Here is a 56655-nt window from a genome sequence, read left to right on the forward strand (position 1 = left end):
CTGACGAGCGTTTTTAAATTGTTGACAAAAGACTAAAATGATCTTTATTTTAGCCTTTTGTTTTCCTTCAGCGTGATAGAAAACCTTTGCAGTCTAGGAAGGAACGAGTACCGGAGCGGAGCGAATTTAACATTCGTGAGCACCGGCACGCAGGACTGACACCGAATGCGAGGGTTTGTCTACACGCTAAGACCGCTGACGAGCGGTCTTATTGCGGCTTTAACACGTCCTGAATCGTCCCATCTTTTCGGTGAATGACAACGGATGTTCCTTTATTAGCTGAAATCTCCTTTGCCCGGTCAATTGCTTCTTGTTTTGTTTCTTTGACCTCACTTGCTCGTTTCGCTTTCTCTGTTTGAATCGCCCAGCCTTCCTTGTGCTTCACTACATGCTGCGCATGATCCATGAGCTCTGGTCTTGCGGAGCTGCTGCCCTCAGAAGGTTTGACAGAACCATGAGATGAGAAATTCTCTACCTCTTTCTCCGTTGCGTTCTTTTTCCACTCTTTCGCTTGACTGATTGCAATTGGAATGGCTCTATTTTCCTCATAGCCTTCCTGTATCATTTTATTGGCAATCTCAAGCGCTTTTTTTCGAATGACGTTGTCTAATGATTGAAATGAAGCTGGATAATCGTTCATCGTCCAAGGCATATGAACCGCTCCTTTCTGTTATTTTATTTGAACACCTTCCCCCATCTGCAATGGGTCAAACATACAATGTCTCTCAAACTAATGTTAGGGATAAAATACATCGTTTTGCTGAGGCAGAATATCATCAACTCCTGCAGAATAGAAGGTAGAAAAGGAGTGATTTTGATGATGATGAAAGGTTTATATGAAGCACATTTACCTGTAAGTGACTTGAAGGCATCTATTGCGTTTTATGAAAAGTTGGAATTGACACTTGCTCATGAAAATGAACGAGTTGCTTTTTTATGGATTGAGAAAGGAAAGAGCTGGCTTGGCCTGTGGAAAGTAGATATGAACCATTTTCCATACCATCCTTCGACTCGGCACGTTGCCTTTCAAATTACAACGTCTAGTATCGAACAGATCAAGACTTGGCTGATTGAAAGAGGCATCAGCATTCACCCAATGTTTGGTTTTTCAGAAGAAAAGCAGCCTTTAGTTCTCGATAATCCGCCGCAATTTCATGCAGCGATCTATTTTCTTGACCCAGATGAGAATCTGCTTGAATGCATTGCTCCACTTGAACTTGATACAGGAGAAGACTACGATATCATGACGTATGAGGATTGGGAACGAAAGAAAAATCCGTTTATTGATTGACAAAATCACTTATTGTAACTATATTGATTACAACGGTGGTGAAAGATTGTGAAACAAATTAGCAGCAGGTATCCGATTGCTGTTCATATTGTGTCATTTATTGCAGGTATTCCAAAAGAGTGTACTAGTGATTTTATTGCAGAGAGCGTGAATTCAAATCCAGCCATTGTTCGAAAAATGATGGCAATGCTCAAACGAGCGGGTCTCATTGAGATTCGCCGCGGAGTAGGCGGTGCTTATTTAAAAAGAGCAGCTGAAGATATTACGCTGTTAGATGTGTATCGTGCTGTGGATGTAAGCGAGGATGAAGAATTGTTTAACTTTCATCAGCCCGTCATCGCATGCCCGATTGGTCAAGCGATGGACACGAGACTTCGGCATGAACTAAAAGAAGCACAAGCTGCACTTGAGAATCACCTAAAGCAAGTGACAATTCAGCAATTATTAACAGAGGCGGAATAAAAAAGCTCGTACATTAGAGCTTCTTTTACACCTTTGTTGTAACCATTTCGATTATAACGAATGCACATCACCGTTGAACGAAAAATGAGGAGGTCAACAAATGAAATTATTAGTAACAGGCGCAACGGGACAACTTGGATCGCTCGTCGTCAAGCATTTGCTTACAAAAGTACCGGCTGAACAAATTGCAGTCAGTGTTCGAAATCCGCAAAAAGCAGCACATTTGAAGGATGCTGGGGTGGATGTGCGCCGTGGAGATTTTACTCAGCCAGACACCCTGACATCAGCATTTGAGGGCATTGACCGTCTGTTGATTATTTCAACGGCGGATGGAGACCGCGTGCAGCAGCATAAAGCGGCAATCGAAGCGGCAAAAGCAGCAAATGTGAGTTTTATTGCTTATACAAGTGTTGTCAATGCAAGAGAGAGTCAGCTTGTCCTTGCAAATGACCATGCCAAAACAGAAGAAGCCATTTTGGCCTCTGGCATTCCTCATGTATTTTTAAGAAACAACTGGTATGTTGAAAACGAAAAAGATACGATTCTGGCGTCAGTCAGCGGCGCACCATTTTTAAGCCCTATTGGCGAAGGAAAGGTTGGCTGGGCAACAAGAAATGACTACGCAGAAGCGGCAGCAAATGCGTTAACACTTCCAGTACATGATCAGGAGATATATGAACTGTCAGGCCCGCTTCGGACACATAGTGAGCTTGCACAAATTGTCAGCAAGGTGAGCGGAAAAGAAATCAAAGTAGAAAAAATAGATGTAGATACATTTGGAGAATTTTTAGCTTCAAATGGTGTACCAAAAGAAGCAGTGCCATTTGTCAAAGCCATTCAAAGCGGCATTCGCGATGGTGCATTAGCTGTCGAAAGCCAAGATTTCGAAACATTACTAGGCCGGCCGTTAACACCTATTGAAGAAAAAATTCGTGAATTGATTTCAAAATAAACATCAAAAAACGCCCTATGAAAAGGGCGTTTTTTTATTTAGTCACACAGTCCATAAGTACAAATTTTAGACAAATCACTTCGTTGAAATTTCAGAAATTTGGGATTAAAATGAAATTAAGGCCTGTTATTTAATCATCAGATGATCAGAATGATGAATCAAAATGCAGCAATAGAAGGGAAGTTCGCCGATGAAAGTCCATTTATTCGTTACTTGTTTAGTTGACACGATGCAGCCAAATGTAGGAAAGGCGACAGTGGAAGTATTGGAAAGACTCGGTGTTGAAGTGGAATTTCCAGAAGCACAAGTGTGCTGCGGACAGCCAGCCTTTAACAGCGGCTATACAAAGGAGACAATCAAAGCAGCGAAAAACATGATCAAAGCCTTTGAGTCAGCTGAATATGTTGTGACACCATCAGGTTCGTGTAAGGCGATGTTTTTAGAATATCCTCATCTTTTAAAAGAAGACCGAGTGTGGTCGGCCAAAGCTGAGGCACTTGCCGCAAAAACATATGAATTAACAGAGTTTATTGTTGATATATTACACGTGACAGATGTAGGGGCAAGCCTGAAAGGGAACGCAGCCTATCACACCTCCTGTCATATGACGAGACTGCTGCGGATTAAGGAGGCGCCTTTTACGCTGTTGTCAAATGTCAAAGATTTGACGATGAGACCATTGCCCCGCGCAGAAAATTGCTGCGGATTTGGAGGAACCTTTTCAGTGAAAATGACCCCTATTTCTGAGCAGATGGTTGACGAAAAAGTACAAAGCATAGAGGAGACAGGCGCTGATTATATCATTGGTGCTGATTGCGGCTGCCTGCTGAATATTGGCGGGAGGCTGAACCGTCTTGAAAAACCCATCCAAGTGATGCACATCGCAGAAGTATTAAACAGCCGCGGACTTTAAGAGGAGGAACGGCACATGAGTATGAAAATTGGAGAAAAGGCCTTTAAAGAACGGATCGGGAAAGGTTTAGAAGACGCTGTCATGAGAGGTGCTGTCTCCTCAGCACAGGAACGTCTGTATAAAAGGCGGCTGACTGCAAGCGAGGAGCTTGGCAATTGGGAAAAGTGGCGTGAGCTTGGTGAGGAAATCCGGCAGCATACGCTGACGCATCTTGATGACTACTTATATCAATTAAGTGAAAGTGTAAGTGCACGCGGAGGCCATGTCTTTTTTGCGAAAACAAAGGAAGAGGCATCAGCATATATTCAAGAGGTGGCACAGAAAAAAGCAGCCAAAAAGATCGTCAAATCAAAATCAATGGTCACAGAAGAAATCGAGATGAATCAAGCGCTTGAAGAGATCGGCTGTGAGGTAGTAGAAAGCGATCTTGGTGAATATATTCTGCAAGTGGATGACCATGAACCGCCTTCACATATTGTGGCACCTGCTCTTCATATGACGAAAGAGCAAATACGGGAAGTATTTCATGAGAAGCTAGGGTATGAGATGTCAGAAACACCTGAAGATATGACGAGCTTTGTGAGAGCCATCTTACGTGAAAAATTCCTCGAAGCTGATATTGGCGTGACCGGCTGTAATTTTGCAGTGGCAAACACAGGATCCATCTGCCTTGTGACAAATGAAGGGAATGCGGATCTTGTCACGGCTATACCGAAGACGCATATTGCCGTTATGGGAATGGAGCGGCTTGTTCCAACGATGGAGGAACTGGATGTCCTTGTGGGTCTTTTGTGCAGAAGCGCAGTCGGCCAGAAATTAACTAGTTATATTTCTGTAGTGGGACCAAAAGGAGAAGGTGAAGTGGATGGACCAGAAGAATTCCACTTGGTCATTGTGGACAATGGGCGGTCAAATATATTAGGAACGGCCTTTCAGCCTGTTCTCCAATGTATCCGGTGCGCAGCCTGCATCAATGTATGCCCGGTTTACCGGCATGTTGGCGGACATTCGTACGGTTCGATTTATCCCGGGCCAATCGGAGCTGTTCTTTCGCCGCTTCTTGGCGGCTATGATGACTACAAGGAGCTCCCCTTTGCATCAAGTCTGTGCGCAGCCTGCACGGATGCTTGTCCAGTGAAAATTCCACTTCATGAGTTATTGATTAAACATAGACAGGTGATCGTAGAAAAAGAGGGCAGAGCGCCTAAAGCTGAAATGCTGGCGATGAAAATGTTTGGCATGGGGGCATCGACTCCCGGGGTGTATCAATTTGGAACAAAAGCAGCCCCAGTACTGATGAATCGTATGGCTTCAAACGGAAAAATTTCAAAAGGAATAGGCCCTTTAAAGAATTGGACAGATATTCGTGATCTGCCAGCTCCAAGTAAAGAAAGATTCAGGGATTGGTTTAAGAAGAGACAAAAGGAGGACGAGTGATGAAGGGGACCATTTCTCACCGAGAGTCGTTTTTATCTCATATCCAGCATCAATTAGGCAAAAACTCTTCCCCATCTGCCTCTATTCAACGGCCGGCATGGAAGCATCAAGTCCAGTGGGAAACAAACGGAAGTTTGTCTAAAGATGAATTAGTCGAGCAATTGAAAAAGCAATGTCAGCAAATTCATACAAGAGTAGTCGAAACGACACCGGAGAAAGCGCCCTCGGTATTACGATTGTTGATGACAGAATATGGTGAGGGTTCTGTGATGACATCGCGTGATCGGCGTTTTGAACAATATGGATTCCGCCCTATGTTTGACAGCTTGCAACAAGAAGGAATGTCCGTCACCTGCTGGAATACAGATCTATCAAGAGAAGAAAACATAAGGCAGGCAGAACAAGCGAAATATGCAGTTGTGTTCAGTGATTATACCCTTGCAGAATCAGGTACAGTTGTCCTTTCATCCCATCAAGGTCAAGGGAGAGCGCTGCATTTTTTGCCAATGATGTATATCGTGTGTATAGAGAAAAGCTCGATTGTTCCGCGAATGATTCATGCTGTTTCGGCTCTTAATCGCTCAGTAGAAGAGGGGGAGCAGGCGAAAGGTGCCATCCATTTCATATCAGGTCCAAGTAATTCTGCCGATATTGAAATGAATTTAGTGGTAGGGGTTCATGGTCCAGTTCAGGCCATTTATCTGTTAATAGATGATGAATGAAGGCTTTCGTAATGAAAGCTTTTTTTCATCCAACAAGCGGACGCAAGTTTAAAAAATCATCTTGCCACTAGGTGAATGGACATAGTAAGATGACGACATATAAGATGAACTGCTCATCTACTGCTGATGTAAAGGAAGCTGCTAATGGAAATCAAGACAACTGCTCAAACGAAATCAATTGCATTGCCACTTGTGATTTCGATTATTGCTATTTCGTTTTCTGCAATCATTGTGAAATGGTCAAATGCACCTGCTGCTATTTTAAGTATGTATCGAATGATCTTTGCGGCGGCTTTCATGCTGCCATTTATCCTGCCAAGAAAAAAAGAATTTCTCTCAATAAAACGCAGAGACTGGTTTTTCTTATGTATGTCAGGCTTCTTTTTAGGCCTCCATTTTGTGCTGTGGTTTGGCTCACTGAAGCTGACGACAGTGGCAAGCTCTACCATTATTATCGCTCTACAACCGATGGTGTCCTTATTAGGCGGATTCCTCATTTTCCGTGAACGAACGACGATGTCTGCTCTATTGACGATGTGTGCAGCGATTGTTGGTGCCCTCATGATAGGCTGGGGAGATATTGGTCATAGCAAGGAAGCCATCTTAGGAGATATTTTATCCTTTTTGAGTGTGATCGCTGTTGTTTGTTACTTGTTAATAGGTCAACAGGCTGTAAGAAAAATATCTCATTGGATTTATAGTTTTTGTGTATTTGGTTTTGCTGGTCTTTTTTTAATTTTATTCAATCTGCTTCAGCAAACCCCTTTTATAGGTTATCCGGCTAAAGAGTGGGGAATCTTTTTATTGCTCGCTATCATTCCCACTATGTCTCATGTCATTAATAATTGGCTTTTAACTTATGTTAATGCGACAACTATTTCAATGAGTATACTAGGAGAGCCTGTTGGGGCAACGATCCTTGCTGTATGGCTGCTTGGAGAGAAAGTCACGCTGCTCCAAATGCTTGGCGGTCTGCTTGTTCTTTTAGGTGTCTTTTTCTTTTTGATGCAGCAGCGTCAAGGAATCGTGATGAAAACAAAAAAATCCGGTTAACGCCCGGATTTTTTACTCTTTTAGATCGTTTTTTTCAATCACTTTGTTTAATCTTGCCTCGATTTTTTTCAATTCCATTCGTTTTCTTCTAATCATTCGAAATGCGAGGACAATGATTGTCACAATAAAGGCAATGAATAGAAGAGAGAACACTTGAAATAGAAGATCTCCCATGTTGAATGCCATATTCTCTCCATTAAACATACGTAAAACCTCCTTTTCTATCTATATATTACCATAATCAATAAAAGATTGAGATTTATCCATAATTTATCTATAATAGGTAAAATATCACTCATTAAAGGAGAACCAATATGAGAACTTTAGTCCTTTTACGAGGTCTCCCAGGCGTAGGTAAATCAACATGGATCAAAGAACTAGGCTTAGAGCCTTACACTTTATCAGCGGATCAAATCCGGCTGTTAACCCAGCCGCCGCAGCTATCAGTCAATGGGAAACTAGACATTTCAAGCAAGCATGACCACAAAGTTTGGTCTTTATTATTCGATTTACTCATAGCCCGTATGGAGCGCGGAGACTTTACTGTGATTGATGCGACACATATTTCAAGCAAATCAATTTCTCAATATAAGTCTTTAGCGACATCGTATCGTTATAGGGTGTATGTCGTCGATTTCACGCAGGTGCCCCTTGAGACAGCTCTTTTACAAAATCGCTCACGTGAATCTCACAAAGTGGTGCGTGAATCTGTTTTGTATCAAATGAACGAGCGGTTAAAAACAGAAAAGGTCCCGTCATGGGTGACTGTTTTGAAGCCGGAGGAATATCCGCAAGTGATGACCTATCAGCCTCGATCCTTTGATCAATATGAGGCCATTCATGTTTTCGGAGATATTCACGGTTGTTACACCGCACTTACCACCTATTTGCAAGGAGATATCAAAGAAAACGAACTTTATATCTTCGCAGGTGACCTTCTTGATAGAGGAATAGAAAACAAAGAAGTATTAGAATGGATGCTTGCCCATAGAGAATGCCGGAATGTCATCGTCATTGAAGGCAATCATGATCAGCATTTATACCGGTTTGCACATGGTGAAAAAGTCAGGAGCAATATGTTTAACAGGCATACTGCGCCTGAACTTGAAGCAGCAGATTTTGATTTAAAAGAAGTACGAAAGTTTGTTAGAACCTTTCATCAGCTTACTTATTTTACGTACCATAATCAGACATTTCTTGTTACCCACGGGGGGCTTGCTCATTTGCCAGAAGAGCTTTTGCATGTCTCAACACAGCAGCTCATTCACGGCGTAGGAGAATATTCAGATGACATTGATCACTTGTTTGTTCAAAACACGGCTGGGCTGGATGTCATCCAAATTCACGGTCATCGTAATTTATACAGACTGCCAATTCACGCAGCGGAAAGATCTTATAACCTAGAAGGTCAGGTTGAATTTGGAGGGCAGCTGCGGGTGTTGAAAATCACGGCTGACGGGATAGAGACCCATGAAATTGACAATCCAGTCTACAGAGCCACTGAGAAAAAACAATCAGCTGCTGTTCAGCCAGATATTTCACTGGATGATTTTTTAGCTCATTTAGATCAGCATGAATATGTACAGGAATTAAAGCTTCCGCACCATATTTCATCTTTTAATTTTACGAAAAAGGCTTTTAGTGAGCGGCAGTGGGACGATGTGAATGTGAAGGCAAGAGGTTTGTTTGTCAACATGGTTTCAAAGCAGATTGTGTCTAGAAGCTACAATAAATTTTTTAACATTGATGAGCGTCCGGAGACAAGAATGCAGCATTTAGTGAACCATTTACAATTCCCTGTCACTGTATATGATAAAGCAAATGGATACCTAGGAACTGTTGGGTATAACGAAATGGAAGATGAATTGGTGTTTACGTCCAAATCGTATACATCACATGTGAAACAAAATCAGCATGCCTCCTGGGTCGAAGAGCTATTTTATAAGACCTTCGATGACGTGCAAGCTGACTACATCAAATCATACGTCCGTGACCAGCATGTATCTCTGGTGTTTGAAGTCATTTTGCCAGAAAAAGATCCGCATATTATCACATATGAACAAGATCAACTCATTTTACTCGATATAGTGAAGCGGCAGTTAAGCTACGAAAAAGCACCATTCGCTGAAGTGAAAAGATTAAGAAAGCAGCTGGGAATATCCAGCAAGCAGGAAGTGGCTGTTTTCCATGATTGGACGTCTTTTTATAAATGGTATCAAGCGGTCTCTCATGATGACACAATTGAAGAAGAGGGATATGTCATTGAGGACGCTCGCGGCTTTATGACCAAACTCAAGCTCCCTTATTATCAATTCTGGAAGCAGATGCGCGGGATCAAGCAGCGCGTTGCAGAGAAGCGTTCCTCGCAAAAATATATGCATGCTTTGCAAACAGCGGAGCAAGCTAAGTTCTATACGTGGCTTCTTGAGCAAGAAGCAGATCATGTGAGGAATAGCTCAATTATTGAACTGCGATCACAATTTGAACAAAGCAGTACTGCCCAATTGAATAATGATGAAATAAATGCATAGTCTAACAAAGAGTCTTTTCTAAGGAAAAGGCTTTTTTTGATGCAAATGAAAGGTGGACACTTGCATGTCTGAACATATTGAAGTGATTCTTCGGACAATGTTTGCTTTTGCGATTTTATTTGGAGGAGCACGTCTTTTAGGGAAACAAACCATTGCGCAAATGAATATTTTTGATTTTATAGCAGCCATCAGCTTAGGTTCAATTGCAGCAAACCTGGCGTTTAATACAACGCTGCCGCTACAGCACACAACGATTTCCTTTGTGTCACTTGTCATGATTATTTATGTGATTTCCCTGATTGCATTAAGAAGCCGGAAGATGAGAGGGCTGATGGCTGGTAAACCAACTCTTGTCATACAAAATGGGAAAATTCTTGAAGGAAATATGAAGGGAATGAGATATACCCTTGATTATTTAAATCAGCAGCTGAGAGAAAAAGACATCTTTGATATTAGTGAAGTTGAATTTGCCATGATTGAAACAGATGGGCATATGTCAGTGAAAAAATACCCTTCGTTTGAAAATGTCACACGGAAGGACCTTCAATTATTCATGAAGGCAGAGCGTTACATGCCGATTGAAGTCATCATGGACGGGAAACTCATCCAAAAAAACATACATGAAAATCATTTAACAGAGCAATGGATAGAAGAAGAGCTTAAAAAAAGGCAGCTGTCCTTAAAGGACATTGTTTATGCTGTCCGTTCAAGTAATGGAAGCTTGTATATTGATACATATGACGACCACATTCAGTCACCAATCGATCAGGAATGAATGTGTAGTGCCGATGACACCTGCATGACACACATTTGACAATCTTTATAAGTCCTTTGGATGTCATCTGACTAGGTATCATTTCTCAATTATTATTATTTTCAGAAAATGTGGTGACGGAGTAAAATAAGTGTGTTTAAGTATAAATAGATGAAATTGAAATATTAATATAATATACCGTTTGCGGAATGAACGTTCATTCCTATATTTCAAAAGGAGGGGATGAAATGCCAGCAGTGACTGATAAACAAGAACAGATCATGAAAGCTTCGCTGGAACTATTTATAGAACGAGGCTTTGATGGCACCACAATGCCGATGATTTCAAAAAGAGCAAACGTCGGAGCGGGCACCATTTACCGTTATTTCGACAGCAAAGAGGCACTCGTCAATATTTTGTACCAGCGCAGCCTCTCAGCATTTATCGAAAAAATGAACACAAACAGTCCAGATCCAAAGGTAAGTATTCGGGCGTACTTTAAGCATGTATTTTATTGCTTGGTTTTGTTTACAAAGGAGAATCCAAGCGGGCTGTATTTTTTAGAGATTGATAAACGGTCCCATTACTTAGACGAAACGAGCAAAGAGAAAATGCAGCATTTGTTACATGAGCTGTTCCTTATCTTTGAAGAAGGGAAAAAGGATGGAATTCATCCAAACCTCTCAGGCAGAACCATTTTATCGATTGTATTTGGTGCTTTTGTGCAGCTGCATAAACAAATTCTTGCAGAAGAAATAGAGCCAACAATTGAATTTTTAGAGGAGATTGAGCAATGTTTATGGCGCGCCATCAGCGTTGCATCATAAAGAGATAAAGGGAGTGGGCATATGAAGCAAACATCAATCATTCCAAAACCAAAAACATACGGACCTTTTAAAAATATTCCCCATATAAAAAAAGGGGAGCTTTCTCAATCCTTTTGGCGGCTGGCAGATGAATTAGGACCGATCTTTCAGTTTGAATTTTCAAATGCAACAAGTATTTTTGTTTCCAGCCATGAGCTTGTCAAGGAAGTATTTGATGAGAGCCGTTTTGATAAATTTATTGGGACTAGTCTCAGTAAAGTAAGAGCCTTTGCAGGAGATGGGTTATTTACGAGCTGGACAGAAGAACCGAACTGGAGAAAGGCTCATCAAATCTTGATGCCAGCATTCAGCCAGCAGGCCATGAAGGGCTATCATGAGATGATGCTCGATATTGCGACACAGCTTGTACAAAAATGGCAAAGAACAGGCCGCGATGAAGAAATTGAAGTAGCTGAGGATATGACAAAGCTGACTTTAGATACGATCGGCCTTTGCGGTTTTGATTTTCGCTTTAACAGTTTTTATAAAGAAAACCAGCATCCATTCATAGAAAGCATGCTGAAAGGCTTAAATGAAGCAATGGAGCAGTCGAGCCGATTGCCGATTGCCGATAAACTCATGATCAAAAGACGAAAAGAATTTGATCAGCATGTCGATTTTATGAAGCAATTAGTAGATGACATTATACAGGAACGAAGAAAACAAGATAAAACAGGCGATGATTTACTGTCACTTATGCTGCATGCAGAGGACCCTGAAACAGGTGAACGTTTATCTGATGAAAATATCCGTTATCAAATCATCACCTTCTTAATTGCAGGGCACGAAACAACAAGCGGACTGCTATCCTTTGCGATTTATTTCTTATTAAAGAATCCAGAGAAATTAAAGAAAGCTGTCCAAGAAGCAGATGAGGTGCTGCAAGGCGGATTGCCGACATTTAAACAAGTGCAAAAGCTAAGCTACACTCGTATGGTGTTAAATGAAGCCCTTCGCCTCTGGCCTACGGCGCCTACATTCTCTCTTTATGCGAAAGAGGACACAGTAATCGGGGGGAAATATCCGATTCACAAGAATCAAAGTGTCTCTGTTCTGCTCCCTAAATTACACCGTGATCCAGCGGTATGGGGCGAGGATGCTGAAGAATTTAAACCAGAGCGGTTTACGCATCCTGAGAAAATCCCGCAGCATGCTTACAAGCCTTTTGGGAATGGACAGCGTGCATGTATCGGTATGCAGTTTGCCCTGCATGAAGCTACGATGGTTCTCGCGATGGTTCTGCATAATTTAGAGTTAATTGATCACACATCTTATGAGCTTGATTTAAAAGAATCTCTGACGATTAAACCAAACGATTTCAAAATCAAGGTGCGGCCAAGGAAGCAACAATTCTTTATGGCACCACCGAAAGAAGAACCGAAGAAAAGCACCAAATCTGGTGAGTCAAAAGTGCCGAGTCACGGTACACCGCTGCTAGTTTTATACGGATCGAATCTTGGCACAGCAAAGCAAATAGCGAACGAATTGGCGGAAGACGGGAAAGCAAAAGGATTCGATGTGACCACTGCGCCGCTTGATGAATATACACGCCAATTGCCAGATACAGGCGCTGTCCTCATCGTGACCGCTTCATACAACGGATATCCGCCTGACAATGCGAAGCAATTTGTGGATTGGCTGGCGCAGGATGAGGAGCAGGATTTATCAAACGTGACATTTGTGGTCTTTGGATGCGGAGATCGAAACTGGGCGAGCACGTACCAGCGGATCCCCCGTCTGATTGATGAGGCCCTTGAAAGAAAAGGTGCCAAACGTGTAGCTGATTTAGGAGAAGGTGATGCAGGTGGTGATATGGATGAGGATAAAGAAATTTTCCAGAAAACTGTCTTTGAACAGCTTGCAAAAGAATTTAAGCTCACCTTCCAAGAAAAGGGGAAGGAAAAACCAAACCTATCAGTTGCTTATACGAATGAGCTAGTGGAGCGTCCTGTAGCCAAAATATATGATGCCTTTTCAGCTGTTGTATTGAAAAATGAAGAATTACAATCAGAAAAAAGCACGAGGCAGACAAGACATATTGAACTGAAATTGCCAGCTGGAAAAGCATACAAAGAAGGAGATCATATTGGGATTGTACCGAAAAATAGTGATGCACTCGTTGAGCGTGTGACCCGCCGCTTTAAACTAAATCCAGAGCAGCATATCAAGCTTTCATCTGAGAAAGAGGCAAGTCATTTACCATTAGAACAGCCGATTCCAATCAAAGAATTACTCGCCTCACATGTTGAGCTTCAAGAGCCTGCGACACGTACACAGCTAAGAGAGCTCGCAGCACATACGGTATGTCCGCCTCACCGCGTGGAGCTTGAACAAATGGCTGGAGAAGCATATCAAGAAGCCATTTTAAAGAAACGAGTAACCATGCTGGATTTATTAGATCAATATGAAGCGTGCGAGCTGCCGTTTGTACACTTTTTGGCGCTTTTACCAGGTTTGAAACCGCGTTATTATTCGATCTCTAGCTCGCCTAAGGTAGATGAAGAAAAAGTCAGTATCACAGTAGCAGTTGTAAAAGATAAAGCGTGGAGCGGTAGAGGAGAATATGCCGGAGTTGCCTCAACCTATTTATGTGGTCTAAAAGAAGGAGAAGAAGTAGCCTGCTTCCTGCATGAAGCGCAAGATGGATTCCAGCTGCCTCCTTCATCAGAAGTGCCGATGATCATGATTGGACCAGGTACAGGAATTGCTCCATTTAGAGGATTTGTTCAGGCAAGAGAAGTGTGGCAGAAGGAAGGGAAGCAGCTAGGCGAAGCCCACTTATATTTTGGCTGCCGTCACCCTGAGGAAGATGATCTATATTTTGATGAAATGCAGCTTGCCGCGCAAAACGGAGTTATCCATATCCATCGTGCTTATTCTCGTTACGATGAGCAAAAAGTATATGTCCAGCATTTGTTGAAAGAAGAAGGCGGCATGCTCATCGAATTGCTTGATCAAGGTGCCTACCTTTACGTGTGCGGAGACGGAAAAGTCATGGCCCCAGATGTAGAGGCTACACTAATCGATCTCTATCAAAACGAGAAACAATGCTCGAAGGAAACAGCTGAAAATTGGCTGACAGCCCTTGCAAATGACAATAGATATGTAAAAGATGTGTGGAGCTGACAAAGAGGAAAGACCGCCAATTAGGCGGTTTTTTTCTGTTCACATAGAAAGAGATCGATAGAATGAAGGTTGGGAAGTTACAAAACACCTAATTTAAATATGAAATATTTTGTAAAAAATAAGAATATTCTCTCATTTACTCCAATATGAAACAATCGTATGATTTTTGATATAGGACATAAAGGAGGAATATGATGAAAAAGGTGAAAATGTTACTCCCTTCTCTTCTCGTTTTTGGTGCTTTAAGTGTGCCTAGTTTTGCCCATGCCGCATCGGATTCAGTACTAACGTCTGATTATGACATGGTGACTTCTGATGGAAAAGTGATTTCTTCAAGTGATTTCCACAATGATACGAAAGCCCCCTCATCCTTTGACAAAGTGGATGATCTTTCTTCTACTGTTGGCGAAAAAGTAAAACCACTATCAAAATATTTAAAAGATTTTCAAACAAAAGTCGTCATTGGAGACGATGGTAGAACCAAAGTAGCAAATACAAGAGTAGCACCATACAATTCGATTGCTTATATTACATTTGGCGGCTCCAGCTGTACAGGGACACTCATTGCTCCTAATAAAATTTTGACAAACGGACACTGCGTGTACAATACGGCATCGAGAAGCTATAGTGAAAAAGGAACCGTATATCCAGGTATGAATGATAGTACTGCGGTGAACGGTTCAGCAAAAATGACTGAGTTCTATGTGCCAAGCGGGTATATTAATACTGGTGCAAGTCAATATGACTTTGCCGTAATCAAAACCGATACGAATATTGGCAATACGGTCGGCTACCGATCCATCCGCCAGGTGACAAACTTGACTGGGACAACCATTAAAATCTCAGGATATCCTGGTGATAAAATGAGATCGACTGGCAAGGTGTCACAATGGGAGATGTCAGGTCCTGTGACGAGAGAAGATACGAATCTAGCATACTATACGATTGATACATTCAGCGGAAATTCAGGTTCTGCCATGCTAGATCAGAACCAGCAAATCGTTGGAGTTCATAACGCTGGGTATTCAAACGGAACGATGAATGGCGGTCCAAAAGCGACAGCTGCCTTTGTGGAGTTTATAAACTATGCGAAAGCGCAATAAAAAATAGAGCTTGTTTCCTTCATAGGGGACAAGCTTTTTTGTATGGATTCATTTAATAGAGGATTCATTTTTTTAACCTGTGGATTTGAGATTGAGAGCTACATCAATTTTTTCACATGTCATTCGCGAACCACTCATACATTAAAATGTCACATTTCCTTTAAGTCAAAACCATGCTTGAGATGGATGAGGAGGTCACGCGCTTTTGAAGATGAAAAGAGGCTGGATCGCTGCTGTCGCTTTATGTTTTGTGATATGGATGGGCATGTTGTTAGGTGGATTTGGAGAGAAGCAGGCAGCAAAAGGGGCTGATCGATATGATCATGTCGTTCAATTTCCAAAGGAAAGGTACCCTGAAACAGGCAGTCATATTCAAGAAGCCATTCGAAAAGGGCATTCAGATGTGTGTACCATTGACAGGAATGGAGCAGATGCCCGCAGGCAAGAATCATTAAAAGGGATACCGACAAAACCTGGATTTGACCGGGATGAATGGCCGATGGCGGTTTGTCTTGAGGGAGGAAAAGGCGCAAGCGTTCAATATGTCAGTCCATCTGATAATAGGGGAGCAGGCTCATGGGTCGGGCACCAAATCAGCGGATTTCCTGATGGGAAAAGAATATTATTCATTGTGAAATAAATCTGAGGAAAAGGCACCCCTCGAGCGGGTGCCTTTTTTGTTTATGGCAGAGCGTATCCGAGCTGGCAGGGAAAAAAGATTCAGTGGTACAATCAATCTATAAGGTACAAAGACTGACAAGAAGAAAATGTGAAGGGACATTTGCTTATGGATAAGAACCGTGCATTATACGATTTTTTTATGCAGCATGCAGAGAAGCTGACTGAAACATGGTATGAATCAATTGAGGACGATGATCCAGAATCGATATATCGTTCAACAGATTCCAGCATCATTGCAGAGCTAAAACGGCAAAATCAAGATTATTACCAGCACTTTATACGAGCTATTATTGAAGACAAGACATATTTACATACTGAATTTAAAAAATGGTCTGAGGATTTAGCCAGTGATCCGAAGCATTTAAATACACCATTAGATTATGTCGTAAGAGAATACATGTCCAATCAAAGAGTCGTTCTGCATTACTTAAAAGAATTTATTAAACAGCGTCAAGGTGACATTGATATTGACCGCATTTTTTATTGGTATGATTTGATTTCCGAAGCGTTTAATATATCAATCCATGTGTTTATCCAGCAATATGTGAAAAATACAACGAAGAAGCTTGTGGCTCAAAGAGATATGATTTATGAATTGAGTTCACCGGTGATTGTTTTAAAAAGCCAGATTGCGTTGTTGCCTTTAGTAGGTGATATTGACACAGCGAGAGCAAAGATTATTTTAGAAAATACGCTAAAACAGTGCTCGCAAAAAGGGGTTCAGCATTTATGTATTGATCTATCGGGTGTTGTCATTATTGATACAATGGTGGCTCATCAAATCTTTGACCTTGTTACGTCACTTCGGTTAATTGGAGTAGAGACGACCATTTCAGGAATTAGACCAGAAATTGCTCAAACAGCAGTACAGCTCGGGCTTCCTTTTAATGAATTTCGCACGGCATCATCACTTGCTCACGCGCTGGACCGCATGACTGAATTTTCTCCAATATAAAAACCAGGCCGATGAGAGGCCTGGTTTTTTATTTAGATGACAGCGTCAATTTGTGTGACTTTCCAATCTTTTTGTACTTTTTCGTACGTAACAGTTCGTTTTACTTTGCGTCCATCAAGTGTTGGGACAGTAAATTCATATGTGCGGACTGTTTGCTTCTTAGAAACAAGTTTAGGTGTGGCTTTTTCCCAATTGAGCATGTTATCTCCGTCACCGACTGGAACAGCCATTTTGCCTTTATGAACAATAAACTGATAATCTTTTAAACCATGTTTGATGGCATCTTGAGTGAACACTTGAGATAGGTAGCTGTTTAATTTTTTCTTTGTATCAAATGTTTTAGAAAGATAGTTGTATGTCATATCTTTATAGGTAAATGATTTTAATTTGTAATTAGAATGTTCTTTAATTTTGTAGCCTGACATTGCACTCCAAAAGTGTTCTCTTGCATCAAGGGCAATATGTAACGCTTCTTTATTTGTCAAAGCGGCTGATTTCTTGGAAGCGGCCAATGTTGTAGTTTGTAATGAGATCATAAGCATAATAGCAGTTAATAAAACAAATAATTTTTTCAAGGCAATTGCCTCCTTTTCTCAATGAAAACTTCTTATGTTACAAATGTTACAATAATTACAGTGATATTACAAGTATTAAATCTAAATGTTTTTTTATTTCTTTTGTTTCTAATTATATAACGTTTGAGGGAGACAAAAAGTTTTCATTTTTTTTATTTTTCTTCTTAATGATTATTTAACCGTTCTAAAGAAGAACGAAACGTCTTTTGGAAAAATTTCTATTTAGACGTTTAACACACTTTTTTATTTATGACATATACTGTCGTGATGAATGTCTAAAGAAAGTGGTGTTTATTATGTATCATCCGTATGAAGGTGTGTGGAATGGGTACTCATATGATAGGCAGATGCAAGGATTTCCATCTGTTGGTATTCCTCAAGGTGGAGGGTTTCCTGGGTTTCCGATCGGAGGAGGTACTTGGCCAGGGCAAGGTTCAGGCGGACAATCTGCACCGCCGGCACCGCCGCAGCATATCATTTCGCAGTATCAACAAGCACTCTCGCAGCCACAGAGTATGCAGTCGCTTATATCTGGGCACGGTGTTGGCGGAGGTCATCAAACTGTACAATTTGCAGCGGGATGTAATAGAAGATGGACAATTGTGTTTTTGAGAAACGGTCAAGTATTTTTAATGTTCGTTCTTTCCTCACAGCCTTTTGGCCGAACAACTGGTTTTATATGGCCGAACTTTACATTTGGTTCCTTCCCAAGTTCAAGTATTCTTGCCTATTCTTGTGCATAAGAAAAAGCCGGTTCTCATCAGCAGCTGATGAAATACCGGCTTTTTTTAATGAATATTTCGAAATACGCCAATCACTTTACCTAGTATACTCACATTCTGTAAGATAATCGGTTCCATTGATGGGTTCTCTGGCTGTAATCTAAAGTGTGTATCTTCTTTATAAAAGCGTTTCACGGTCGCTTCATCTTCCTCTGTCATGGCGACCACAATATCTCCATTGTTAGCGGTGCTTTGCTGACGCACAATGACATAGTCCTTGTCCAAAATACCTGCATCAATCATACTTTCTCCCATAATTTCAAGCATAAACACTTGTTCATCTGGTGCTGCAAAAGTCTCTGGAAGAGGGAAGTATTCTTCTACATTTTCAACAGCGGTGATAGGAAGGCCGGCCGTTACTTTTCCGATGACTGGAACGTTCATTACAGCACTCTTTGGAATATTCATTTCCTCTTCATCTAGTACTTCGATCGCTCTAGGTTTTGTCGGGTCTCTTCTAATTAAGCCCTTTGTTTCTAGTCTAGCTAAATGTCCATGGACCGTTGAACTGGATGCTAGACCGACAGCTTCTCCAATTTCACGGACGGATGGGGGATAACCCTTGCTTTTTACTTCATCTTTGATGAATTTCAGGATATCGAGTTGTCTTTTTGATAGCTTCGTCATCTTTTGCACCTCAAAACGTCAATTTTAAAGAAATTATAGCATGTTTTTCCTAACAGTACAAACATAGGTTCGAAAAAAACGTTTGACAGAAACGTTTGTTCGTATTTATAATGAGTGACAGAAAGAGCGAACACATATTCTATTAGGAGAGATGACATTATGAGGTTAAAAGAATCTATTATTTTTATTGGGGTATTCTCATTCATCGTTGGCATATTTCTCTCACTTATTGCAGTCACAAGCCATAATGATACAAATCAGTATGTTAAAATAGAGGTTCAATCAGGTGATACTCTTTGGGGGTTAGCTGATCAAGTAAACGACAGCAAATCAATCGACAAAAATGCATTTATTGATTGGGTTACCGAACACAATGATCTTGCTTCAACTGAAATCCAGCCTGGCGACATTCTTGTTATACCCGTCAAAAAAGAGCATCCAGTCGTATATCAGCTTGCAACAGTACAGTAGAAAGGTCGATTTTAGACATGAACGCAATCATTTATACGAGAGTAAGCACTGTCAAAGAAGAGCAGGAAACCTCGTTGAAAAGACAAGAAGAAGAACTGCTGGCGTTAGCTGCCATGCACAAGATGAATGTGGTCAAAGTCATCAAAGAAAAAGCAAGTGGATATGATTTAGATCGTGATGGTGTGTTTGAAATGCTTGCTGCACTGAAGGAAGAGTCAATCGATGCCGTTTTGATCCAGGATGAAACTCGTCTTGGAAGAGGACAAGCAAAAATTGCACTTCTTCATTGTTTATTTAAAGAGAACGTAAAGGTATACAGCGTGTTTCATAGAGGAGAGCTTGAGCTTTCAGAAGCAGATGAAATGGTCATTGAGATTGTAGGAGTCGTCGAAGAATACCAACGGAAAATTCATAACCTGAAAATCAAGCGGGGAATGAAAAGGGCAGTTGAGCGCGGATATCAGCCTGAACTGAATTTAAGGCAGCAGGACCATGCACCTGGCCGTGAGCGTATTGAAGTGCCGATTTCAGAAATTGTTCGATTAAGAAAAAACAATATGACATTCGCCGAAATTGCCGCAACTCTTCAGGCATTAGGTTTTGACATTTCAAAAGCAACGGTGCATAGAAGGTATCAAGAATATGAAAAAGACCTTCCCACCTAAAGCGTGATTTGTTGTCAAAATGATTGATATTTAGTAGTATGTAGAGAAAATGCTTTAAAGGAGTTTGTCATGATTTCTAAAGAACAGCTTGCAAGAATAAATGAGCTTTCAAAAAAGTCGAAAGAGACCGGTTTATCAGACGCTGAAAAAACAGAACAAAAGCAGTTGAGAGAAGAGTATTTGAAAGCTTTTCGTTCTTCTATGAAAAATACACTTAAAACTGTTAAGATCGTTGATCCTGAAGGAAACGATGTCACACCAGAAAAATTAAAAAGAGAAAAAGATCAGAACCTTCATTAAGCTGTGATTTCTTGAATTTTGAAAAGATGGGAAGATTATTCTCGTCTTTTTTCATATTTGCATAACTTTTTAGGTGATCGATAAACTAAATGTGACAAAATCCTTCTTTTTCAGCGTGAAATAGTTGTGAAAAAAGGACAGTAGATTTATGATAATGGTGTACACAAGATACGGAAGGGGATTTATATGGAAACGATTGAATTGAAATCTATTGCAACAATACGTACTCTCTCCATAGACGCAATTGAAAAAGCGAATTCCGGTCACCCAGGAATGCCGATGGGTGCTGCACCAATGGCGTACGCTTTATGGACGAATCACTTAAACGTAAGTCCGCAAAATCCAAATTGGTTTAACAGAGACCGCTTTGTTTTATCTGCGGGACATGGTTCTATGCTTCTATACAGCATGCTTCATTTAAGCGGATACAATCTGAGCATCGATGATCTAAAACAATTCCGCCAATGGGGAAGCAAAACACCTGGACATCCTGAATTTGGACACACAGAAGGCGTAGATGCCACAACAGGTCCTTTAGGCCAGGGAATTGCTATGGCAGTGGGGATGGCACTTGCAGAAAGACATCTTGCGGAAACGTATAACAAAGACAACTTTCAGGTTGTAGATCACTATACATACAGCATTTGCGGAGATGGAGACTTAATGGAGGGGATTTCCTCTGAAGCTGCTTCACTTGCTGGTCATTTAGGCTTAGGCCGTTTAATCGTTCTTTACGATTCAAATGACATTTCTTTAGATGGCGACTTAGATCGTTCATTCTCTGAAAATGTGAAGAATCGTTTTGAAGCGATGAACTGGGAAGTTCTTTACGTGAAAGACGGCAACAACATCGAAGAAGTAACAGCTGCTATTGAAAAGGCGAAACAAAGCACAGACAGACCTACTTTAATCGAAGTGAAAACAACAATCGGTTTCGGTTCGCCAAACCGTGCGGGAACGTCTGGTGTGCATGGTGCACCTCTTGGCAGCGAGGAAGCTAAGCTGACGAAGGATGCTTACTCTTGGACGTTTGAAGAAGATTTCCATGTACCTTCTGAAGTGTACGATCATTTCAAAGAAGCTGTCAAAGACGCTGGTCAGAAAAAAGAAGCAGCTTGGAATGAGCTGTTTGCGCAATACGAAAAAGAATATCCAGAGCTGGCAGCACAGCTGAAGCTTGCGATTGAAGGAAAGCTTCCTGAAAATTGGGACCAAGAGGTTCCTGTTTATGAAGCAGGTTCAAGCCTTGCCTCCCGCGCTTCTTCAGGCGAAGTGTTAAATGGCATTGCAAAGCAAGTACCTTTCTTTATTGGCGGGTCTGCTGACCTTGCAGGATCAAACAAAACAACGATTAAAAACACGGATGATTTCGGAAAAAATAATTATGCCGGCAAAAACATTTGGTTCGGTGTGAGAGAATTTGCAATGGGTGCGGCGCTCAACGGTATGGCACTTCACGGCGGTCTTCGTGTATTCGGCGGAACGTTCTTTGTTTTCTCAGATTACTTAAGACCAGCGATTCGTCTTGCTGCCTTAATGGGACTTCCAGTCACATACGTCTTTACTCATGATAGTATCGCTGTTGGTGAAGATGGTCCAACACATGAACCGGTTGAACAGCTTGCTTCACTGCGTGCGATGCCTAACCTTTCCGTTATTCGCCCAGCAGATGGAAATGAAACAGCTGCAGCGTGGAAACTAGCTGTATCTTCAACGGATAAACCGACTGCACTAGTTCTTACTCGTCAAAACCTTCCAACGATTGACCAGGCACCAGAGAAGGCATATGAGGGAGTAGAAAAAGGTGGATACGTTGTGGTTGAAGCAGCTGATGCACAGCCAGAAGCACTTCTACTCGCTTCAGGATCTGAGGTTGGTTTAGCCATTGAAGCGCAAAAGGCACTTGAAAAAGAAGGTATTCGCGCATCTGTTGTCAGCCTTCCTGCATGGGATCGCTTCGATCAGCAGTCAGACGAATACAAAGAATCCGTTCTTCCTAAAGCAGTACGTGCACGTATTGCGATTGAAATGGGTGCTTCACTTGGCTGGGAGCGTTACACTGGCCTTGACGGTGACGTGATTGCAATTGATAAATTTGGCGCATCTGCACCAGGTGAAACCATTATCGAGAAATACGGATTTACTGTCAGCAATGTAGTCAGCCGTGTGAAAGCGAAGCTGAATAAATAAACGAACTCCAAGCATCATGCTTTTTTGCTATCTGTTTGCAGAGCATTTTCATCCGCTCTGCAAACTTTTTTCTTTTTTCTTGTTTTTTTGACAAAACTAGTTTCTTCTTGCTTCATATATAGACAATTCTTTCTTTCACATTTTTGTATAATACAAGCAATAAACGAGATTGACGAAATGTGAAAGGAAGGGATAGACATGGAACGCCATTATTATATTTATTGGATTGAGGATGAATTTGCACATCACTATTTTGGCAGAGAATCGATTTTGTTTCATTTGTTTGAGTCGTTACACTGGACGAATCGCACCGACGATGAGTTAGTTATGCTTGTGAAGCAAGTGGATTATGTGACGAAGCGAATCCCTGCTTTTCATATGCATCAGCGTCTCATGAATAACTTAACGAACATTCACTACACACAAATAGGCTCGATTTACAGCGCTTCCTTACCAGATGGAAAAGGAACCGCAGCATTTATTATTAAAGACCGGTATATTCAAATGTCTGCCACTGGCAGTTATGAGGCAGAAGCGGTGTTTTTTGAAGTGCTGAGAAAAATCAGCCCTTGTTTTCTTGCGATGGACTTTAGTTCAAAGAAGCACGGGTGGCTTAATCCAGTAAAAGTGAGGAATTTTGTTTAAAAAAATAAAATTGAACGTGAAATGTTGTATAATAGCCTTTTGTTTAGTACACTTTATACGAGACAACATGAAGGAGGAAGAATTATGGATTTATGGGTTGTCATCCTTGTAGGCGTTGTTGCACTGCTTGCAGGAGTTGCACTCGGATTCTTTATTGCTCGTAAGTATATGATGAGCTATTTGAAAAAGAATCCACCGATTAATGAACAAATGCTTCGAATGATGATGATGCAAATGGGCATGAAACCGTCCCAGAAGAAAATCAATCAAATGATGAAAGCCATGAACAACCAAGCGAAATAATACGTACGATATTATGATCATAGATGGAACATGGTTATAAAGAATGGACAAGCGTTGTCCTTTCTTTATTCAATTCACCTTCATCAGACGCTTAAAACCACTGTACTTGCATGAATGAAGCAGGGAAGGTGGTTTTTATTATGGCGTCAAACAGCATGTAAAAAAACAAAAAACCCCTATGACAGAGGTTTTCGTTTCTTTTATGGTCACACATATCAACTGTTCTACAATGGTGCGGCATGTTTGATATCATGAAGTATAATTAGTTGGCTGAGTTTGAGTGTAAGTGTCGTTGATATTGTAAGAGGAGATGATCTAGCTGCTGGCTATGTTCGATGGTCACTGTTGATGTCATCCCATTATGCAAGACAACTTTCATCAGCTCTTCTCTTTTTTCTTCGATTTGAGTTAATAATGATGTTTTTACCAAAGTCATGTTCCTTTCATGCAAATCTTGATAAAAAGAATCGATTCTATTATATCCATTTTAAGGTTTATTTTCAAATTTAAAGGATTCATTATCTTGATGTCAAATTAAATTATATAAGGTTTTAAGAGAATAGACCATCTTTATTGAGGTGATGTAAAAAAAATGAAATGATTTTGTCATCTCTTATTGTATATTTGTAAGAAGGGGGTGTTCTTTTGACAGATTTGAATTACTTTTTAGCATTTGGAGCAGGATTTCTTTCTTTTATTTCACCGTGCTGTCTTCCGCTTTATCCAGCGTTTTTATCGTATATTACGGGCGTTAGTATAGATGAAGTGAAATCCGAGAAGGTGATGCTGAGAAGGAGAAGTCTGCTTCATACATTATTCTTTTTAGTTGGGTTCTCTATTATATTTATTGCGATTGGCTTTGGAACATCGTTTGTCGGGAAGTTTTTTGATGATTACCATCAAGCGATTCGTCAAATTGGAGCCATCCTCATTATTTTCTTTGGTTTCATGACCCTTGGCGTATTCAAGCCTTCTTTCCTCATGGGCGAAAAGAGAATACAGTTCAAAAATCGTCCTGCTGGTTTTTTCGGATCCATTCTCATCGGAATGGGCTTTGCCGCTGGATGGACACCTTGTACAGGACCTATTTTATCCGCTGTCATCGCACTAGCCAGTAACAATCCTGGATCGGCTGTGCCCTATATGATTGCGTATGTCTTTGGATTTGCCGTCCCGTTTTTTATTCTCTCCTTTTTCATTACGAAAATGGCGTGGATCAGAAAGCGTCAGCAGCTAATCATGCGAATTGGCGGAATCATTATGATTGTGGTAGGGCTGTTGCTGTTCTTTGATCTTCTCACATGGATTATCATCATGTTCTCATCATTGTTTGGCGGCTTTACAGGCTTTTGAAATCGTTTTCTACAGTCGCGGCGAATGGTTTTTTTTCGTCAATTGGAGTATATTATACATAGGCTGACCTTAAAGAATAAAGGAATGATTTGATATGATGATCTTGATCTCTTCTATAATTGCGGTATGTATGGCGGTGGCCGTCATGTTTATTCGCATTAAGTCATCTGCAAAACCTGCAACGGCAAAAAAAATTATTTTACCTCCTATTTTCATGAGCACTGGCGCACTGATGTTTTTTGTTCCAATGTTTCGGGTAACTGGAGCTGAATTTCTAGAAGCGATCACAGTGGGGATGTTTTTCTCTATATTTTTAATTAAAACATCGAAGTTTGAAATTAGAGGCAATGACATTTACTTAAAGCGGTCAAAAGCATTTGTGTTTATTCTCATTGGACTTCTTGTCCTTCGTATCGGGATGAAGACCATCCTAAGTTCTTCTATTGATTATGGCTCATTAAGCGGAATGTTTTGGATTCTTGCTTTTGGCATGATCGTACCTTGGCGGGTTGCTATGTATTTGTCGTTTAGAAAGCTGTCTAAACAATTAGATCCGCAGCAAATTCAAATGAATTAAACCTCCTTTTAATAAAGGAGGTTATTTTAATAACGATTCATATGGCGAGTGATCAATGTTTTTTTCTTGAAGGCGCTTCAATAAAAATTTATGATCACGCTTTGGTGTAGCCATAATGTAGCCGCGAATGATTAAGTCTAGATTAATGCTGGCAGCCTGTTCTTTTAATGCCAGCTCACCAATTTTACCCGCAATTTTTTCTTTGGCAACATCTCTAAACAACTCTGGAACTGGTAATACGAGTTCATTTAACAATTGTTTGTCCTCATCCCGCCATAGGTGAAGGCTCTTTTGAATATATTCATCCTGCCAATCAAGCTCTGATTTCCCATCTTCCTTTGGCAATCGTTTTAAAAATTTGCGAAACATAAAAAAGCCACCGATTGCGAGTAATCCGATCATCACTGTACCCCAAAATAAAATGAACCACAAAAACCAGCCGCTTAACATGTTCTCACTCCTTATACCCCTTATCTCTCTATTTTATATTACATGAAGAGAGGATAGAAGAAAATAACAAAAATGTATGTCTATTATCTCTATAAACGCCCTTTTTCATTGATAGCCGCCCATTTACTAGAATGACCCAAACCGATTAGTAGAAAAAGAATACATTATCATATAGCGATTCTACTATTTGGCCATGGTGGTTCGCAAAAGGTATTGACTTGAAACGAACGGGAAGAGAGCCCACCTATATGAAGGTGGGCTCTTAATGTTTGAAGTGGGGGATTTGAAAGGAAAATGCACCGCTTGGATGGTCGGAACATTTTTTAATTTTTATCGATATGATTTGGTTTTCATAATCTGTTGCAATGTCTTTGTCGTTTAAATAAAAAGGAAGCATCACGCTTTTTTCAATTGGCTGTTCGCCTTCACCTTTTGGCTTTTGTACTGTGTAAGTCAACGTCAGCTCATGTCCAGCGAAGGTCAGCTTTACATCAGTGATCGATAAGGTGGAGACATCGATTTCAATAATATAATCACGGCTTGTTTCATAAAGATCAATTGGGAGGTGTTCATCATACCAGGCAAATGGATCATCCATTAAAACATTGAGCCAATCATCTATTTCAAGGAAATCAGAGGAATTCGATTGCTTTTCATTCTCCATAAACACTCCTCCATCACATCTCATAATAAATCATATGATGAAAATGGAAATGTGTGAAAGACCTAAAACATCCCGTGTGGTCACGGGATGAGAGGGGAATGATTACATATCATGATGAGAATTGTGCTTTTGTCTTGTATGGTTGCGGTTTTTCACTTTTTTACTGCCTGATAGCGGCTCAGGCTGACCGCCTTGATGCTCCTTAGGAGAGTTTTGACGGATGTCTTTCCCTGTGTTTTTATTCGTCATGATGTTTGGCTCCTTCTTATTGATTTTTTTTGCGTTTTTTATTGTTTTGTCTTTGTTCTTCTGTTAAAACGAGTTGATCATCTTCCGTATAGCCTGCGCCATTACCTTGGCTTTTGGCTGCGTTCATGCCGTCAATGACATGATTTGCTTTGCGTTTTGTCATGTTCTTTCACCTCATTTGTAGTATGAACCCGCTGCGCTTCGTTTATGAAGAGTAAACATTTCCTAATGATAAGTTAAACTTATTGAATTTAATAAAAGCATTGTTATTTACTTATGTATGAATTTGTTTTAAGATGAAATTGTGAGAAAATTGTGGTGAAATACGACGATTTTTCTGAGAATTGAAATTGATCTTGATCATCAAAAGGGGGATTTTGGACATGTCGAAACAGCAGCAAGTCGCTAAACAAGACGCTTTTCAATCTAGAAAAACGTTTTCGACAAATGGGAAAACGTATCACTATTATTCGTTAGAAGCACTAGAGAAACAAGGAATCGGAAATGTTTCTAAGCTGCCTTATTCCATTAAGGTACTTTTAGAATCAGTGCTTCGCCAAGTAGACGGTAGAGTGATCAAGAAGGAACACGTTGAAAACTTGGCAAAATGGGGAACTGCCGAGGTAAAAGAAATTGATGTTCCATTTAAACCTTCTCGTGTTATTTTACAAGACTTCACGGGTGTACCAGCCGTCGTTGACCTTGCTTCTTTAAGAAAAGCAATGGCAGATGTAGGTGGGGATCCGGATAAAATTAACCCTGAAATTCCAGTTGACCTTGTTATTGACCACTCAGTACAAGTTGATAAAGCTGGAACTGAAGATGCATTAAACATTAACATGGATTTAGAATTCGAACGTAACGCAGAGCGTTATAACTTCCTTAGCTGGGCAAAGAAAGCGTTTAACAACTACCAAGCTGTTCCGCCTGCAACAGGAATTGTTCACCAAGTGAACTTAGAGTATCTTGCAAGTGTTGTTCATGCAATTGAAGAAGATGGCGAGATCATCACTTACCCAGATACATTAGTTGGAACTGACTCTCATACAACCATGATTAACGGTATCGGTGTACTTGGATGGGGCGTTGGCGGTATCGAAGCGGAAGCTGGTATGCTTGGTCAGCCTTCATACTTCCCAGTACCAGAAGTGATTGGTGCTAAATTAGTTGGAGAGCTTCCAAACGGAACGACTGCAACTGACCTTGCATTAAAAGTCACACAAGTCCTTCGTGAAAAAGGCGTAGTAAACAAGTTCGTTGAGTTCTTCGGACCGGGTGTTGCTCAATTGCCATTAGCAGATCGTGCAACAATTGCGAACATGGCGCCAGAATACGGTGCTACTTGTGGATTCTTCCCAGTAGATGAAGAAGCGCTTGCTTACCTTCGTCTTACTGGACGTGATGAAGAGCAAATTAATATCGTTGAAGAATATTCTCGTGCAAATGGCTTATTCTATACGCCAGATGCAGAAGAACCAATTTTTACTGATGTTGTGGAAATTGATCTTTCTAAAATTGAGTCAAACTTATCTGGTCCTAAACGTCCACAAGATTTGATTCCACTTTCTCAAATGAAAGAGACGTTCCATAAACACATCGAAAGCCCAGCTGGTAACCAAGGGTTTGGCTTAGATAAATCAGAGCTTGATAAACAAATCGAATTTGATCTTGCAAACGGTGAAAAAGCTGTGATGAAGACAGGTGCGATTGCGATTGCAGCGATTACGAGCTGTACGAATACATCGAACCCATACGTGTTAATCGGAGCAGGTCTTGTTGCGAAGAAAGCAAGTGAGCTCGGTATGAAAGTGCCAAACTACGTGAAAACGTCACTAGCGCCGGGTTCTAAAGTTGTAACAGGATACCTTGTGAATTCAGGACTTCTTCCATATTTAAGAGACCTCGGATTTAACATTGTTGGATATGGCTGTACAACTTGTATCGGAAACTCAGGACCGCTTGAGAAAGAAATTGAAGATGCTGTCTCTGAAAATGATCTGCTGATCACTTCTGTTTTATCAGGTAACCGTAACTTTGAAGGTCGTATCCATCCGCTTGTGAAAGGAAACTACCTTGCATCTCCACCATTAGTTGTGGCTTATGCACTTGCAGGTACGGTGAATATTGATTTAACAAAAGATCCTATCGGTGTCGATAAAAATGGCGAAAACGTTTATTTCAATGACATTTGGCCATCAATGGACGAAATCAACAGCGTCGTTAAAAGCACTGTCACACCTGAGCTATTCCGTTCAGAGTATGAAACTGTTTTTGACAACAATGACCGCTGGAATGAAATTAAAACGACGGATGATGCATTGTACAAATGGGATGAAAATTCCACATACATTGATAACCCGCCATTCTTTGAAAACCTATCAGTTGAACCTGGTAAAGTTGAACCGCTTAAAGGCTTGCGCGTAGTTGCGAAGTTCGGTGACTCTGTCACAACTGACCATATTTCTCCTGCTGGAGCGATTGGTAAGGACACACCGGCGGGCAAATACTTGCAAGAAAGAGGCGTGTCGCCTAGAGACTTTAACTCATATGGATCTCGCCGTGGTAACCACCATGTCATGATGAGAGGTACTTTTGCAAACATCCGTATTAAGAACCAAATTGCACCGGGAACAGAAGGCGGCTATACAACTTACTGGCCAACTGGTGAAGTGACATCCATTTATGATGCATGCATGCGCTATAAAGAAGATGGAACAGGTCTAGCGATCTTAGCAGGTAAAGACTACGGAATGGGTTCTTCACGTGACTGGGCTGCAAAAGGAACAAACCTTCTTGGAATTAAATTTGTTCTAGCTGAAAGCTTTGAGCGTATCCACAGAAGTAACCTTGTCTTCATGGGCGTACTTCCTTTGCAGTTTAAAGACGGAGAAAGTGCAGAAACTCATGGTCTAACAGGAACAGAAACATTTGAAGTTCATGTTGACGAAACAGTTCGTCCGCGTGATCTCGTTACTGTGAAAGCAATTGACACAGATGGTAACGAGAAAACATTTGAAGTGGTCGTTCGCTTTGACAGTGAAGTTGAAATTGACTACTATCGTCATGGCGGTATCCTTCAAATGGTACTTCGCGAAAAATTGGCAAGCAACTAATACAGCAAAGAAGAGAAGGCGATTCAACAGCTTTCTCTTCTTTTTTAAAATAGTGGAGGATCAATCATGTGGAAAAAAGGAATGGCAAGCGCTGTTTTACTTGTGTTGATTGGTTTACTTGCATGGAATTTATTTGGGCCAAAAGAGCCCGCAATCGGTCTTGAAAAAGGGGATCAAGCCCCTGATTTCGAACTAAAAACCCTTGATGGCAAAACCGCCTCGTTATCTGATTACCGAGGGAAAAAGGTGCTCATCAATTTCTGGGCGACATGGTGTAAGCCGTGCAGGACAGAAATGCCGGATCTAGACGCAATTAGGAGCGAAAATGACCAAGTTGAAGTACTAGCGGTGAATTTGACGACTACTGAAAAGAGTGTGGATCATGTGGCAGCATTCACAAAAGAATTAAAGCTGAGCTTTCCTGTTTTATTGGACCAAAAAGGCATTCAAGCAAGATATCAGGTGCTTTCATACCCAACGACCTACATATTAGATGAAAAAGGACGCATCATGTCTGTGAAGCATCAAATGCTGACAAAAAAAGAAATTGAAAAAGAGCTGGATCTATAATGATTCAGCTCTTTTTGCTTATTTTCCAAATGTTTTGGCGAAAATGTAATCATACATATATGGAGGTGAGTGGAATGAGAAGAAGAAAACGACGCACATTTGAAGAGCTTGTGCTTGAAAATAAAAAAGAATTATTAAGCAATGAGGAATTTTTAAACCAGCTCGAAGAAAAGTTGGAAGAACGATTTAGACAAAAATAAGTCATGAATTATCCGTTTTCGTTCATCCTAAAGAAGAGGGAGGGATGAATAATGGGTAGAGAGCATGATAAACAAGCGCAGTTTACACCAGACCATTTAGGGACAAAACCTGTAGCATACAAACGGAATAAAGGTAAAAAGATGCATAATAAATCAAATGAACAGCCAGATGTGATACAGACAAAGGGCGAATAAGGAGGGGAATCATCATGAATAACGAGTCATATCAATCCAATCCAGATGATCGATCTGATAATGTTGAAAAGCTGCAAGATATGATCGAGAACACACTTGACAATATCGATGAATCTGAAGCAGCGATGTCCGTTTCGACAGAGACAGAAAAGCAAATGATCAAACAAAAAAACGAAAACCGCAAAATGAGTATTGACGCGATGCGTTCTGAGATCAAGGACGAAGAAGCAGCAAGAAAGAATGGCTATACTGAATAAACCAGGGATTCCTGGTTTATTTTATTGCCTCTTTTTAGAAGAACCATTTGGAATGTGGTAAAATGGCAGAGACAGACCTTAGGTTTTGATAGGAGAGCGATGAAAACGTGTATGTATCCAAAAAAGAAATAGAAGTCCGTTATGCAGAAACAGATCAAATGGGCATCGTATATCATGCCAATTATTTAATCTGGATGGAAGTCGGCAGAACAGCATTGATTAAAGAATTAGGGTTTTCGTATGCGCAGCTAGAAGCAGACGGTGCTCTTGCACCTGTTATAGACTTGCAGGTTCAATATAAAAAACCATTGCTGTATGGTGAAACAGCAACCGTTCATACATGGATTGAAGAATATAATGGTGTCAAAACGGTGTATGGCTATGAAATTCAAAAACCTGATGGACAAACAGCGATTACAGGGACAACCTCACATATTTGTGTAGATAAAGATACCTTTAGACCTATTCAATTTAGAAAAGCCTTTCCTGCTTGGCATAAAGTATATGAACAGTCGAAGAAGCAGGTTTAATTTATGGCTTTTGGTATTAAACGAAGCGATTTAAACGCTTGGAAAACAGCTGTCCAGGAAGGAAAAGTTGCTTTTTTAACACACTACTGGCTCGATGACCGTTTTCCAAATGCCAATACCGTCACAAAAGCAGCCTGTCAGGATATGAAGCGGTTAGTTGAGTGGGGAGAAAGACATGGGCTAAAAAAAGAATGGATTCATGACCGCGAAGGGTTTCCTCATTTTGACTTGATCGGTGAGCCGCAAAAAAGAATTCTGCAAAAGGAACGGTCTTTAGGAAACATTCAAGAGTATGGGCTGTATATTGAAGTGTAAAACAAAAAAGATACCCGAGGGATGAGGTATCTTTTTTGTTTATTCATAATGAAATTCTGGTTCTTTCACGGACTCGTTATAATCAATATGCAGATCATGGTTGTCAAAGTACCAAATATCACTTTCCTCAATAAAGAAAGTAATACCTTCTATTTCAGCAGTTGCGCCGGCATTTTGAGGTTCATCTTTTGCGACGCCGAGAGAAAAGCCTTTTTGAACATTACTGCACCCGCCATATCTCACAAAAAAGCGAACTTGATCACCTTTTTCTAAATCTAATTCATCCTTGTACCAATTGAGTGCATCTTCTTTTATTGTTAATTTCAATGTGATCGCCCCTTTTTGAAGTCATGCTGTTTTTAAAATGCAGGATGCAAAAACAGCTTTTCTTTACTTTTACCACAGATTTAAATGAATGAAACGGCTAGAGCCATTTGATTTTCGGTTCAGTTTTGTTGAGAATTCGTTTGAGGTTGGCGATGTGTCTGTAAATCACAAAGCCAGCAAGAACGGCAACAACAATGATTAAGAATAGGTCTTTGGTGAATATGCTGTAAATGAATGTATAGATCCCGGTCAGCATAGATGATAGTGAAACATATTTACTAATGTATAAAAATAAGAAAAAAGCAGCGATCATCGTGATAAATAGGAATGGGGCGTAAAATAGCAGCACACCGCCTGATGTAGCGACTGCCTTTCCCCCTTTAAATTTTGCAAAGACAGGAAAGCTGTGACCGATAACAGCAGCAACTCCTGCTAATAAGGGATGGATGTCCAGCTGCATGAAAAACGGTAAAGCTGAAGCAAGCGTCCCTTTTAGGATATCAGCAGTAATCACAATAGACCCTGCTTTTACGCCAAGTGTACGAAATGCATTCGTCGCACCCAGGTTTCCGCTGCCATGTTCACGGATATCGATACCCTTTGCAGCTTTCCCGACAATGAGACCGGATGGAATACTGCCGAGAAGATAAGCCAAAATAAACATCAAAGCAATTAACATCTGCATAACTCCTTTATATTCTCCCTCTTGTCTTACATTTTAACATGATCTTGTGAAAAACATGGGGAACTTTTTTTGAAAAAATCCAAAGCAGATGGATTCAGCTTTGTTTTTAAGCAGAAATTCGCTAAAATAGAGGAAAAGGAGTGTCTTGATGAACAATCCTACGAAAGAAGAAATCGGCCGTATATTAAAGAGCAGTAAACGAATTGCTGTTGTTGGATTATCAGATCAGCCGCACCGGACGTCTTATATGGTGTCTAAAGCGATGCAGGATGCCGGGTATGAGATTATCCCAGTGAATCCAACGATCGATGAAGCACTCGGTGTGAAAGCAGTCGCTTCTTTAAAAGACATAAAAGAGCCTGTTGATATCGTCAATGTCTTTAGACGTTCAGAGTTTTTGCCAGAGGTGGCAGAAGAGTTTCTCCAAATAGACGCACCTGTTTTTTGGGCGCAGCAAGGCATATATCACGATGAAGCGAAAAGGCTGATTGAGGAAAATGGCAAGGTCGCCATCATGGATTTATGTATCAAGGTGGCTCATGCGTTGACAAAAACTCATTAATTCGTCAAAAATCCTTGGTTTTTCAAGGATTTTTGCTTTTTTGTTGCAGAAATATATTTGCGATTCTAGAAGAAAGCGATAAAATAAGGCGACAGGGACATATCGGCGGCCTTGCATATCGAGAAAAAGAGCGATAAGATAAATATAGAACATTTGTTCTGTTTTGCTAAAACCATCATATGATTGCATTTGGCTTATGAAACAGTCTTGTTTATAATGGACTTCTAGTTCTGATTGCAGAATGTAGAATGATTCTCATAGCTGTGCAAAAGAACATGTATTGGTCAATCCCACATGCATGGTGATGATGCAGCTTATTAAAGTGGACAGTAATGAGCAGCATGATCATCATTAAAATCTAGAGAGATCATTTGATGATTAGCCGGTTATGTTTGTTAGTGAAAGGGGATTAAGCATTTGGTTAAAAAGCAGCAAGTAGATTATAACGATGATTCTATTCAGGTGCTAGAGGGGCTTGAAGCGGTCCGTAAACGTCCAGGGATGTATATTGGATCTACGGATTCCCGCGGTCTTCATCACCTTGTCTATGAGATTGTAGACAACTCTGTCGATGAAGTGCTCGCTGGCCATGGAGATCATATCATTGTCAAAATACATAAAGATAACAGCATTTCCGTCCAAGATAAAGGGCGGGGAATGCCTACTGGTATGCATAAGCTTGGAAAACCGACACCTGAGATCATTTTAACGGTCCTGCACGCAGGCGGAAAATTTGGTCAAGGTGGATATAAAACAAGTGGTGGACTTCACGGAGTTGGGGCATCGGTTGTGAACGCGCTGTCAGAATGGCTTACTGTCACGATTGAACGGGACGGATTTATTTATCATCAGCGCTTTGAAAACGGCGGTAAACCTGTCACATCACTTGAAAAAGTCGGAAAATCGAAAAAAACGGGAACACTAATTCATTTTAAGCCGGACCCAACCATGTTCAGTGTTACGACCTATAATTTCGATACATTATCAGAGCGTTTAAGAGAATCTGCCTTTTTATTAAAAGGATTAAAAATAGAGCTGATCGATGAACGGCATGATGTACAAGAAACGTTTTATTATGAGACAGGCATTGAAGCCTTTGTTGCTTATCTAAATGAAGAAAAAGATGTTCTAAGTGAAGTCGTCTCATTTGAAGGAGAGCATCAGTCCATTGAAGTAGATTTTGCTTTTCAATTTAACGATGGCTACTCGGAGAATATCCTTTCCTTCGTCAATAACGTCAGAACAAAAGATGGCGGAACACATGAGTCTGGTGCCAAAACGGCCATGACGAGAGCCTTTAACGAATATGCACGCAAAGTGGCCCTTTTAAAAGAAAAAGACAAAAATTTAGAAGGTACTGATATTCGCGAAGGACTGTCTGCTATTATTTCTGTCAGAATTCCTGAAGAGCTGCTTCAATTTGAAGGGCAGACAAAAGGAAAGCTTGGGACAAGTGAGGCTCGTTCAGCTGTTGATGCTGTTATTTCTGAAAAACTTGCGTATTTTCTTGAAGAAAACCGGGAAACAGCCACTCTTCTTGTGAAAAAAGCGATTAAAGCGCAGCAGGCAAGAGAAGCTGCTAGAAAAGCCCGTGAAGAAGCGAGGAGCGGCAAGAAACGTAAAAAATCTGAAGCAACGCTGAGCGGAAAATTAACACCAGCCCAATCTAGAAACCCAGCAAGAAACGAACTATATCTAGTAGAGGGTGACTCAGCGGGCGGGTCAGCAAAACAGGGACGTGACCGTAAATTCCAAGCGGTGCTGCCACTGCGCGGAAAGGTCATCAATACTGAAAAAGCAAAGCTTGCTGATATTTTCAAAAACGAAGAAATCAACACCATTATTCATGCAATTGGTGGAGGCGTCGGTGTCGATTTTAATGTGGAAGACATCAATTATGACAAAATCGTCATCATGACAGATGCGGATACGGATGGAGCGCATATTCAAGTGCTTCTCTTAACATTCTTCTACCGCTATATGAAGCCGCTGATTGAGCATGGCAAAGTGTTTATTGCACTTCCGCCTTTATATAAAGTCAGCAAAGGCTCAGGGAAAAAAGAGATTATTGAGTACGCATGGTCTGATGAAGAAATGGATGACGTACTCAAGAAAGTTGGAAAAGGGTACACGATTCAGCGCTACAAAGGGTTAGGTGAAATGAATGCCGACCAGCTATGGGAAACGACAATGAATCCAGAATCGAGAACACTTGTCAGGGTCAAAATTGATGATGCTGCACGTGTGGAACGCCGCGTCACAACTTTAATGGGTGACAAAGTTGAACCACGCCGTAAATGGATTGAAAAGAATGTCGCCTTTGGACTTGATGAGGAAAGCAACATTCTTGAAAATGAAAACTTGTCGCTAGCTGAGGAGGTTTAAACATGGCACAACAAGAACGATTTCATGATTTACCATTAGAAGAAGTAATCGGCGACCGCTTTGGCCGCTATAGTAAATATATTATCCAAGACCGTGCGCTTCCAGATGCACGTGATGGTCTAAAACCCGTACAACGAAGAATTTTATATGCGATGTACGCAGAAGGAAATACGCAGGATAAAAACTTCCGTAAAGCCGCTAAAACAGTCGGTAACGTGATTGGTAACTACCATCCGCACGGGGACTCATCTGTTTATGAAGCGATGGTAAGAATGAGTCAGGAATGGAAAGTACGAAATGTGCTGATTGAGATGCACGGAAATAACGGGAGTATTGATGGAGATCCGCCTGCTGCCATGCGTTATACGGAAGCAAGACTGTCTGCCATTGCTTCAGAGCTTTTAAAGGACCTAGACAAGGAAACGGTCGAATTTGTTGCAAACTTTGATGATACAAGCAAAGAGCCAGTTGTACTACCAGCAATGTTCCCAAACCTTCTCGTGAATGGATCAACAGGGATTTCAGCTGGTTATGCGACAGATATCCCGCCGCATCACTTGGGAGAAGTCATTGATGGCGTTATTAAACGAATCGAACAGCCGGCTTGTACGGTTGAGGATTTAATGACAGTCATCAAAGGGCCGGATTTCCCAACGGGCGGTATCATTCAAGGTGTAGACGGTATTAAGAAAGCGTATGAAACAGGAAAAGGGAAGATCATGATTCGCGGAAAAGCGGAGATTGAAACCATCCGCGGCGGACGCCAGCAAATCGTGATCACAGAAATTCCTTACGAAGTGAATAAAGCCAACCTTGTCAAAAAGATGGACGAGTTCCGAATTGAGAGAAAAGTAGAAGGTATTTCAGAGGTCCGAGATGAAACAGACCGTACTGGGCTTCGAATCGTAGTAGAGCTGAAAAAAGAAGCAGATGCAAATGGTGTGCTGAATTTCTTATATAAAAACTCAGATCTGCAAATCCCGTATAACTTTAATATGGTAGCGATACATAATCGAAGACCGACCTTAATGACGCTCACAACTATACTAGATGCATATATTGCCCATCAAAAAGAAGTGGTGACGAACCGCTCAGCGTATGAGCTTCGAAAAGCGAAGGAACGCCACCATATTGTCGACGGCTTAATTAAGGCACTTTCTATCTTAGATGAAGTCATTGCCACAATCCGCTCCTCTAATGATAAGCGAGATGCAAAGAACAACTTGATGGCGAAATATGATTTTACAGAAGCACAATCAGAAGCGATTGTTTCACTCCAGTTATATCGTTTAACGAATACAGATATTACGCAATTAAGAGACGAAGCAAGAGAGCTTGATGTGCGCATCGCAGAGCTTGAAGACATTTTAGCGAACGAGAAAAAGCTGCTGAAGGTCATTACAAACAGCCTGAAAAAGCTCAAAAAGACATATGCTGATGAGAGAAGATCCGTGATTGAGGAAAAAATCGAAGAAATTAAGATTAACCTTGAAGTGATGATCGCATCTGAGGATGTTTACGTGACAGTCACGAAGGATGGTTACATCAAACGAACAAGCCAGCGCTCCTATGCTGCCTCTAACGGTAAGGACTTTGGCATGAAGGATACTGACCGTTTGATTCATCAGTTTGAAATGAATACAACGGATGTACTTCTGCTGTTTACGAATAAAGGAAGCTACATTTATTGTCCTGTTCACCAACTGCCAGATATACGCTGGAAAGACATGGGGCAGCATATTACGAATATCATTTCGATTGATCGCGAGGAATCAATCCAAAAAGCCATTCCAATAAAAGAATTTGATGAAACGTCATATCTTTTATTCTTTACGAAAGGTGGAATGGTGAAGAAAACAGAGCTTCTTCAATATAAAGCGCAGCGTTATTCGAAACCGCTTGTCGCCTTGAATCTAAAAGGTGACGATGAACTCGTAGATGTTCATGTTACAACAGGACAGCAGGAATTGTTTATTGCAACGAAAAATGGTTACGGTTTATGGTTTGATGAAGAAGAAGTAAGTGTTGTTGGACCGAGAGCGGCAGGTGTCAAAGGAATCAATTTGAAGGAAGGGGACGAGGTAGTCTCTGGCCAGATCATTGATCCGAAGAACGATGTCCTTGTGCTCACGACACAAAGAGGGGCTGTAAAGCGAATGAACCTCTCTGAATTTGATAAAACATCAAGAGCGAAACGCGGAGTTCTTATGCTGAGAGAGTTAAAGAAAAACCCGCACCGTATTGTGGCTGTGATCGCTGCAGCGCTGCACGATACACTTGAGATAGATACCGAAAAAGGCACAACGATTCCACTAGATATTTCTACTTTAAGAGCGAATGACCGCTATAGCAATGGGTCATTTATTGTAGATGAGGAAGAGCAGGGAGAAGTGACTCATGTCCTTCTGACACCTGAACGTGCACCAGATGACAATAAATAAGCAAACGAAAACCCCCTGCGATTGGCAGGGGGTTTCTTTTTATATACAGGTCAATTAGCTCTCGTGGTTGCCAAACATGCTTGTAATGGCATGAACTACTTCAATTCCTTGGTAAACGAAAAGAGAAAGTGAAGTGACAGAGAATAGACCTAGAATGAAAATTCTTAAGAAAAATAACATCGTGTAAAACCTCCCAGTTTTTGTTTTGATTTAGATGGTTAGGTTAAACACGAGCTTGTCGGAAATAAGAAGATTGATAGAACACTGCAAGTAAATGCTTCTTTTTCCGGTCAAATCGATCAGTATGAGTGATGCGTGCAAATCCAGCTGTCATACTGCCAATAATCAGCAGTGCTGTAAATGCGGCAAATACTGCGCTCACATGCTTTTGTTTCTTTTCATCGCCCATTGTCTGGACGATTTTCATTTCATGTGATTCTTGATCGGCAACCACCTTCGCATGATGGTATACCTGAACGGAATGAGGCATTGAGAACAAATGAAAACTTGCAAGTGCTATGCACAAAACACCTAATTTTAATAGCATATTTTTTTTCATTTTTCTCACCCCTTCCTGGTTATTTTCATGATCTTACCACGTTTTCAGTTATTTGAAAAGTCTTATTTTTTTACTTTCCCTCTTTAAAAAAGCGATAAACATCAGGACATCTATAGGACTGTTTCACTTCATGAAAGGTTTCAATTTTATTTTTTAAATTTAAAAAAAGTGCCATGATCAAGGATCAGACACGTTTAGTGAGCTTGTAATGAATGTGGTTTTGCTACTGCTTTGGTAAAGATTCCTGCAATACATATGGCAAATAGAACAAAGATAAAGGCATGAAGCAGTCCAACTTGATTAGCAAGCAGCCCTAAAATAGGAGGGCCGGAAAGGGAGGCTGTGTAACCAGATAAGGTCACAATACTGACGCGCTTGACAGCGTATCGGCTATCATCGCCAGCTGCAGAAATGGTCAGCGGAAAGCCTAAAGATGCGCCAAGTCCCCATAAAAAGATTGATATCATACATACAACAAGTGAAATCTTTAAAATGACTAAGAATAGTCCTGCAGCTGCTGATAAAATGGCCACTCTTAGCAATAACACTCTGCCAAAGCGATCAATCAATCGTCCGCTGATCAGTCTGCCGCTAATCATGCCGCACAAAAACAAAGCATAGATGACCGTACTCATGGAATGTGAAACTTGATAGCCATCCACCATTGCAAGTGGAATCCAATCATTGGCCGAGCCTTCGACAAACGCAAGGCATAAGGCGATCATCGCAAGAGATATCGTTCGTTTGTTCAGCCATGCTGTTTGAGTAGGCTCAATTGTATCTGACTGCTTCTCATGCTGATCTTTTCCTGTCCCATGCGGGATAAACCGTGTACAAATCAATATGCTGAGGAAGAATAGAAGGGCAATAGCGAGAAGGTGTATCAATACAGAAACCCCTAGATGGATAAAAAGAATTCCAGCACCTGCTCCAATTAACGTCCCAATGCTAAAGGAAGCGTGCAATATAGGCAGAATGGTTTTCTTGATGCTGTACTCAATCTCTGTTCCTTCTAAGTTCATCGCTACATTACACATGCCAGAGCCTGCTCCAAAAAGAAAAAGACCAGAAGTGACGACAAAGATAGAAGAGAGCGTGGAACCAATGGCAAGGGTAGTGAATCCAAAAAACATCAAAAAAGCACTGATCACAATCGCCACTCGACCGCCTTTTTTACGGACGAATACATTTGAAAGAACAAGCCCAACAATTGAGCCAACAGATAAACCGAGTAAAATAAGTCCCATTGTTCCTGTGTTTGCTTGTAATAAATCTCTAACTTCCGGTGTCCGCGAAAACCATGTAGAAATGGAGATTCCAGACATCGTAAAGATCACAATAATTGCTTTATACCACTTTAATTCCATCTAATCCCTCACATTTAAAAATATATATGTTATCGAACAAATCTACTCGATTATAAATGAGACTTGCTGATTCGTAAATAACAGGAGGGAGGAACGTAATGAAAAAATGTTAGTCAAACGAAATTTCTTTTGGTGAGAGGTGAAATTGATGGATACACAATGATTAATGAGCATTTTTCAAGTGTAATGTTGGACTAGATGTTTTGACATATTAGAACGAAAAAAGCATTGATTTGGTAAACACACAATCGAACATCAACTGGAGCTATAAATGAACGATTGATAGCAAAGTTCATAGCATCTGGCGCTGTTTGACAAAAACGTTGCAGCGAAATGTTTTTGTCCATGAAATCAAGCGAATATCATCAAAGCATTTAGATGAACCAATTTAAAATTGATTTTTTCTTTTTCGTCTCAATAAGATAAGTATACTTAGTTTTGAGACAAAGGAAATTCATTTGTTGCTTAACTTCCTAGAATATATATTATGTAAACTAAGAAATGAGAATACATATTTAATTTTTCACAACCTCTACCACCTTCTCAATAAATTAGATTGGTCGTAAAGGTTGTGCCTTTCCTTATTGGCTGCAACAGTAAATTAAATACTTTGGGATATTTCGTTTAAAAATATTTTTCTCTTTTCATCTGTTGTTAAGTTAACTCTTGAAAAATGAATCCATTGGGTGTCTTCATTTTTAAGTCCCAAGTCAGCAAGAGTTCTGTTAATAAAAACGCTTTGAATCGCATTCCCACCTTCAGATTCTATATAATCCTTATCTGTTGTAGATGTTGAGATCACAGTTGTTTTTTTAATATTTGTCAATAAACCTTTTAAAGCCCCAGTGTTTTTATCTTCTAAGAATGCGAAACCTCTTAACATGACTTTATCAATAAATCCTTTTAAAATTGCAGGTAAATCCCACCACCAGACAGGAAATATAAATATTAATTCAGTTGCCTGACTTAATTTCTTTTGATAATCCTTAACTAATTGATAAGGTGTTTCGCCTTTAATAAAATACTTCAATTCTTCAGCTGAAAAAACGGGATTAAACCCATCTTTATATAAATCGATCACTTGAAATAGTTCTCTCTTTGTTTCTAGATTTTCTGTAATGGAAGTCAAAATGGCATGATTATAGCTTCCGTCCCAAGGATGTGCATAGACAATCGTTTTCATTATTCATTCACCCTTTTTTGTTATTTTCATCATATTTTGATGTACATTCATTTTATTGTATGCTATAACGTACTACAAGTACGGTAATTAAAGTGCGATACTAACCTAAAGGAGAGTGTGAAATGACGAAAGAATCCTTTACAGCTAATGTTGACCTAAAAGAAACTGGATTTGGGTATACTTTATCTTTAATTGGTGGGAAATATAAGATGACGGTACTGTATGCCTTATATGCAAACAATGGTCCTATTCGCTATAATCAGTTAAAACGAATGCTCGGGACTATCTCTTTTAAAACATTAACCAATACACTAAAAGAACTTGAAGCGGATCAATTAATTAATCGTAAAGAATATCCTCAAGTGCCTCCAAAAGTAGAATATAGTTTATCGGAAAAGGGATTATCATTGATGCCTGTGTTAGATGCAATTTGTTATTGGGGAGAAGAACAAATGAAAAAATAGTTAGAAGTTGAGTGAAATTGTACTTTTGGGCAAAAGAGATTGTGCATTCAGGCAAGAAAAAGAGCATCTCTCTTGAGATACTCTTAGAATGATAATGAAACAGCTATTTTTCGACCTCTTCCTATATAAATCCCAATACCTCATTTTGTTCATGCGCTAGTTCCATACCTTCTGCTAGATAGAGAGCGTTCATTTTATCTATGTCATCATCTACTAGCCAATGGCGGATCAGTTGACGCAATCTCGCAGCAACGGTCTGACAAACCTCTGGTGATAAGTAACTATCAGAATCGGATTGTTCCAGCAATGGGATGATGTCATCTTTCAAGTTGTATTCTACGGCTTATTTTGACTTAATCCCTGCCCCGCAGAGAGGTATGACGATGGTTTCTTTTGATTCCTTTTTATATTTCAAGTAGCCGGCAAAATTGACTGCAGATGTCACTTCCACATAAAATCCTTTTTCACTTAGTTTAGAGCGTGCATTCAATATTTCATCTTCTTCAATATCTATAAATGTACCATTGGTATCTTGTACAGCTTGTAGAATTTGTTTGGAGCGCGCCGGGGCAGCAATGGCTATCCCTTCTGCTAAGGTCCCTGTATTCGTAACAGGCGATGCTGATTCCTCCTCGTTTTGATAAGCTTTCACAAGAGGTGCACAGTTTTTCGCTTGTATGGCAATGATTTTCGGTATTTTATGAATCAAACCATTTTCAAATAGCTCTTTAAAGCCATAATACGCTCCTAGAAGGAGAGTGCCGTTTCCAACCGGAATGATTACAGCATCTGGAGCTCCTTTTATTTGTTCATAGATTTCATATGCGTATGTTTTTGTTCCCTCAAAAAAATAAGGATGATACACATGGCTTGCATAAAAAACGTTTTCGTCGTCTACTGCTTTTTGGGCTGCAGCAGCAATGTCCTCGCGTGTACCACGAATTTCTTTAATCGTTGCTCCATGGGCTTTTATTTGAGCGACCTTTTTAGGTGAAGTTTCATCGCTTAAATAGATGTCACATGCAATCTTGCAACGAGCTGCATAAGCGGCAATCGCTGTTCCTGCATTCCCGCTGCTATCCGCAATGACTTTTGATACCCCTAATTCCTTTGCCTTTGTCATTAAAACAGCAGCTCCTCGATCTTTAAAGGAGAGTGTAGGCATCATATAATCAACTTTTACATAAGTATTTGGCTCATTCGGATCTAAAAGGATTAACGGAGTTTGACCTTCACCCATTGTTACAGATTCCCAAGTCTTAGAACCCTTTGAAAAGGGCATGGTTTCAACATAACGCCATAATGAGTTTGGATAGTGATCCCAAGCCGCCATATCTATTTTAGGGGTATCTTTCACCAGGTTTAATACGCCGTTACAATCACATTTCCATAGGGTTGTTGTCATCTCATATACTTTCCCACAATCGTTACAAATCAATTGATTCATCGATCATCATCCCCTTCGAATAATTTTTTATACGAAATATACTTTTTTATATATCATAGGCAAAAAAATATTCTAAATATAAGAAATAGCATCAATTTCAATTTTGAAACCGAAATGTAATTCATTCGTTGGTACAACAGTACGTGCTGGTTGGTGTTCACCGAAAAATTCAGTGTAAACCGCATCTACCTTGTCCCATAGTTCAATATCAGAAATGTATAATGTCATACGCAAAATTTTTTCTTTTTTACTTCCAGCCGCTTCTACAATCATCTCGACATTTTTAAGCGCTTGTAATGTCTCTTCTTCAATGGGACCGAATTCTTTTTCTCTCGTTTCAGGATTGATGGCAAATTGTCCTGAAACATAGACCGTGTTTTGATGAACGGTTGCGAATGCATAGTGTCCGTTGGCTTTTAGATTCCCTACCTCAAAGATGCTTTTCATTTCGTTTCCCCTTCATTCGATTTATGTTTGATCTCATCCAAATAGCTATAGACGGTGACTTTAGAAATACCTAACATAGATGCGACCTTCTCAACTGAACCTTTCATTAAAAAAATTCCCTTTTCATCCATAAACCTTATTAATTCAATTTTTTCATGGCGTTTCATGACTGGGTGAACACTGTTTTCAATGATCTGTTGAATCAATTGATCTACGATTTCTTCCACATTTTCAAGATCATCATTTGTTGTTGTTGTTTCATTCTCTTGAACTTCAACTTTTGTAGAAAGAAAAGTATCCATAAATTGCTGCATTTGATTCAATGCTTCAACATCAAAATTGATACAGAATGCACCAATCACCTTTTGCTCGGAATCACGAATTAATGAAGTCGAAGAACGAATGGTACGGTTGTCTTCGGTTTTAAATGTATACCCAGCGAGATAATCTTCTTTAAAATCTTCTGATTGTAAAACAGTCTTTACCAAATGATCAAATGATTGACCAATTTTTCTTCCCGTCACATGATGATTGACTGTAAACATGACTGATGCTTGAGGGTTCGTTAAATCATGAATCACGACTTCACAATTTGGTCCAAACATTTTTGCAGTAGATTTTGCTAAAGGAATATAGCTCTGTAATAAATTCTTTATATGTTCCATGCCTAAGCACCTCATTTGTTTATTCCACTAGATTATATAATTTTTTATATGCAAAAACAATATATAGATTTTTTTATACGTTTTGAAAAAGTGGAGAAAATATAAAAAAGCAGCCTTTGACTGCTTTTTTTGCTCCTTTCTAATTGATTTTTTGCTGGATCCCTGACAAAATGACGTCAATTCCCCACCTGAACCGTTCCAGTGATACGGTATCACCTGCAAACATTTCTTTTTTCAGGCTATGGATAAAAGGAAACCGCGTTTTGTCTGCATCATGAAATGTTTTTTTTGTATCTGAAATTTGCGAAGAGCCTTGTTTCTTCCAAGAGACCTTTTCGTATGCTACGGAAGATACGTATAACAGTAACAGGTCTACTCCCCATGCAGCGGATGTAGATTTGATTCCGCCTTCATGCAGTGCAGCGAGAAGATGTTCGGTCAACTGTAAAAAGTTCGTTCCTTGCGGGATGGTGGAAAGAGAAATTTCAGCAAGACCTGGCTTTTCGTATAGCAGCAGGAAATAAGTATGCAATATGTCAAATAACTGTTCTTTCCATGTGCCACCCGCTGAATTTGGATAAACCATTTGGCCGAGACCATAATCTAATACGTAAGCACTTAGTTCTTGAAAATTGTTCACGTAGACATACAAGGATGCAGGTCCTGTATCTAATGCTTTAGCCACCTTACGCATACTCATGCCCTCTAACCCTTGCTCCTTAAGAAGGTCAAAGGCAGTTTTCACAATGAGTTCACGGCTTAAAGGCTCTTTAGCCGGCTGAGACCGACGACTGATAATACGACGATTTGAATTGTTCATACTCTCTTTATAACATGTCAAAGTCAAATAGTAAATTGAGCATCAATCTCCGTTTTCTTGAAAAGAATTCATCATATCTGCAAGCTTGACCGCAGCATTTTTTGAAAAACACAGTTTTAAACTTTTTTCTGATTCATGAGCTTTCTCCGATGAATATTCGTACATCATGTCTTCGTATTCTTCTATAGCCTTTTCGATATGATGAGGATTTCGGACAATCGCAAGTGCGAGTTCCATTGCATCAAACATCGCCATGTTTACGCCCTCCCCTGCGAATGGTGACATGACATGAGCTGCATCACCGATAAGCGTTACTCCTTTATGGCGATTCCATTTAAAACCGACAGGAAGCGTATAAATCCGTCTTGGAATGATGGCATCTTCTGCATAACGAATATAATTTTTCAGCTGATCGTCCCAATCACTAAATAACTCTAATAATTGTTCTTTTGCTTCTTTCGCTTGATGAAAAGGAATACCACAAGCCTCAATCCAGTTACGTTCAACCATAAGGCTTGCATACACTTTTATTCGTCCATCCCCGTTTAACTGACCAATCAGTCCTTTATGGTCTGCTAAAGCAAACATCTTCCCGCGTTTATTAAATGCAGCTAAATCAGGGTGATTCACCTCTACGTTGAGGATATTCAGTTCCAGCATCGTGAGTCCGGCGTATTCAATATCAATATCTGTTAACAGAGGACGCACACGAGAAAAAGCACCATCTGCTCCAATTAAAAGATCAACTGTCTCGACAACTCCGTTTTCAAAATGAAGCTCCGTCATGCCGTTTTCTAGTGAAACGCAACTTTCTAGTTTATATCCATATTTGATGTTTTCAGCATCAATTTGATCTAACAGCAGTTCGCACAAAACACCACGGTCAATTTCTGGGCGGGTGCCTTTTTGATCTGGTTCCGTTTCTTCATCTAAATAAATTTTTCCTGACTTATCAAGTAATCGGAAATCTTCTCCTTCATAGCGTGCGTTCCTTTGAAATTCCTCATAAATTCCCGCTTCTTTTAAAGCTTTTTGGCCTGTTTCTTCGTGAATATCCAGTGAGCCCCCTCTTTCAAGACTCTTGTCATGCACCTCTCGTTCATAGATGGTTGTTTGTATACCGTAATTTTGCAGTATTAAGGCGAGCGTTAACCCCCCAGGTCCTCCTCCAATGATAGCGATTTGCTTTTGATCCTTAGATAATGCCGTCATCGTATGCATCTCCTCTTCTTTATGAAAATCGTTTAAAGTCACATCTCATTTATATTATAACGAACACCGTTCGTTAAGAACAGTGTTCGTTTAAAAAAGTTTATTTTACGAGTGCTTTAATGAAAAGAAAGCCATCGCTCGTCACTATATGATACACTCCAAATATGATTCTTTTCGATTGTTTTCATTATGAGTGTAAGAGGTGTTTCTATGAATAAATTACTAGCAATGTTGATATTAGGATTGAGCTTTAGTGGTGCCGCTCTCATTCTTTCTGTCCCTTTGTTATTCAAGTCCAAACTAGAACAATCTGAGCTCGTGTTTGCTGCTGGATCAGCGGGCGCTTTTGCAGTATTTGCTGTCTCATGCTTAGTTCTTCGAAAACAATTCAATCGCTAAAAAACCTAAACATCATCCACCATTAGAATAGTGGAGATTTGTTTAGGTTTTGTGACTTACCTTGATATGAACTTAAAGAATGTGGTACAAGCTGATCCCAATACTGAGAGCGAATAACACAAGTGCCGGGATTGCTTTTTTAAAGGGATCTTTGGCCAATACGATCAGAGTAAGTGCAGCTGCCAGCATCGTGCCTCCTAACAATAAGCCTGATAATATTGCGATTGTTGGCATCCATATGCCAATTAGCATTCCAGCTGCGCCTATGAGCTCAAAGGCTCCGGTTAAAACATTAAAAAAAGCAGGTAAACCAAATCGTTTGAACTCTTCTGCCATTTTCCCTGATATAATTTTCGATCCTGTTACAAAAAAGAAAGCGGCCAATATCATTTGAAGAATAAGTATGAAAATCGTGATCACATCTTTCTAAGTTATTTGACTGAAACACTCAAGTCCAAATGGACAAAATTTCAGCTGATACAATTTATATGTCATAGCATATATCGGACATAAACAGTTCGTTACAGATTAGACATTTCAAGATTCATAGTGTGAATGAAATAATTTGTTTAAAAGTAATTTTAATTGTTGAATCTCTTCAGCGTTTAATTGCTTTGTCACCGTTTGATGTGCATCCATGACAACAGGAAGAATGGCCTTTTTGACCTCGTCCCCTTTTTCTGTTAAAAGCAGATGATGTGAGCGCCGGTCTTGTTCATTATAGATCTTTTTGACAAGCCCTTTTCGTTCCATAGACTGGATCATTCTGACGACAGTGGTTTGATTTTTATCAATTCCTTCTGCCAATTCTTTTTGAGTAGTCCCCTTTTCACTACTCAGAATACTTATAATACTCCATTGTTCAGGCGTGACCCCGTAAGGCTTTAGCCTGTTCGTAAAATAATTGGTCATTTTGAGATCGGTACGATGAACGAGATAGCCTATTAAATCTTGTAAATCCATGTAAACACCCTCTATGAAATTTATATGCTATAGCATTTATATTAGTGAAGCCTTTGAAAATTGTCAAATCATCCATCTGCTTGTTTAAAATCAATCCCTGACAAGATATATGGCACTGCTGATTTGATAAACTCCTCTGATGATAAGTGCGAACTATTTTTTCTCCACTCAACAGAAGCTCCGTGAATTCCCCAACTTAAAAAAACAGCTGTGACCTTCAGAATTTGCTTTTCGACATTTGCATATTGATTGATTAACAATTGATAAAAAATAATTTCAAGCTGTTCCCTCACAATAGGAGCAAGTTCAGTTTCATATTCTACTTGGCAGCGGTTATGCAGAGATTGTTGGAAATTCGTTAGTGCTTTAAAAATATTGATAATCGTATCTTCATCAAGTTTACGATGATTGAAATTTATACTTTCTAAATTAATCGATAATACTTCTGATAGTGTTTTATCCAGCAAATCGTATTTATCCTCAAAATGATAATAAAACGTCGCGCGGTTGATCATGGCTTCTGCCGTGACATCTTTGATCGTAATATCCTTAAATTCCTTTTTCGATGAAAGTTTAATAAATGACTCCATGATTAACTTACGCGTTCTTAGGACCCGAGGGTCTGTCTTTGGCTGTGGCATCTTATCCCTCCTCCTTTTTCAACACATCTATCAATCTGTTGGATAAACAACAAATTGAAGAAATTATTGGTGTTGGTCTCACTCATTGTGTCTTAAGATTTAATTGTAAAGTAAATCATTGCTTGATTCAAACAAACTGATAGGCAATAGCGTTCCTACAAAATTTGAGGAGGAAAATGAAATTGAAAAACAATGAGATGTTTTGTGATATAGAAACAGGTGTATGTGGTGTAGGTGAAGAAGAGGATATTCAGGTCATTGATTTTCAGCAACCTAAAAAAACAATAACGCTCTATTATGTAACAGATCCGATTTGTTCGCATTGCTGGGCAATTGAACCTGTGCTACGTCGATTTAAAGAGCAATATGGACATTATTTTCATTTCCAGACTGTGTTGGGTGGACTGTTAGAGAAATGGCATGGCGGTCCAATTGATCCTGCAAACGGAATTTACAAACCTGCTGATGTGGCTGGTCACTGGAGAGAGGTTGGAGAACATTCCCGCATGCCAATTGATGGGTCCTTAATGATTGACAATCCTGTTCAATCTTCCTACCCGCCCTCTCGCGTGTTCAAAGTGATTCAAAAACATCATGATGATGCACTAGCCTATACTTTTTTACGCCGTGCGAGAGAAGCGCTATTTGCATTCAATCAAAATATATCGGATATCACGGTGTTAATTGACATCGTCAACGATCTTGGACTTAACGGAGATGTGATTGTCCATGAAGCGGAGCTGCCAAGCGGCCAGGAATTATTAAATCAAGATTTTACTCTAGTTCGAGACCTTGGTGCTAGAGGTTTCCCAACGATCATCTTCGTCAACGAAGAAAATAAAGGAGTCAAAATCACGGGTGGCCGCTCATTTGAAGTCTATGTTGAAGGATTAAAGCAAGCATTAAACCCTGAAGAACTTGAACCGAAAAAACGCCCAGCTGTTTCTACCCTGCTCGAAAAAGAAAAACTTCTATTTTCTAAAGAAATTGAAGTGATGTACGATGTTGACCAATCAGATGTACGGTCTTTTATGAAGAAAGAACTTCCGCAGCAGCAGTATCAAATGAAAGAAGTGCTGGGGGAACTGTATTTTACAACTTCAACATAAGGAGAATGACGATGGCACATTTATTACAGGTGGATTTTAAGATGAAAGGCCCTTTCGGTGATGAAATGGCAAAAGAGTTTGCTGATTTAGCGAAAAGTATAAATGAGGAAGACGGATTCATATGGAAAATATGGACGGAGAATCCGGAGAAGAATGAGGCTGGCGGAATCTACTTATTCGAAACAAAAGAAGCAGCTGAAAACTATCTTGAGATGCATTCTAAAAGAATCACTAGCTTTGGAATAACAGACATCAACGCTAAAATCTTTAACATAAATGCTCATCTTACTCATATCACAAAAGGTCCATTAAAAACTCATCAAGGTTGACACACGAAAAAAAGAGCGGCTGATGGCTGCTCTTTTTTTCGTGTGATTTCATCGATTCATCCACTTTACATTTTCTTTTTTCTCTTCATTGACGACGAGTTGGAAGATATCAGGTCTTGAATAATGCCCCACTACATCGAAGTCGAATTGACTAGAAGAAATATCACGCAAATCAAGATCTGCCAGCAGTATCTCTTCCTGACCATAGACAGGTTCTTTTATATATTCGCCTAAAGGACCGACGATTGCACTCCCCCCTCGGCACATCTCATCAGGAGAAGATGCTAATACATCATAGCAGGCTAAATCTTTAGGATACATCTCTTTATTCACATATTGATTACAAGATAGAACGAAGCATCGGCCTTCTGCGGCAATATGGCGAATCGTAGATTGCCATAGTTCCCTGGAATCTGCCGTAGGGGCTATATAGATTTGGACGCCTTTTGCATACATCGCTGCTCTAGCTAATGGCATATAGTTTTCCCAGCAAATTAAAGCGCCTATTTTACCGTACGGTGTATCGAAAACCGGCAGTGTGCTGCCATCCCCCTCTCCCCATATGAGTCGTTCGGAACCTGTCGGCTTTAGTTTACGGTGCTTTCCAAGTAAGGTTCCATCTGGTCCGAAAAACAATACGGAGCAGTATAAAGTCCCGCGACTTGATTCGTCATCTCTTTCAATGACACCGATGACGAGGTAGACACCAGCTTTGCGGGCTGCTTCTCCTAATCTGTCAGTCGTTCTACTTGGAACTGGAACTGAATTTTCTAAGTAACGAAGCCAGTCCTTTCTTCCTTCTGGAGAACGGCTTCCTACTGTGGCGCCAAAAGCTAGTCCTCTAGGATAGGCAGGTATAAAAGCTTCAGGAAATACAACAATATTGGCTCCTTTTTCTCCGGCTTGAAGTGTTAACGAAATGGCTTTTTCAGTACTTGCTTCTTTATCCATAATGACAGAAGCAGCTTGCACAACAGCAACTTTACATGTAGACATCTTAACCCCTCCTTATTCTCAGTGTAAAAATAAACGTTTATAATGTACAATATATCATCATCATAATGAGTATGCCTTATTGGAATAATGGAGGGTAAAATGAACATACGGGACTTTGAAATATTTAAAACGATTGCGGATTGTGGAAGTTTTTCAAGAGCAAGTGAAAAGCTTTTTATCGCCCAGCCTTCCCTCTCTAAAACCATTCAAAAATTAGAGAAAAAACTGGGTGTCATCCTTTTCGATCGGTCAAATCGAATTTTCAAGTTAACGGATGAAGGACAGCTTGTATATGAAAAAGCGATTGCGGTACTGCAGCAAATGAATGAATTGCAAATGGAGCTGGGTGATACCGACACGCATATTCGCGGCCATTTAAAGATCGGTCTGCCGCAAATAATTGGTACCTTTTTCTTTTCGAAAGTGGCAAAAGCTTTTACTCAAAAGCATCCAGATGTGACGCTCGAAATGATTGAGGAGGGCGGCTTACATGTAGAAAAACTCGTTGAGAAAGGCGAAGTAGATGCGGCCTTTATTGTCATACCTGCCCAAAGTCATGAATTAGAAGAACAACTCATTTTTGAAGCGCCGTTTGTGGCTTGTTTACCAAAAAATCACGCTTTAAAAGATGAACAACAGCTCTCGCTTGAACAGCTTAAAGAGGATAACTGGATATTGTTTGATTCTTCATTTGCGTTAAGTCAAGTGATTTTAGAAAGCTGCCGTAAGGAACATTTTGTTCCCGATGTCGCGTACAGCACAACACAATGGGATTTGCTTTTGACATTAGTTCGTGATGAATTAGGAGTTGCGATCATTCCAAGTCCTTTAACGGACATGTATAAAGAGGACATTTGTGTAAAACCAATTAGTAGTCAATATATTCCCTGGAAAATTGGCATTGTCGTGAAGAAAGGTCGATATAAAACACGTGCTTTGAAGGCTTTTTTAAAAATCGTCACGGATATATACCATGTAGAAACAAAAAAAGCCTAATTCTCAAGGCTTTTTTTCATTTTAGATCACTTACTGCTCGTTTTCTTAATCAAGTCCACGCCATCGTATGATTGACTTTCTGTGTGCGTCCGGCAGTATAGCCGCCGATTGGTTCTGGGAATGCGTCATATCTTTTCATTCTTTTGTCCCCCTTATGATTTAAAGTGAGTGTGAAAGACACATTGCAAGATAAGCGCTCTCAAAATGATGACCGCTCTCTTTATGTTTCGAGCTTTATGATATAATAACTTGTCAATGCCAGCCGTTGAGTGAAACAGAAATGAACTTTTGGAAGGTATTCATCCTGGTAAAAGATTAAAAGATAGGTGATCACAATGAGAAGGCTTGAGTCTGGTATGTCAGTAGACAATGAAATATTTTCTGATATTGTCAGGTATGAACACGAAACGATAAGCGGATCGACGATTAGCAACTCGAATGTTCATTCACCTATATTTTGGAGCTGTCAGCTGCGTCATCTTGTATTTAATACGTGTGATCTGACGAATGCGAGATTTTTTGCAGGTAGTACGATTGAGCATTGTACTTTTATTCGTTCCGATTTGCGCTCTGTTGGGATTGCTAAAGGCGAGGCTGTTTTTACGAATTGCGAATTTTCCTCCTGTGATATGAGAGGAATGACATTGGAGAATGCTGTGTTTATCGACTGTACATTTTATCAATGTAGGTTTAATGACCGCATTTTACAAGCAGCGAATATTGTTCACTGCACTTTTACCGGTAAGCTAGTGGATATAACGTTTGAGGGAAATGGTAAACAAAAGCTGATCGCCAACTTTGAAAACTGCATTCTTGACGGTGTTCGCTTTACAGGCTGTGACCTGTCGCAATGTATTCCGCCAGCTTCCAAAAACCATCTATATGTTGAAAAGGTCTCCGCGCGTGTCAAACAGGCATTGCTGAAGATAAATCATGACCCTCACCTTTCTGACGAGGATCGGAAAGTACTGGTACGCAGCCTGCGCAAGCTTGAGCATATGGAACAATATATTTTTAACACGGCGCATATGGAGAAAATACATGGGGCTGATTTTGTGGAGCGATTTTTCAGTTATCTGGAATGTAACAAAGAGAACGCTTGATGCGTCCCTCTTCCTGCTAAGTCTAGGTCGTACATCAACTTCTAGTATATTTGAGTGGAATCAGTTCCCCGATTTTCACTTTGACTAATTCGCCATGTATTTCTATATGGAAAAAGCTGATTTTTGTGAATATCAGCTTTTTCGTTATGCTCTTTTATAGCGGGCATACATATAGCGAATGATTTTTGTGATGACAGAGGTACACATGCATAAAAAGGTCATCACCACGACCCAATACATATTTGACATGTCAAACCCAGTATAGGCAAATATGAAAATAGTGGAGACGGCAAATGTGATGATAAGAACGATATAAACTCGCTTAAAGATGCAGTAGCCAACAATCCCCCAAATCAAAGATAACAAAGGCAATGTAAATAAGATCAGCGCCATAGGATGAAGAAAGAAAACACTCATCATGTCACTCTCCTTTATGAACGGGTGAAGAACCGAATATGTATCATATTAATAGGAAATTCGTGCGTTGTAAACAAAAATTGGAATTTAAGGAATTTTTAATCTGAGGTGAATTGACAATCTAAATGTATTTCATGTTGAATGGAAAAAGACTGCTTTCAGTAAGCAGCCTATTTTTTCGAATATTTAAGTCAGAGCATTTTGATGTGTGAAAAAGACCTAACTATTTATCACCTGAATGATTTTTTCCTGAGCATCTTGTGCCTCAGGGATTGGCATGACGACAAACACATGCAGCATTTCTGGGTAAACAAAGGTTTTCATATTAATTCCTTGTTCTGTTAGCTTTTCATCAAGCTTTAGTGCATCTGGATATAAAATATCATGTGTTCCAATAAAATGAGTGATCTTCCCAAGATCATGAAAGTCCCCGTGAATTGGACTGATTAATGGGTCAGTTACCCTTTTATCTGCTGCCCACATTTTTGTAATGACATCTATTCCTTCTGGTGCTAGGATGGGATCTTTATCGGCATATTCAGATATAAGAGGATTGCTTAAACTCATATCAACACATGCAGATAATAAAATAATATCCTTCGGCTGCGGCAGACCTTCCATCTTTAAGAGATGCGCCAAGCCAAGTGAGATATTTCCGCCCGCTGAATCTCCCATAATCGTTAATTGATCGGTACTCTCAACCGTTTTTAGTATTTCTTTATATAGATTTAAGATTTTCGGATAAGTATCTTGGTAGCTATAATGAGGTAATTTAGGATATATAGGAGCGACCACTTTGGCATTAAGGGATTGAGCCATTTTATCCATGTACCACCAATGGAAATTAAGAGGCTGGTTTACCCAAGCGCCACCATGTATATAGAGAATCACCTTTTGCTTTTTCGACATTTGGTCATTCAATGTGAAAACCTGCATTCCTTCGAAAATTTGCTCCTTTATTTCACTCACTAATTTTACATCGTCTCCGATTGCATAAGGCTTCATATTTTCTATTTGAGATAGAAAGTTTTTGGTTTTTTCGACACTAGCAAAACTCTCTTTATTACTTTGGGACGTGAATAATGTTTCAAATTGAATACTTTCTTCAGAACGTTCTCCGTTAAAAATTTCGACACTCATTGTATTTTCTCTCCTTTAAGCAGATATGTTTATTCGTCATCCTCATTCATCACACGAAATGATTTGAGATACACTTGTACTTCTTTCTCAGGAGTCTTTAATAAGTTAGATAAAAGGTCTTGAATGAGGCGCAGGCTTTTGATTTTCTTTTCAATTTCTTCATGTTTATGTTTTACAATTCTTTTTAAAGTATCTAGTTCTATGTCTTGACTCAGCATTTCCAATATTTCTTTTATTTCCTTTAGTGAATAACCTAATGACTTGGCATCTTTGATCAATTGAATTTTCACAATATAATCTTCTGTGTATAGTCTATAACCGTTCGAACGGCGTCTCGGGACAGGTAAAATGTTGTGTTCTTCATAGTAACGAATTGCGGCAGGGCTTATTCCAGTTTGTTTGGCCAGTTCACCTCTAGTCATCAACTCCATTGTTACTCCTTTTTTGTGATTTTGTTTTACTATAATTACATTATAAAGGTTGAAGTATACTTCAAGGTCAAGAGATGTTTTCGTGAAAAATAAAACACCATCGCATGCAGCCGGTTAAGGCGCCCTGAGATGGTGTTTTTCATCATTCAATCTGCTTTTATAGGTCTTCTCCATTTGATGCAATTACATTTTTGTACCAGAAAAATGAATCTTTACGGTAACGATTCAGTGTACCATTTCCTAGGTCGTCTTGATCCACATAGATCAAACCATAGCGTTTAGTCATTTGAGATGTTCCGCAACTGATTAAGTCAATACAGCCCCAAGGTGTGTATCCCATTAAGTCAACACCTTCTTTTACTGCTTCTTTCATCTGTTCAATATGTTTTTTCAAATAATCAATTCGATAATCATCGTGAATTTTTCCATCTTGTGTCAATGTATCTCTTGCGCCAAGTCCATTTTCACAAACAAATAAAGGCTTTTGGTATCTGTCATACAGTTTAATTAATGAAATGCGCAGACCCATTGGATCGATCGGCCAATCCCATTGTGATAATTCCAAGTGTTCATTTTTAATCGGGCTGTCAAACGTACCCGCTAGCTCAGCGGCATCTTCACGCGCTTCTGCTACGTGTGACATATAGTAGCTGATTGCAACAAAGTCAACAGTGCCCTCTTTCAAAATTTGTTCATCCTGCTCTTTAATATCCAGCTTGATTTGATTATCAGCAAAATATTTCACCATGTATGTTGGATATTCGCCTCTAGCTTGAACATCAGGATAGAACATATTCAATTGATTCGATTTGACTGCCTGCAGCTGATCCTCTGGTTTTGTTGTTTTTGCATAGGCTTCGATTTGGTTAATCATACAGCCAATTTGGACATCTGGAATGATTTCCTTCGCTGCCTTCACTGTTAATGCACTTGCCACAAATTGATGGTGAGATGCTTGGTAAGCAGCCTGTAATTTATGGTCTACTAAATCCTCTAAAATGCCAGCACCTGTATAAAGACTATTGAGGTTCATATTCATTTCATTAAATGTAATCCAATATTTCACTTTGTTTTTATATCTTTCTAAAATCGCCCGTGCGTATTTTTCGAACAATGGGACAAGCTCTCTACTCATCCATCCATTATATTTCTCTGTTAAAGTAATCGGCATTTCATAATGAGACATCGTTACTAGCGGTTCAATTCCATATTTCGCACATTCATCAAATACTTTATCGTAAAAAGCCAATCCTTCTCCATTCGGCTTGTCCTCTAAACCTGTTGGAAAGATTCTTGCCCATGAGATGGACAAACGAAAGACTTTAAATCCCATTTCTGCAAACAGTGCGATGTCTTCCTCATAACGATGATAAAAATCAATTCCGCGTCTTTTTGGGAAATCAAATGCATCAGGATTTTCCTTGTATTTGTTTAGTTCAGCTGAACTAACATCGAATGTAAAGTTGTTTACTTTTCCTTGTGCATAGGGATCTTTATATGCCGCGTAGTCTGAAGTTGACAGCCCTTTCCCGCCTTCTAAATATGCGCCCTCTATTTGATTAGCAGCTGTTGCGCCACCCCATAGAAAATTATCTGAAAAACCTTTTTTTAATTCTTTCATTTCAATCATCCCTTCTATTTATGATTAATGAATGAGCATTAAGAGTTTATTTTCTCCTGCGTTGACATA

At 39.9% G+C, this 56655-nt stretch carries 68 protein-coding genes (1 of these 68 cut by a window edge); 39 read left to right on the forward strand and 29 right to left on the reverse strand.

Annotated features, from left to right (window positions below; all coding sequences use genetic code 11):
* Positions 1–208: 208 nt before the first annotated feature.
* Positions 209–652 (reverse strand): DUF2188 domain-containing protein, encoded by a 444-nt coding sequence (locus QR42_RS08530; protein WP_039178858.1) that lies wholly within the window; start codon positions 650–652, stop codon positions 209–211.
* Positions 653–817: 165 nt separating this feature from the next.
* On the opposite strand from QR42_RS08530, the gene QR42_RS08535 reads away from it, so the two are divergent.
* From QR42_RS08535 to QR42_RS08565, 7 genes are all read left to right on the forward strand, one after another.
* Entirely contained in the window at positions 818–1291 is a 474-nt protein-coding gene (locus QR42_RS08535) for a VOC family protein (RefSeq protein WP_052196523.1), read from the forward strand.
* Between the two features lie 48 nt (positions 1292–1339).
* Positions 1340–1753 carry an Rrf2 family transcriptional regulator gene (locus QR42_RS08540; RefSeq protein WP_039178861.1) on the forward strand — a complete coding sequence of 138 codons (414 nt, stop codon included), beginning with the start codon at positions 1340–1342 and terminating at the stop codon, positions 1751–1753.
* A 100-nt stretch (positions 1754–1853) separates the two neighbouring features.
* Positions 1854–2705, forward strand: a complete 852-nt coding sequence (locus tag QR42_RS08545) for an SDR family oxidoreductase (protein ID WP_039178862.1) — start codon at positions 1854–1856, stop codon at positions 2703–2705.
* Between the two features lie 190 nt (positions 2706–2895).
* Positions 2896–3618: a (Fe-S)-binding protein gene (locus QR42_RS08550; protein WP_039178870.1), complete on the forward strand. Its 723-nt coding sequence runs from the start codon at positions 2896–2898 to the stop codon at positions 3616–3618.
* A gap of 15 nt (positions 3619–3633) precedes the next feature.
* The gene (locus QR42_RS08555) at positions 3634–5055 is read left to right on the forward strand and encodes a LutB/LldF family L-lactate oxidation iron-sulfur protein (protein WP_039178873.1); all 1422 of its coding nucleotides are present in this window, start codon (positions 3634–3636) and stop codon (positions 5053–5055) included.
* Positions 5055–5777: a LutC/YkgG family protein gene (locus tag QR42_RS08560; RefSeq protein ID WP_039178876.1), complete on the forward strand. Its 723-nt coding sequence runs from the start codon at positions 5055–5057 to the stop codon at positions 5775–5777. The genes QR42_RS08555 and QR42_RS08560 overlap by 1 nt, the downstream gene beginning before the upstream one ends.
* Before the next feature lie 144 nt (positions 5778–5921).
* Positions 5922–6830: a DMT family transporter gene (locus QR42_RS08565; protein ID WP_039178879.1), complete on the forward strand. Its 909-nt coding sequence runs from the start codon at positions 5922–5924 to the stop codon at positions 6828–6830.
* 12 nt (positions 6831–6842) lie between these two features.
* Here QR42_RS08565 and QR42_RS08570 read toward each other — a convergent pair whose 3' ends face one another.
* Complete coding sequence (locus QR42_RS08570) at positions 6843–7034, reverse strand: TIGR00366 family protein (protein ID WP_039178883.1); 192 nt, start codon at positions 7032–7034, stop codon at positions 6843–6845.
* A 110-nt stretch (positions 7035–7144) separates the two neighbouring features.
* Between QR42_RS08570 and QR42_RS08575 the strand changes: the two genes are divergently transcribed.
* From QR42_RS08575 to QR42_RS08605, 7 genes are all read left to right on the forward strand, one after another.
* Positions 7145–9361 (forward strand): RNA ligase, encoded by a 2217-nt coding sequence (locus QR42_RS08575; protein WP_039178886.1) that lies wholly within the window; start codon positions 7145–7147, stop codon positions 9359–9361.
* Positions 9362–9425: 64 nt separating this feature from the next.
* Positions 9426–10136 (forward strand): DUF421 domain-containing protein, encoded by a 711-nt coding sequence (locus QR42_RS08580; RefSeq protein ID WP_039178889.1) that lies wholly within the window; start codon positions 9426–9428, stop codon positions 10134–10136.
* Between the two features lie 227 nt (positions 10137–10363).
* Complete coding sequence (locus QR42_RS08585; RefSeq protein ID WP_039178892.1) at positions 10364–10942, forward strand: TetR/AcrR family transcriptional regulator; 579 nt, start codon at positions 10364–10366, stop codon at positions 10940–10942.
* Positions 10943–10963: 21 nt separating this feature from the next.
* Entirely contained in the window at positions 10964–14107 is a 3144-nt protein-coding gene (locus QR42_RS08590; RefSeq protein WP_039178894.1) for a bifunctional cytochrome P450/NADPH--P450 reductase, read from the forward strand.
* A gap of 194 nt (positions 14108–14301) precedes the next feature.
* Positions 14302–15210: a trypsin-like serine peptidase gene (locus QR42_RS08595; protein ID WP_039178896.1), complete on the forward strand. Its 909-nt coding sequence runs from the start codon at positions 14302–14304 to the stop codon at positions 15208–15210.
* Between the two features lie 259 nt (positions 15211–15469).
* Positions 15470–15850: a NucA/NucB deoxyribonuclease domain-containing protein gene (locus QR42_RS08600; protein WP_228280000.1), complete on the forward strand. Its 381-nt coding sequence runs from the start codon at positions 15470–15472 to the stop codon at positions 15848–15850.
* Between the two features lie 147 nt (positions 15851–15997).
* The gene (locus QR42_RS08605; protein ID WP_039178899.1) at positions 15998–16846 is read left to right on the forward strand and encodes an STAS domain-containing protein; all 849 of its coding nucleotides are present in this window, start codon (positions 15998–16000) and stop codon (positions 16844–16846) included.
* A gap of 32 nt (positions 16847–16878) precedes the next feature.
* Here QR42_RS08605 and QR42_RS08610 read toward each other — a convergent pair whose 3' ends face one another.
* Complete coding sequence (locus QR42_RS08610) at positions 16879–17421, reverse strand: IseA DL-endopeptidase inhibitor family protein (protein WP_039178902.1); 543 nt, start codon at positions 17419–17421, stop codon at positions 16879–16881.
* A gap of 296 nt (positions 17422–17717) precedes the next feature.
* On the opposite strand from QR42_RS08610, the gene QR42_RS08615 reads away from it, so the two are divergent.
* Positions 17718–18164 carry a hypothetical protein gene (locus QR42_RS08615; RefSeq protein WP_039178904.1) on the forward strand — a complete coding sequence of 149 codons (447 nt, stop codon included), beginning with the start codon at positions 17718–17720 and terminating at the stop codon, positions 18162–18164.
* 45 nt (positions 18165–18209) lie between these two features.
* On the opposite strand, the gene lexA is transcribed toward QR42_RS08615, so the two are convergent.
* On the reverse strand, positions 18210–18830 hold the full coding sequence (lexA, locus tag QR42_RS08620) for a transcriptional repressor LexA (protein ID WP_024425129.1): 621 nt from the start codon (positions 18828–18830) through the stop codon (positions 18210–18212).
* Positions 18831–18989: 159 nt separating this feature from the next.
* Here lexA and yneA point away from each other — a divergent pair, with 159 nt between their 5' ends.
* The 6 genes from yneA (at position 18990) to QR42_RS08650 (ending at position 23404) form a co-directional block, all read left to right on the forward strand.
* Complete coding sequence (yneA, locus tag QR42_RS08625; RefSeq protein ID WP_034283425.1) at positions 18990–19301, forward strand: cell division suppressor protein YneA; 312 nt, start codon at positions 18990–18992, stop codon at positions 19299–19301.
* A 17-nt stretch (positions 19302–19318) separates the two neighbouring features.
* Positions 19319–19966: a YneB family resolvase-like protein gene (locus QR42_RS08630; RefSeq protein ID WP_039178908.1), complete on the forward strand. Its 648-nt coding sequence runs from the start codon at positions 19319–19321 to the stop codon at positions 19964–19966.
* Between the two features lie 69 nt (positions 19967–20035).
* Entirely contained in the window at positions 20036–20266 is a 231-nt protein-coding gene (locus tag QR42_RS08635; RefSeq protein ID WP_024425132.1) for a DUF896 domain-containing protein, read from the forward strand.
* Positions 20267–20452: 186 nt separating this feature from the next.
* The gene (tkt, locus tag QR42_RS08640) at positions 20453–22456 is read left to right on the forward strand and encodes a transketolase (RefSeq protein WP_039178912.1); all 2004 of its coding nucleotides are present in this window, start codon (positions 20453–20455) and stop codon (positions 22454–22456) included.
* A gap of 198 nt (positions 22457–22654) precedes the next feature.
* Positions 22655–23101: a sporulation inhibitor of replication protein SirA gene (sirA, locus tag QR42_RS08645; protein ID WP_024425134.1), complete on the forward strand. Its 447-nt coding sequence runs from the start codon at positions 22655–22657 to the stop codon at positions 23099–23101.
* A gap of 84 nt (positions 23102–23185) precedes the next feature.
* Positions 23186–23404 (forward strand): YneF family protein, encoded by a 219-nt coding sequence (locus tag QR42_RS08650; RefSeq protein ID WP_003212379.1) that lies wholly within the window; start codon positions 23186–23188, stop codon positions 23402–23404.
* A 262-nt stretch (positions 23405–23666) separates the two neighbouring features.
* Here QR42_RS08650 and QR42_RS08655 read toward each other — a convergent pair whose 3' ends face one another.
* A complete protein-coding gene (locus QR42_RS08655; RefSeq protein WP_369810454.1) occupies positions 23667–23840 on the reverse strand; it encodes an aspartyl-phosphate phosphatase Spo0E family protein in 174 nt (57 codons plus the stop codon).
* A gap of 209 nt (positions 23841–24049) precedes the next feature.
* Between QR42_RS08655 and QR42_RS08660 the strand changes: the two genes are divergently transcribed.
* Together QR42_RS08660 and QR42_RS08665 are read left to right on the forward strand one after the other, a co-directional pair.
* Positions 24050–24757 (forward strand): cytochrome c biogenesis CcdA family protein, encoded by a 708-nt coding sequence (locus QR42_RS08660; RefSeq protein ID WP_039178915.1) that lies wholly within the window; start codon positions 24050–24052, stop codon positions 24755–24757.
* Positions 24758–24851: 94 nt separating this feature from the next.
* The gene (locus QR42_RS08665; protein ID WP_024425136.1) at positions 24852–25334 is read left to right on the forward strand and encodes a CcdC family protein; all 483 of its coding nucleotides are present in this window, start codon (positions 24852–24854) and stop codon (positions 25332–25334) included.
* A 21-nt stretch (positions 25335–25355) separates the two neighbouring features.
* On the opposite strand, the gene QR42_RS08670 is transcribed toward QR42_RS08665, so the two are convergent.
* From QR42_RS08670 to sspO, 4 genes are all read right to left on the reverse strand, one after another.
* Positions 25356–25784 carry a DUF2621 domain-containing protein gene (locus tag QR42_RS08670; RefSeq protein ID WP_024427086.1) on the reverse strand — a complete coding sequence of 143 codons (429 nt, stop codon included), beginning with the start codon at positions 25782–25784 and terminating at the stop codon, positions 25356–25358.
* Positions 25785–26046: 262 nt separating this feature from the next.
* The gene (locus QR42_RS08675; protein WP_039178919.1) at positions 26047–26448 is read right to left on the reverse strand and encodes an Hsp20/alpha crystallin family protein; all 402 of its coding nucleotides are present in this window, start codon (positions 26446–26448) and stop codon (positions 26047–26049) included.
* A gap of 102 nt (positions 26449–26550) precedes the next feature.
* Positions 26551–26697, reverse strand: coding sequence for a small acid-soluble spore protein P (locus QR42_RS08680; RefSeq protein WP_003211331.1), 147 nt, complete (start codon positions 26695–26697; stop codon positions 26551–26553).
* Between the two features lie 16 nt (positions 26698–26713).
* Complete coding sequence (gene sspO / locus QR42_RS08685) at positions 26714–26860, reverse strand: small acid-soluble spore protein O (protein WP_039178922.1); 147 nt, start codon at positions 26858–26860, stop codon at positions 26714–26716.
* A 220-nt stretch (positions 26861–27080) separates the two neighbouring features.
* On the opposite strand from sspO, the gene acnA reads away from it, so the two are divergent.
* The 7 genes from acnA (at position 27081) to QR42_RS08720 (ending at position 31877) form a co-directional block, all read left to right on the forward strand.
* Complete coding sequence (gene acnA / locus QR42_RS08690; protein ID WP_039178925.1) at positions 27081–29810, forward strand: aconitate hydratase AcnA; 2730 nt, start codon at positions 27081–27083, stop codon at positions 29808–29810.
* A gap of 66 nt (positions 29811–29876) precedes the next feature.
* Positions 29877–30380: a TlpA family protein disulfide reductase gene (locus tag QR42_RS08695; protein WP_039178927.1), complete on the forward strand. Its 504-nt coding sequence runs from the start codon at positions 29877–29879 to the stop codon at positions 30378–30380.
* 74 nt (positions 30381–30454) lie between these two features.
* Entirely contained in the window at positions 30455–30580 is a 126-nt protein-coding gene (locus QR42_RS18965) for an FbpB family small basic protein (RefSeq protein WP_003211002.1), read from the forward strand.
* A 51-nt stretch (positions 30581–30631) separates the two neighbouring features.
* Complete coding sequence (locus tag QR42_RS08705; RefSeq protein ID WP_008357830.1) at positions 30632–30775, forward strand: acid-soluble spore protein N; 144 nt, start codon at positions 30632–30634, stop codon at positions 30773–30775.
* Between the two features lie 14 nt (positions 30776–30789).
* Positions 30790–31032, forward strand: coding sequence for a small acid-soluble spore protein Tlp (tlp, locus tag QR42_RS08710; protein ID WP_024427090.1), 243 nt, complete (start codon positions 30790–30792; stop codon positions 31030–31032).
* Positions 31033–31139: 107 nt separating this feature from the next.
* Positions 31140–31562, forward strand: a complete 423-nt coding sequence (locus QR42_RS08715) for an acyl-CoA thioesterase (protein WP_024425143.1) — start codon at positions 31140–31142, stop codon at positions 31560–31562.
* A gap of 3 nt (positions 31563–31565) precedes the next feature.
* Entirely contained in the window at positions 31566–31877 is a 312-nt protein-coding gene (locus tag QR42_RS08720; RefSeq protein ID WP_039178934.1) for a hypothetical protein, read from the forward strand.
* Between the two features lie 39 nt (positions 31878–31916).
* On the opposite strand, the gene QR42_RS08725 is transcribed toward QR42_RS08720, so the two are convergent.
* The gene (locus QR42_RS08725; RefSeq protein WP_024425145.1) at positions 31917–32204 is read right to left on the reverse strand and encodes a HesB/YadR/YfhF family protein; all 288 of its coding nucleotides are present in this window, start codon (positions 32202–32204) and stop codon (positions 31917–31919) included.
* 97 nt (positions 32205–32301) lie between these two features.
* Positions 32302–32883 (reverse strand): glycerol-3-phosphate 1-O-acyltransferase PlsY, encoded by a 582-nt coding sequence (gene plsY / locus QR42_RS08730; RefSeq protein WP_024425146.1) that lies wholly within the window; start codon positions 32881–32883, stop codon positions 32302–32304.
* Positions 32884–33037: 154 nt separating this feature from the next.
* On the opposite strand from plsY, the gene QR42_RS08735 reads away from it, so the two are divergent.
* From QR42_RS08735 to parC, 3 genes are all read left to right on the forward strand, one after another.
* Complete coding sequence (locus tag QR42_RS08735) at positions 33038–33451, forward strand: CoA-binding protein (RefSeq protein ID WP_039178937.1); 414 nt, start codon at positions 33038–33040, stop codon at positions 33449–33451.
* A 417-nt stretch (positions 33452–33868) separates the two neighbouring features.
* Positions 33869–35836 carry a DNA topoisomerase IV subunit B gene (gene parE, locus QR42_RS08740; protein ID WP_039178939.1) on the forward strand — a complete coding sequence of 656 codons (1968 nt, stop codon included), beginning with the start codon at positions 33869–33871 and terminating at the stop codon, positions 35834–35836.
* Between the two features lie 2 nt (positions 35837–35838).
* A complete protein-coding gene (gene parC / locus QR42_RS08745) occupies positions 35839–38277 on the forward strand; it encodes a DNA topoisomerase IV subunit A (RefSeq protein WP_039178942.1) in 2439 nt (812 codons plus the stop codon).
* A gap of 54 nt (positions 38278–38331) precedes the next feature.
* Here parC and QR42_RS19705 read toward each other — a convergent pair whose 3' ends face one another.
* The 4 genes from QR42_RS19705 to QR42_RS08760 all read right to left on the reverse strand — a co-directional run bounded on the left by QR42_RS19705 (position 38332) and on the right by QR42_RS08760 (position 41386).
* On the reverse strand, positions 38332–38457 hold the full coding sequence (locus tag QR42_RS19705) for a hypothetical protein (protein ID WP_254966705.1): 126 nt from the start codon (positions 38455–38457) through the stop codon (positions 38332–38334).
* Positions 38458–38500: 43 nt separating this feature from the next.
* Positions 38501–38836 (reverse strand): hypothetical protein, encoded by a 336-nt coding sequence (locus QR42_RS08750; protein WP_039178946.1) that lies wholly within the window; start codon positions 38834–38836, stop codon positions 38501–38503.
* A 194-nt stretch (positions 38837–39030) separates the two neighbouring features.
* The gene (locus tag QR42_RS08755; protein ID WP_039178949.1) at positions 39031–40203 is read right to left on the reverse strand and encodes an MFS transporter; all 1173 of its coding nucleotides are present in this window, start codon (positions 40201–40203) and stop codon (positions 39031–39033) included.
* 601 nt (positions 40204–40804) lie between these two features.
* On the reverse strand, positions 40805–41386 hold the full coding sequence (locus QR42_RS08760; RefSeq protein ID WP_039178952.1) for an NAD(P)H-dependent oxidoreductase: 582 nt from the start codon (positions 41384–41386) through the stop codon (positions 40805–40807).
* A gap of 122 nt (positions 41387–41508) precedes the next feature.
* On the opposite strand from QR42_RS08760, the gene QR42_RS08765 reads away from it, so the two are divergent.
* Complete coding sequence (locus QR42_RS08765; protein WP_039178956.1) at positions 41509–41850, forward strand: winged helix-turn-helix transcriptional regulator; 342 nt, start codon at positions 41509–41511, stop codon at positions 41848–41850.
* A 343-nt stretch (positions 41851–42193) separates the two neighbouring features.
* Here QR42_RS08765 and QR42_RS08775 read toward each other — a convergent pair whose 3' ends face one another.
* The 5 genes from QR42_RS08775 to QR42_RS08795 form a co-directional block, all read right to left on the reverse strand.
* A complete protein-coding gene (locus QR42_RS08775) occupies positions 42194–43297 on the reverse strand; it encodes a threonine synthase (protein ID WP_039178959.1) in 1104 nt (367 codons plus the stop codon).
* A gap of 72 nt (positions 43298–43369) precedes the next feature.
* Positions 43370–43744, reverse strand: a complete 375-nt coding sequence (locus QR42_RS08780) for a RidA family protein (protein ID WP_039178961.1) — start codon at positions 43742–43744, stop codon at positions 43370–43372.
* Positions 43741–44409 carry a helix-turn-helix transcriptional regulator gene (locus QR42_RS08785; RefSeq protein WP_039178964.1) on the reverse strand — a complete coding sequence of 223 codons (669 nt, stop codon included), beginning with the start codon at positions 44407–44409 and terminating at the stop codon, positions 43741–43743. Before QR42_RS08785 ends, QR42_RS08780 begins: the two co-directional genes overlap by 4 nt.
* A gap of 139 nt (positions 44410–44548) precedes the next feature.
* Positions 44549–45229 carry a TetR/AcrR family transcriptional regulator gene (locus tag QR42_RS08790; protein ID WP_039178966.1) on the reverse strand — a complete coding sequence of 227 codons (681 nt, stop codon included), beginning with the start codon at positions 45227–45229 and terminating at the stop codon, positions 44549–44551.
* A 42-nt stretch (positions 45230–45271) separates the two neighbouring features.
* On the reverse strand, positions 45272–46441 hold the full coding sequence (locus QR42_RS08795; RefSeq protein WP_039178969.1) for an FAD-dependent oxidoreductase: 1170 nt from the start codon (positions 46439–46441) through the stop codon (positions 45272–45274).
* Positions 46442–46651: 210 nt separating this feature from the next.
* On the opposite strand from QR42_RS08795, the gene QR42_RS08800 reads away from it, so the two are divergent.
* On the forward strand, positions 46652–46840 hold the full coding sequence (locus QR42_RS08800) for a hypothetical protein (protein ID WP_039178972.1): 189 nt from the start codon (positions 46652–46654) through the stop codon (positions 46838–46840).
* A gap of 72 nt (positions 46841–46912) precedes the next feature.
* Here the strand turns inward: QR42_RS08800 and QR42_RS08805 are convergent, their stop codons facing one another.
* The 3 genes from QR42_RS08805 to QR42_RS08815 form a co-directional block, all read right to left on the reverse strand.
* Positions 46913–47260, reverse strand: coding sequence for a DoxX family protein (locus QR42_RS08805; protein ID WP_039178975.1), 348 nt, complete (start codon positions 47258–47260; stop codon positions 46913–46915).
* A gap of 117 nt (positions 47261–47377) precedes the next feature.
* Complete coding sequence (locus QR42_RS08810; protein WP_039178978.1) at positions 47378–47803, reverse strand: MarR family winged helix-turn-helix transcriptional regulator; 426 nt, start codon at positions 47801–47803, stop codon at positions 47378–47380.
* A gap of 68 nt (positions 47804–47871) precedes the next feature.
* Positions 47872–48444, reverse strand: coding sequence for a TetR/AcrR family transcriptional regulator (locus QR42_RS08815; RefSeq protein ID WP_039178980.1), 573 nt, complete (start codon positions 48442–48444; stop codon positions 47872–47874).
* A 182-nt stretch (positions 48445–48626) separates the two neighbouring features.
* Between QR42_RS08815 and QR42_RS08820 the strand changes: the two genes are divergently transcribed.
* Together QR42_RS08820 and QR42_RS08825 are read left to right on the forward strand one after the other, a co-directional pair.
* Entirely contained in the window at positions 48627–49553 is a 927-nt protein-coding gene (locus QR42_RS08820; RefSeq protein ID WP_039178983.1) for a DsbA family protein, read from the forward strand.
* An 11-nt stretch (positions 49554–49564) separates the two neighbouring features.
* Complete coding sequence (locus QR42_RS08825) at positions 49565–49882, forward strand: monooxygenase (RefSeq protein ID WP_039178985.1); 318 nt, start codon at positions 49565–49567, stop codon at positions 49880–49882.
* A gap of 48 nt (positions 49883–49930) precedes the next feature.
* Here QR42_RS08825 and QR42_RS08830 read toward each other — a convergent pair whose 3' ends face one another.
* Positions 49931–50878, reverse strand: a complete 948-nt coding sequence (locus tag QR42_RS08830) for a carbon-nitrogen hydrolase family protein (protein ID WP_039178988.1) — start codon at positions 50876–50878, stop codon at positions 49931–49933.
* A gap of 99 nt (positions 50879–50977) precedes the next feature.
* Here QR42_RS08830 and QR42_RS08835 point away from each other — a divergent pair, with 99 nt between their 5' ends.
* Complete coding sequence (locus QR42_RS08835; protein ID WP_039178990.1) at positions 50978–51874, forward strand: LysR family transcriptional regulator; 897 nt, start codon at positions 50978–50980, stop codon at positions 51872–51874.
* Positions 51875–52209: 335 nt separating this feature from the next.
* On the forward strand, positions 52210–52977 hold the full coding sequence (locus QR42_RS08840; protein WP_039178993.1) for a pentapeptide repeat-containing protein: 768 nt from the start codon (positions 52210–52212) through the stop codon (positions 52975–52977).
* A gap of 144 nt (positions 52978–53121) precedes the next feature.
* On the opposite strand, the gene QR42_RS08845 is transcribed toward QR42_RS08840, so the two are convergent.
* The 5 genes from QR42_RS08845 to QR42_RS08865 form a co-directional block, all read right to left on the reverse strand.
* A complete protein-coding gene (locus tag QR42_RS08845; RefSeq protein ID WP_025093220.1) occupies positions 53122–53394 on the reverse strand; it encodes a DUF2651 family protein in 273 nt (90 codons plus the stop codon).
* 219 nt (positions 53395–53613) lie between these two features.
* The gene (locus QR42_RS08850; protein ID WP_039178996.1) at positions 53614–54534 is read right to left on the reverse strand and encodes an alpha/beta hydrolase fold domain-containing protein; all 921 of its coding nucleotides are present in this window, start codon (positions 54532–54534) and stop codon (positions 53614–53616) included.
* A gap of 29 nt (positions 54535–54563) precedes the next feature.
* Entirely contained in the window at positions 54564–54965 is a 402-nt protein-coding gene (locus QR42_RS08855; protein WP_039178999.1) for a MerR family transcriptional regulator, read from the reverse strand.
* Between the two features lie 157 nt (positions 54966–55122).
* Entirely contained in the window at positions 55123–56586 is a 1464-nt protein-coding gene (locus QR42_RS08860; RefSeq protein ID WP_200885525.1) for a glycoside hydrolase family 1 protein, read from the reverse strand.
* Between the two features lie 24 nt (positions 56587–56610).
* Positions 56611–56655, reverse strand: partial view of a beta-glucoside-specific PTS transporter subunit IIABC gene (locus QR42_RS08865; protein WP_039179004.1) — the 3' portion only. Its footprint extends 1857 nt past the window's final position; 45 of the gene's 1902 nt are visible here — the last part of the coding sequence; its start codon lies off the right edge, out of view; its stop codon occupies positions 56611–56613.

This window comes from Bacillus sp. WP8 (assembly GCF_000800825.1).
In the GTDB taxonomy this organism is placed as follows: domain Bacteria; phylum Bacillota; class Bacilli; order Bacillales; family Bacillaceae; genus Bacillus; species Bacillus safensis.

Coding starts and splice junctions, on each gene's coding strand:
- QR42_RS08530 (WP_039178858.1), bottom strand. CDS start 652: ATGCCTTGGACGATGAACGATTATCCAGCTTCATTTCAATCATTAGAC.
- QR42_RS08535 (WP_052196523.1), top strand. CDS start 818: ATGATGATGAAAGGTTTATATGAAGCACATTTACCTGTAAGTGACTTG.
- QR42_RS08545 (WP_039178862.1), top strand. CDS start 1,854: ATGAAATTATTAGTAACAGGCGCAACGGGACAACTTGGATCGCTCGTC.
- QR42_RS08550 (WP_039178870.1), top strand. CDS start 2,896: ATGAAAGTCCATTTATTCGTTACTTGTTTAGTTGACACGATGCAGCCA.
- QR42_RS08555 (WP_039178873.1), top strand. CDS start 3,634: ATGAGTATGAAAATTGGAGAAAAGGCCTTTAAAGAACGGATCGGGAAA.
- QR42_RS08560 (WP_039178876.1), top strand. CDS start 5,055: ATGAAGGGGACCATTTCTCACCGAGAGTCGTTTTTATCTCATATCCAG.
- QR42_RS08565 (WP_039178879.1), top strand. CDS start 5,922: ATGGAAATCAAGACAACTGCTCAAACGAAATCAATTGCATTGCCACTT.
- QR42_RS08570 (WP_039178883.1), bottom strand. CDS start 7,034: ATGTTTAATGGAGAGAATATGGCATTCAACATGGGAGATCTTCTATTT.
- QR42_RS08575 (WP_039178886.1), top strand. CDS start 7,145: ATGAGAACTTTAGTCCTTTTACGAGGTCTCCCAGGCGTAGGTAAATCA.
- QR42_RS08580 (WP_039178889.1), top strand. CDS start 9,426: ATGTCTGAACATATTGAAGTGATTCTTCGGACAATGTTTGCTTTTGCG.
- QR42_RS08585 (WP_039178892.1), top strand. CDS start 10,364: ATGCCAGCAGTGACTGATAAACAAGAACAGATCATGAAAGCTTCGCTG.
- QR42_RS08590 (WP_039178894.1), top strand. CDS start 10,964: ATGAAGCAAACATCAATCATTCCAAAACCAAAAACATACGGACCTTTT.
- QR42_RS08595 (WP_039178896.1), top strand. CDS start 14,302: ATGAAAAAGGTGAAAATGTTACTCCCTTCTCTTCTCGTTTTTGGTGCT.
- QR42_RS08600 (WP_228280000.1), top strand. CDS start 15,470: ATGGGCATGTTGTTAGGTGGATTTGGAGAGAAGCAGGCAGCAAAAGGG.
- QR42_RS08605 (WP_039178899.1), top strand. CDS start 15,998: ATGGATAAGAACCGTGCATTATACGATTTTTTTATGCAGCATGCAGAG.
- QR42_RS08615 (WP_039178904.1), top strand. CDS start 17,718: ATGTATCATCCGTATGAAGGTGTGTGGAATGGGTACTCATATGATAGG.
- lexA (WP_024425129.1), bottom strand. CDS start 18,830: ATGACGAAGCTATCAAAAAGACAACTCGATATCCTGAAATTCATCAAA.
- yneA (WP_034283425.1), top strand. CDS start 18,990: ATGAGGTTAAAAGAATCTATTATTTTTATTGGGGTATTCTCATTCATC.
- QR42_RS08630 (WP_039178908.1), top strand. CDS start 19,319: ATGAACGCAATCATTTATACGAGAGTAAGCACTGTCAAAGAAGAGCAG.
- QR42_RS08635 (WP_024425132.1), top strand. CDS start 20,036: ATGATTTCTAAAGAACAGCTTGCAAGAATAAATGAGCTTTCAAAAAAG.
- tkt (WP_039178912.1), top strand. CDS start 20,453: ATGGAAACGATTGAATTGAAATCTATTGCAACAATACGTACTCTCTCC.
- sirA (WP_024425134.1), top strand. CDS start 22,655: ATGGAACGCCATTATTATATTTATTGGATTGAGGATGAATTTGCACAT.
- QR42_RS08650 (WP_003212379.1), top strand. CDS start 23,186: ATGGATTTATGGGTTGTCATCCTTGTAGGCGTTGTTGCACTGCTTGCA.
- QR42_RS08655 (WP_369810454.1), bottom strand. CDS start 23,840: ATGACTTTGGTAAAAACATCATTATTAACTCAAATCGAAGAAAAAAGA.
- QR42_RS08665 (WP_024425136.1), top strand. CDS start 24,852: ATGATGATCTTGATCTCTTCTATAATTGCGGTATGTATGGCGGTGGCC.
- QR42_RS08670 (WP_024427086.1), bottom strand. CDS start 25,784: ATGTTAAGCGGCTGGTTTTTGTGGTTCATTTTATTTTGGGGTACAGTG.
- QR42_RS08675 (WP_039178919.1), bottom strand. CDS start 26,448: ATGGAGAATGAAAAGCAATCGAATTCCTCTGATTTCCTTGAAATAGAT.
- QR42_RS08680 (WP_003211331.1), bottom strand. CDS start 26,697: ATGACGAATAAAAACACAGGGAAAGACATCCGTCAAAACTCTCCTAAG.
- sspO (WP_039178922.1), bottom strand. CDS start 26,860: ATGACAAAACGCAAAGCAAATCATGTCATTGACGGCATGAACGCAGCC.
- acnA (WP_039178925.1), top strand. CDS start 27,081: ATGTCGAAACAGCAGCAAGTCGCTAAACAAGACGCTTTTCAATCTAGA.
- QR42_RS08695 (WP_039178927.1), top strand. CDS start 29,877: ATGTGGAAAAAAGGAATGGCAAGCGCTGTTTTACTTGTGTTGATTGGT.
- QR42_RS18965 (WP_003211002.1), top strand. CDS start 30,455: ATGAGAAGAAGAAAACGACGCACATTTGAAGAGCTTGTGCTTGAAAAT.
- QR42_RS08705 (WP_008357830.1), top strand. CDS start 30,632: ATGGGTAGAGAGCATGATAAACAAGCGCAGTTTACACCAGACCATTTA.
- tlp (WP_024427090.1), top strand. CDS start 30,790: ATGAATAACGAGTCATATCAATCCAATCCAGATGATCGATCTGATAAT.
- QR42_RS08720 (WP_039178934.1), top strand. CDS start 31,566: ATGGCTTTTGGTATTAAACGAAGCGATTTAAACGCTTGGAAAACAGCT.
- plsY (WP_024425146.1), bottom strand. CDS start 32,883: ATGTTAATTGCTTTGATGTTTATTTTGGCTTATCTTCTCGGCAGTATT.
- QR42_RS08735 (WP_039178937.1), top strand. CDS start 33,038: ATGAACAATCCTACGAAAGAAGAAATCGGCCGTATATTAAAGAGCAGT.
- parC (WP_039178942.1), top strand. CDS start 35,839: ATGGCACAACAAGAACGATTTCATGATTTACCATTAGAAGAAGTAATC.
- QR42_RS19705 (WP_254966705.1), bottom strand. CDS start 38,457: ATGTTATTTTTCTTAAGAATTTTCATTCTAGGTCTATTCTCTGTCACT.
- QR42_RS08750 (WP_039178946.1), bottom strand. CDS start 38,836: ATGAAAAAAAATATGCTATTAAAATTAGGTGTTTTGTGCATAGCACTT.
- QR42_RS08755 (WP_039178949.1), bottom strand. CDS start 40,203: ATGGAATTAAAGTGGTATAAAGCAATTATTGTGATCTTTACGATGTCT.
- QR42_RS08760 (WP_039178952.1), bottom strand. CDS start 41,386: ATGAAAACGATTGTCTATGCACATCCTTGGGACGGAAGCTATAATCAT.
- QR42_RS08765 (WP_039178956.1), top strand. CDS start 41,509: ATGACGAAAGAATCCTTTACAGCTAATGTTGACCTAAAAGAAACTGGA.
- QR42_RS08775 (WP_039178959.1), bottom strand. CDS start 43,297: ATGAATCAATTGATTTGTAACGATTGTGGGAAAGTATATGAGATGACA.
- QR42_RS08780 (WP_039178961.1), bottom strand. CDS start 43,744: ATGAAAAGCATCTTTGAGGTAGGGAATCTAAAAGCCAACGGACACTAT.
- QR42_RS08785 (WP_039178964.1), bottom strand. CDS start 44,409: ATGGAACATATAAAGAATTTATTACAGAGCTATATTCCTTTAGCAAAA.
- QR42_RS08790 (WP_039178966.1), bottom strand. CDS start 45,229: ATGAACAATTCAAATCGTCGTATTATCAGTCGTCGGTCTCAGCCGGCT.
- QR42_RS08795 (WP_039178969.1), bottom strand. CDS start 46,441: ATGACGGCATTATCTAAGGATCAAAAGCAAATCGCTATCATTGGAGGA.
- QR42_RS08800 (WP_039178972.1), top strand. CDS start 46,652: ATGAATAAATTACTAGCAATGTTGATATTAGGATTGAGCTTTAGTGGT.
- QR42_RS08810 (WP_039178978.1), bottom strand. CDS start 47,803: ATGGATTTACAAGATTTAATAGGCTATCTCGTTCATCGTACCGATCTC.
- QR42_RS08815 (WP_039178980.1), bottom strand. CDS start 48,444: ATGCCACAGCCAAAGACAGACCCTCGGGTCCTAAGAACGCGTAAGTTA.
- QR42_RS08825 (WP_039178985.1), top strand. CDS start 49,565: ATGGCACATTTATTACAGGTGGATTTTAAGATGAAAGGCCCTTTCGGT.
- QR42_RS08830 (WP_039178988.1), bottom strand. CDS start 50,878: ATGTCTACATGTAAAGTTGCTGTTGTGCAAGCTGCTTCTGTCATTATG.
- QR42_RS08835 (WP_039178990.1), top strand. CDS start 50,978: ATGAACATACGGGACTTTGAAATATTTAAAACGATTGCGGATTGTGGA.
- QR42_RS08840 (WP_039178993.1), top strand. CDS start 52,210: ATGAGAAGGCTTGAGTCTGGTATGTCAGTAGACAATGAAATATTTTCT.
- QR42_RS08845 (WP_025093220.1), bottom strand. CDS start 53,394: ATGAGTGTTTTCTTTCTTCATCCTATGGCGCTGATCTTATTTACATTG.
- QR42_RS08850 (WP_039178996.1), bottom strand. CDS start 54,534: ATGAGTGTCGAAATTTTTAACGGAGAACGTTCTGAAGAAAGTATTCAA.
- QR42_RS08855 (WP_039178999.1), bottom strand. CDS start 54,965: ATGGAGTTGATGACTAGAGGTGAACTGGCCAAACAAACTGGAATAAGC.
- QR42_RS08860 (WP_200885525.1), bottom strand. CDS start 56,586: ATGAAAGAATTAAAAAAAGGTTTTTCAGATAATTTTCTATGGGGTGGC.